We start from the raw sequence: 57,671 nt of genomic DNA on the forward strand, positions 1-57,671 counted from the left end.
GGCCTGGACGGCCGCGCGTCAGGGACGACAGCGAGAGACTCTTGAAAGATGAACCAATTCAGGGATAAACAATGGCTGAATTCGGTCGTTTGAGGCGGTCATTCCGGCAGTGGGCATTACTCGGCAATTCCCCATTCCCTGGAGTCGAACTGTTCGAACTTTTCGGCCGGGAGTCTACCTTTCGCCGGGCGGCGCGTGGCGGAGTAATCCGGGACGTCCGGAGGTGCGCCCGCCGGCCGACCGCGAAGGCCGTGGAAAGGGTTCCCGTGAGGGCCCTAAACGGGCTCGGACCGTGCCGTTTCTCACAACGGGAGCCCCGAGCCCGTGCGTCGGACGACATTACGAGAAATTTTCCTCGTCAAAAGACATCGTTTGGACGGTACGTTCCCCACACTTCCCGCAATGTGTCACACACTTCCCCGATCGTGGCACCTGCGGCGAGCGCCTCCTTCATGGGATAGAGGACGTTGTCCTCGCCCTCGGCGGCCTTCCGCATCGTCAGCAACGCATTGTTGACGCGTCCCTGGCATCTCCAGGCCCGGAGTTTCGCGAGGCGTTCGGCCTGGCGGGTTTCGATGGCGGGGTCGACGCGGAGGGGTTCGTAGGGTTCCTCCTCGTCGAGCCGGTAGCGGTTGACGCCGACGACGACGCGTTCCCCGGCGTCGGTCTCCTGGGCGATGCGGTAGGCGCTGCGTTCGATCTCGCTCTTCTGGAAGCCGTGTTCGATGGCCTCCACCGCGCCGCCCAGGTCCTCGACCTTGCCCATCAGCTCGCGTGCGGCCGCCTCGAGGTCGTCGGTCATCCGCTCCACCACGTAGGAACCGGCGAAGGGGTCGACCGTCGCGGTCACGTCCGTCTCGTGGGCCAGGACCTGCTGGGTGCGCAGCGCCAGACGGGCGCTCTTGTCGGTGGGCAGGGCGATCGCCTCGTCGAAGCTGTTGGTGTGCAGCGACTGCGTACCGCCCAGCACCGCGCCCAGGCCCTGCACCGCCACCCGCACCAGGTTCACCTCCGGCTGCTGCGCGGTCAGCTGCACCCCGGCCGTCTGGGTGTGGAAACGCAGCATCCACGACTTGGGATTCCTCGCCCCGAACTCCTCACGCATCACCTGCGCCCAGATCCTGCGGGCGGCCCGGAACTTGGCCACCTCCTCCAGGATCGTCGTCCGCGCCACGAAGAAGAACGACAGCCTCGGCGCGAAATCGTCCACGTCCATCCCCGCCGCCACCGCCGTGCGCACGTACTGGATGCCGTCGGCCAGCGTGAACGCGATCTCCTGCGCCGGCGAGGCCCCCGCCTCCGCCATGTGGTAGCCCGAGATCGAGATCGTGTTCCAGCGCGGGATCTCCGCCCGGCAGTACTGGAAGATGTCCGCGATCAGCCGCAGCGACGGCTTGGGCGGGAAGATGTAGGTGCCCCGCGCGATGTACTCCTTCAGCACATCGTTCTGGATCGTCCCCGTCAGCTTGTCCGCCGCCACCCCCTGCTCCTCCGCCACCAGCTGGTACAGCAGGAGCAGCAGCGCCGCGGGCGCGTTGATCGTCATCGAGGTGGACACCTTGTCCAGCGGGATCCCGCCGAACAGCACCCGCATGTCCTCCAGCGAGTCGATCGCCACCCCCACCTTGCCGACCTCACCGTGCGCCAGCGGCGCGTCGGAGTCGTGCCCCATCTGCGTGGGCAGATCGAACGCCACCGACAGACCCATCGTGCCGTTCGCGATCAACTGCTTGTAACGGGCGTTGGACTCCGCCGCCGTCCCGAACCCGGCATACTGCCGCATCGTCCACGGCCGCCCCGTGTACATCGACGGATACACACCCCGCGTGTACGGATACGCCCCCGGCTCCCCCAGCTGCTCCGCCGGATCCCAGCCCGCCAGATCCCCCGGCCCGTAGACCGGCTCGATCGGCAGACCGCTCTCCGTGGACCGGGTGCCTCCTGTGCGCTCCATGGGTCACGTCCTCTCCCGGGACGCGTCGCGGTCCCGGCTCGACCGGTTCCCGGGCGGGCGCCGGACGGCGCCCGGCCGCCGAGTCTGCCCGGAGTGCGCACGGCACGGAATCCTCGACCGGCGCCCTCGGTACGGGTCCCGGAACCGGGACACCCGCCGTGCCCGTTCGGCCACCCCGCCCGGCGCGCGCGAGACGAGCGGCCCGGGCCACCCGGCCCCGGCATGCGCCCCGGAGCCCCGCGCCCCGGCCGGGCACCCGCTCCCCAAGACCGCGAACCGCCACGCCCTGATCGACCGCTCCCTCGCCGTGCTCACCGAGGGACACGCCTGGCTGCCCACGCGCACGCGGGACAGCGCGGAGCCGGTGCTGAGCACCCGGTTCCTCGGCCACCCCGCCCTGGCCGTGCGCGGCCCGGACGCCGTGCGGTTCTTCCACGACGAGGCCGATGTCCGCCGGTGCACGGAGCCCTCCGGGGCGACCCCTACGCCTTCCGCCCGGGGCAATTCCAGGGCGGCACAACGCTGCCCGGCGGCTTCAGGAGAGGTACAGCCGCAGGCGTACGGGCCCGTCCTCGGGGCCGAACTCCAGCAGGGAGCCCCTCACCGGCGGCAGCAGTCCCCGCAGTACCGCCTGCCCCGCGTGCCGTCCGGGCAGCGAGGTGATCCGCACCCGCACGCCGCCCCGGCGCAGCACGCAGCCCTCCCACGTACGCAGCCCCGCCGCCTGCCGGAACCCGTGCAGCACGCTGAGGCGGCGGGCCGCGTGCGGGGTGGTCACGATCCGCGTCGAGCGGTCCAGGCCCCGCCGGGCCGGGGCGCACGCGGGAGCACGGGCGGCGCGCGCACGAGGTGCGGCCGGACGGACCGCGGGCGGGCGGATGAACCGCGGGGCGGGCGCGCACGTATCCCTCACCGGACCTGACGCACGGCCCAGGGAAGGCGCACGGAAGGAGAACGGCGTGCCGACACCGACCGATCCCCCCGACCGGCCCGGACAGCCCGCGCGACGCCCGGTGCTGGAGCCCACGTACGTCATGCGGCGGCGGCGCACGGAGGCGCTCGCGGAGCTGGTGCGGGAGCACCGGGAGAGCCGCGAGGACCGTGGGGCCGGGGCGGGGATGGAGGCGGAGCCGGACTACGAGGCGGTCCTGCCCGGCGGACCCGGGCCCGGCGCGGTCCCCGTCACCGACCTCGCCACCGAGGAGATGACCCCGGTCACCGAGCCCCTGGCCTCCTCGGGCACCGCACCTCCGGCACCGCCGTACGCCGGTGCCGGGCCGGGGACGGGTCGGCACCCGCGGCGGCGCGGCCACCCGGCGCGGGGCGTGCGGGGGCGGGCGGCGGGAGCCGGGGTCACGCGGCGGCGGGCCGCCCTCGCCGTCGGAGTGGCCGCCGCCGCCCTCCTCGGCTTCGCCGCCGCGCTCACGGTCACCGGCCTCGACGGCCCCGAGGCGCGGCGGGCCGCCGCACCGCCGGGACCTGCCGCGGCCGGCGCCGCCTCCCGGCCCGCCGGGGCCCCGGACACCGACCCCGACGGGGCCGGCACCCTCCGCGAGGGGGACAGCGGGCCCGCCGTGAGTGAACTGCAGCAGCGGCTGCTGCGCGTCCCCGACGTGTACCGGGACGGCGCGACCGACGGCCACTACGACGCCGTGCTGCGCGCGGCCGTCGCCCGCTTCCAGCTCTGGTACGGCATCAGGGGCGACGAGAGCGGCGTCTACGGCGACGACACCCGCCGCGACCTGGAGTCCCGCACCGTGCGATGACCTCCCGACGGCGGGCACGGGCCGGGGTGCGCAGGCCGCTCACCTCCACGCCGCACACCGCCCGGGCCCGCCCGCCGCAACGGGCGTGCCGCGCATCTCCCGCACGTGGCACGCCCGTTGCCTACTCGGCCCGCGAGGGCGCGGGAAGCGGCCGGTCCCGCCGGTCCGGCAACCCTGCCAGCTCGGGCATGGCGGGCAGGACGGGTTCCGGGACGATCAGGTCCGCCCGGTCGCGGGTCGTGGCGATGAGCGCGGCATTGCGCCGGTCGGGGCCGAGGGCCCAGGCGACCGCCGCCCCGTGGTCCTTGCCGAACTCCTCGTGGCGGGCGATCAGCCGTGCGACGCGCGCCTCCTCGTCGCGGGGCTCGCAGTACCAGACCTCGTCCAGCAGAGGGCGTACGCGTGCCCACTCACCGGTGCCGAGGAGGAGGTAATTGCCCTCGGTCACCACCAGTCGGGTGCCGGGCGGTACCGGAATGGTCCCGGCGATCGGCTGTTCGAGGTCCCGTTCGAAACCGGGCGCGTAGACGGTGCCGTCCTCTTCCGGGTCCCTCAACCGGCGCAGCAGGGCCGCGTAGCCGGCGGCGTCGAAGGTGTCGGGCGCGCCCTTGCGGTCGCGGCGGCCCAGCCGGTCGAGCTCGGCGTCGGCGAGGTGGAAGCCGTCCATGGGGACATGGGCGGCGAGCGGCGGGTCCGAGGCGGCGTTGAGGGCGCGCACGAGGTGCGCGGCGAGGGTCGTCTTGCCGGACGCGGGAGCACCGGCGAGACCGAGGATGGCCCGGGATCCCGGACGCATCAGGCCGGCGGCCCGCCGCAGGAGGTCGTCGAAGGTCACGCCCCCATTCTTCTCGCCCCGCGCGGCCTCACTCCTCCCGGCCCCCACCGGGCCTCAGAGCGCGCGGCCCTCCCCGGCGCCCGGGCCACCCGCACCCGGGCTGATGATCTCCTCCAGCACCCTGCCCACCGTCTCGTAGACGAGGGCCCGTACCGCCCCTTCCTCCCCCCTCTCCCGCCACTCCCGTTCCTGTTCCTCCGCCCACCCCCGTGCCCGCTGGATCCTCCGCAGCAGTTCGTCCGAGTCCACGACATCGTTCATGGGGTACGGGTACCCCCGCCGCGTCCGGGAATGTGGCGCTCGACACACACCCCGGGCCCGCCCCCTGTTCCGCCCGTCGGGGGGAAGCTGTCCCCTATGACTGAGCTCGGTCTCCCGGACGCAATCCAGGCCTGCCTCTTCGATCTCGACGGAGTCGTCACCCGAACCGCCGTCGTCCACGCCGCCGCGTGGAAACAGACCTTCGACGAGTATCTGCGGCGACGCGACGGCACGGACTTCCGGCCGTTCGACAAGGGCGCCGACTACGACCGGTACGTCGACGGCCGCCCCCGCGCCGACGGCGTGCGCACCTTCCTCGCCTCGCGCGGCATCCACCTCCCCGAGGGCGAGCCCGGCGACCCGCCGGACCGGGAGACCGTGCACGGCCTCGGCAACCGCAAGAACGACCTTCTGCTGGAGCTGATCCGCACCCAGGGCGTGGAGGCCTACGAGGGCACCCTCCGCTACATCGAGCGGGCCCGCGCCGCCGGCCTGCGCACCGCCGTCGTCTCCTCCAGCGCCAACTGCCGTGACGTCCTGCGCTCCATCGAGGCCCTACACCTCTTCGACGTCCGCGTCGACGGTGTCGTCGCCGCCGAGCGCGGCCTGCCCGGCAAGCCCCGCCCGGACACCTTCCTCGCCGCCGCCGCCGACCTGGGCGTCGCGCCCAAGGCGGCCGCCGTCTTCGAGGACGCACTGGCCGGCATGGACGCCGGCCGCTCGGGCCACTTCGGCTACCTCGTCGCCCTCGACCGCGTCGGCCAGGGCGACGCCCTGCGCGAACACGGCGCCGACATCGTCGTGAAGGACCTCGTGGACCTGGGGAGGTGGGTGTGATCACGCACACCTCCTACGGCGTGGAACCCTGGTGCCTGCGCGAACGCGGCCTGCACTCGGAGGTCCTCCCGCAGAGCGAGTCGGTCTTCGCCCTGTCCAACGGCCACGTCGGCTGGCGCGGCAACCTCGACGAGGGCGAGCCGCACGGACTGCCCGGTTCCTACCTCAACGGCGTCTACGAGTCCCACCCGCTGCCGTACGCCGAGGCCGGCTACGGCTACCCGGAGTCCGGACAGACCGTCATCAACATCACCAACGGCAAAATACTGCGCCTGCTGGTCGACGACGAGCCCTTCGACGTGCGCTACGGACGGCTGCGCTCCCACGAACGCGTCCTCGACCTGCGCACCGGACTGCTCACCCGCACCTGCGAGTGGACCTCCCCGGCCGGCACCACGGTCCGCATCCGCTCCCGCCGCCTGGTGTCCTTCACCCAGCGGGCCATCGCCGCGGTCTCCTACGAGGTGTCCGCCGTCGACAGCCGGGTCCGGATCGTCGTGCAGTCCGAACTGGTGACCAACGAGCAGCTCCCCGGCCACAACGGGGACCCGCGCGCGGCCGTCGCCCTGGAGTCCCCGCTGGAGGCGGAGACGCACTTCGCCAAGGGCACCCGGCTCCGGCTGGTGCACCGCACCCGGCGCAGCCGGCTCCGGGTCGCCGCGGCGGCCGACCACCGGGTCACCGGCCCCGAGGAGACCGCCACCGAGTGCGAGTCCACCGAGGACCTCGCCCGGCTCACCGTCGCCTCCGTGCTCGCGCCGGGCGAGAGCCTGCGCGTGGACAAGCTGGTCTCCTACGGCTGGTCCAGCACCCGTTCGCTGCCCGCCGTCAGCGACCAGGTCGACGCCGCGCTCGCCGCCGCCGCGACCCGCGGCTGGACGGGCCTGGTGGAGGAGCAGCGGGAGTACCTCGACGACTTCTGGGCCCGCTCGGACGTCGAGGTGGACGGCGACGAACAGATCCAGCAGGCCGTGCGGTTCGCCCTGTTCCACGTGCTGCAGGCCGGGGCGCGGGCCGAGCAGCGGGCCATACCCGCCAAGGGACTGACCGGCTCCGGCTACGACGGCCACGCCTTCTGGGACACCGAGACCTTCGTCCTGCCGCTGCTCACCTACACCTCGCCCGAGGCGGTCGCCGAGGCGCTGCGCTGGCGGCAGAACACCCTGCCCGCCGCCCGCGAGCGCGCCGCGCAACTCGGCCTGCGCGGCGCCGCGTTCCCCTGGCGCACCATCGCGGGCCAGGAGGGCTCGGCGTACTGGCCGGCCGGCACCGCCGCCTTCCACGTCAACGCGGACATCGCCGACGCGGTGGTCCGCTACACGGCCGCCACCGGCGACACACGCTTCGAACGCGACACCGGTGTCGAACTCCTCGTCGAGACCGCCCGGTTGTGGCGCTCGCTGGGTCACCACGACCACCGGGGCGCCTTCCACATCGACGGGGTCACCGGCCCCGACGAGTACAGCGCCGTCGCCGACGACAACACGTACACCAACCTCATGGCCCGGATGAACCTGACCGCCGCCGCCGACGCGGTCGAGAGGCATCCGCGGCAGGCGGCCGCGCTCGGCGTCGACGACGAGGAGAGCGCGGCCTGGCGGGACGCCGCCGAGGCCATGCACATCCCCTACAACCACGAACTGGGCGTGCACGAGCAGCACGCCGGGTTCACCCGCTACCAGCGCTGGGACTTCGCGGCCACCCGCCCCGACCAGTTCCCGCTGATGCTGCACTTCCCCTACTTCGACCTGTACCGCAAACAGGTCGTCAAGCAGGCCGACCTGGTGCTCGCGATGTACACGTGCAGCGCGTTCTTCGACGCCGAGCACAAGGCGCGCAACTTCGCCTACTACGAGCCGCTCACCGTGCGCGACTCCTCCCTGTCGGCGTGCACCCAGGCGGTCATCGCGGCCGAGGCGGGCCACCTGTCGCTCGCCTACGACTACCTCCACGAGGCCGCGCTGATGGACCTCCACGACCTGGAGCACAACACCCGCGACGGGCTGCACATCGCCTCCCTCGCGGGCACGTGGATGGTCCTCGTGGCGGGCTTCGGCGGCATGCGGCACCACGGCGGGACCCTGCAGTTCGCGCCCCGGCTGCCGGAGACGTTCAGCCGCCTGGCGTTCACCCTGGAACTGCTGGGGCGCCGGGTGCGGGTGGAGATCGGGCGGGGCTCGGCGGCGTACACGCTGCTCAGCGGTGATCCGCTGGTGATCCACCATCACGGGGAGTCGCTCACGGTGGAGGTGGACAAGATCAGCCGCCGCGACATCCCGCCGCTCAAGCCGCTCGCCTCCCCCTCCCAGCCGGAACACCGCCGCCCCAACAGGGCGACGGCGCGCGAGGGTTAGGGGCCGACGCCGCCCCGATCACGCCGCAGACGCGGGCCCGCCACCCGTGTCTGCGGCGTTCGCATGCCGTCCGGCGGAAATCCGTGCCCGCTCTTTTCTTGAAGAGTCTGCAAGAAACTGTACGATGGAGTCATCCACTTCACGCGGTCGCAGTCGGGGAGGGGGCAAGGGAACGCCCATGTGCCGCAGCCAGGAACGGTTACAGGCTTTCGAGAAGCTCGGCACCGAGCTCGCAGGGAACACGGAGATCTGAGATGACACGCACCCCGCCGGTCAAGCTGGCCCACATCGTCCTGAGGACGACGCGCTTCGTCGAGATGAAGGAGTGGTACAAGCTCGTGCTGATGGCCGCTCCGGTCTTCGAGGACGACCACCTGTCCTTCCTCACCTACGACGAGGAACACCACCGCATAGCCGTCCTCGGCATGAACTCGCTCGACGAGCCGCGTCCCGGAACCGCGGGCGTGGACCACGTCGCCTTCACCTTCGCCGACCTCCAGGCGCTCGCGGCCAACTACGAGTTCCTGAAGGGCAGGGGGATCAGCCCGTACTGGTGCATCAACCACGGGCCGACCACCGCGATGTACTACCGGGACCCGGACGGAAACCAGCTCGAACTCCAGATCGACAACTTCGACACCGACGAGGAACTCGAACGGTTCTTCGCGACCGGTGCCTTCGACGCCAACCCGGCCGGCCTCGAATTCGACCCCGAGGTGCTGGTGTCCGAACTGGCCGGGGGAGTGCCCGTCGACGAACTCAGGCGGCGGGACCACTGGCTGCAGACGCGGTAACGCACTCCCCGGCGCAGGCCACGCGTTCCCGGCGTGGTCTGCGCCCGCGTGCGCGGGCCGGCCCGCCGCACCCGCCCGGCAATACCGCCGGGAACGGTCCGGCCAAGGGCTGCCCCGCCAGGGACCGCGGGACAGCCCTTAGGATCCGGTGACCATGCCAGTCAACCGAAAAGCGGTCCCCCGGGCCGAACGCGAGGCACTCATCCTGGACCGCGCCGCCGAGATGTTCCGCGACGCCGGCTTCCACGAGACCGCGGTCTCGGAACTCGCCCGGGCCTGCGGCCTCACCGCCAACGCCGTCACCTACTACTTCCCCAGCAAGGACATGATCCTGGCCGCCGTACTCGAGCGGTGGACCTCCGCCGTGCTCGAAGAGGTCGGCCTGGCCGAGGCCGCCGGGGCCACGCGGGCAGACGGAAGCCCCACCACCGTCGCCGAGCGCTTCGACATGCTCGAGGCGGCCGTCGGCTCCCTCGACCCCGCCACAGGCCGGCCCGGCAGCCTCGCCGTACTGATCGAACGGCTCCGCCCCTACCGGCGCGTCTACGCGGTGGTGCACGAGCGGATGCACGCGGCCTCCTGCGTCGCCCGGTGGCACCGCCTCTCGCACCTGCTGTTCGGCACGCTCATCACGGCCGACGTGGAGCGGCGCTTCGGCGCCGCGCCGGCCGCCGGCCCGCTGGCCGTGGCCGTCGCCCTGGTCGAGAACGGACTGCTGCACGAGCAGGAGGGCACCATGAGCGCGGCCGAGCTGATCGAGAACGTCCTCGACCAGGTCCACCTGCTCCACGACTGCCGGGCGGCCGGGTGAACCGGAACGAGCCGGAGCACAGCCCCCCGCCCGCCCGCACCCCCTCGGCTACCCACCGCCCCCCGTCACGGGCGGGGCGTCGGCGCGGGAGCGGGGGAGGGCCGCGCCCGCCAGGATGCGCGGCTCGACCCGGTCGTACAGCCGCCGCTGACGGTCCTTCCGGGACCGCCCCGACAGCATGGTCCCCACCCAGCCGCACAGGAACCCCGCCGGGATCGACGCCACCCCCGTCGTGGTGAAGGGGAACCAGTGGAAGTCCAGCCCCGGGAACGCCGCCGTGGGTGACCCGGAGACCAGGCTCGTCCCCGGCATCAGCACCAGCACCGCCAGCGTGCCCCCGATCAGCGTGCACAGCAGCCCCGCCCGGGTGCACCGCCGCCAGAACAGGGCGTACACCAGCGCCGGCGCGAGCGCGGAGGCGCCCACGCAGAAGGACGCCGTCGCCAGCGGCTGCAGACTGCGGTCCTGCACCAGGGTGGCGAGCAGGATCGCCGGCACACCCACGACCAGCGCGCACACTCGCGCGAGCATCGTCTCCCGCTGCGGGCCCGGCGGCTTCGACCGGGTGGCGAACACGTCGTGGGCGAGGGAATTGGCGCAGGCGAGGATCATTCCGGCCACCGAGGCGAGCAGCGTCAGGAAGAGCGCCGTGGTGACGCTCGTGAACAGCAGCGTCTCCGGACGCGAGAGATGCGCCCCGAACGCGGCCCGGGAACCCAGCAGATACGCCGTGTTGCCGCGCGGATCGGCCGCGGCGAGCCCCTCCCTGCCGACCAGCGCGGTGGCCCCGACGGCCACCACGGTGATCACCACGGCGAACACCGCGACCGCGGTCACGGCCCAGGACATCGAGCGCCGCACCTGCCGGGCACTGCCCGCGGTGTACATCCGCATCGTCACGTGCGGCAGGCAGGCCGCGCCCAGCACGATGGTGAGCTGGGTGCTGATCATGTCCAGCCGGGGGTGCTCGCCCGCGGCGAACTGCAGCCCGGGCCGCAGATACGCCTGCCCCGCGCCGCTGTGCTCGGCGGCGGCGGTGAACAGGGCGCCCGGGTCCCAGTCGAAGGCGCGCAGCACGAGGACGGCGACGACGGCACCCGAGCCGAGCAGCATCACCATCTTCAACAGCTGGATGAGGGCCGTGCCCTTCATACCGCCGATGGCCGCGTAGGCGATCATCAGCGCGCCCACCCCGACCACGCACCCGGTCTTCATGGTGCTCCCGGTGAACCCCAGGATGTACGCGAGCAGTTGGCCGGTGCTGGCGAGCTGCACGAGCATCATCGGCAGCAGCGCGATCAGGGTCACCGCGCAGGTGGTGATCCGCACCGACCGGCCCGGCATCCGCCGGGACAGCGCGTCGCCCAGGGTGAACCGGCCGGTGTTGCGCAGCGGTTCGGCCAGCAGGAACATCAGCAGCATCAGCGACAGCGTCATGCTCAGGGCGAGGACGACACCGTCGTAGCCGCACAGCGCGATCACCCCGCCGATGGTGAGCACGGTGGCGGCGGAGATGTAGTCCCCGGCGATCGCGAGCCCGTTGCGCAGCGGCGACATCGTGCGGTAGCCGGTGTAGAACTCGGCGAGATCGTCCCGGTCGGGGCCGGTCATCACGCACAGCAGCAGGGTGACGGTGACGACGGCGCAGAAGGCGACCAGGGACCAGGACTGGGCGGAACCGTCGAACTCGGTCATCGTCCCGGCCCCACGAGCCCCTCGCCCTCGGCGGCCCGGGCCAGGGGATCGGGTGGGGTGTGGCGGCGTACGCGGGCGGCGAGCGGGTCGACGTAGCGGCGGGCGGTGTACTCGTACAGCAGGACGGCCAGCCAGGTGACCGGCAGCTGGACCAGCCCGAGCAGCAGCCCCGTGGACAGGCCGCCGGTGACGGGACGGGTCATCACCGACGGCTCGTACGCGGAGAGGAGCAGGAAGGCCACGAAGTAGCCGAGGGCGGCGAGAGTGGCGACCCGGCGCTGCCTGCGGTAGGCGCGGCGCAGCATCCGGAGGTCCCCGTGGTGCCCGCGCGCCCGGTGCGGTAACGCCCGGCGCAAGGGGCGGGTCGGTAAGTCCCCCTCGTACTCGGCCGGATCACCGTCCCGTGCGTGCGCCACCGGTTCCTCCACGGGTTCCTCGTCCGGCGGCCACGGGTGCGGCAGGGCGGAGACCGACCAGCTCGGTATGTGCGGCGGTGGCACCGGGGAGGAGGGGTGCGGTGAGTGCGGGTCGTGGGACATCCCGGTTCTCCTTGCGGCTCGGAGGTCCGGCGGGAGCGGACCGTGGGGGAGGGAAGCGGGGGAACGGGTTTTCGCACGCTATCCGCCGCGATCCGGGGAGTGGGCCGTTTTCCGGCAACTCGGGGCGGCCCGTCATCACCCCGCTGACCTCGCATGTTGTCCCTGTGAGTGCAGTGACGGCAGAGCCGTGGGGGACGCCGGGACGTCCTCTTCGGCACGTGGGCGCACACCTCCCACGGCCCGGCGGCGGACACCGCCGGAGGGGGCTGCGCGCAGACCGTGGTCGGCGAGCGGTCCCACCGTCAGGCCCGCCCGCCGGCAGTCGGTGACCAGAGCCGGCAGCGCTTCCAGGGTCGCCTTCCAGCAGTCCGGGGCGGCGGCCCGGTCCGTGTCGTGCAGCAGCACCGTGCCGCCGCCGCGCAGATCGGCCTCCACCGTCGCGCGCACCGAGTCCGCGGTGGCGTCCGCCGTCCAGTCCCTGCCCCAGGCCGACCACAGCACCGGGCGCAGCCCCGCCCGCCGGGCCGCCGCCCAGCGGCCGGAGGTGAGGATCCCGTACGGCGGCCGGTACCAGCGCGGCCGGCGGCCGGTCACCTCGGCCACCGCCTCGGCCGCCCGCGCCACCTCGCGCGCGTCCCGCGCGGGTGCGGGCAGCCAGGGCCGGTCGTGCGTCCAGCCGTGGACGGCCAGTTCGTGTCCCCGGCGGGCCGTCTCGCGGGCCACCTCGGGGTGGCGCAGGACGCTCTCGCCCAGGACGAAGAACGTGGCGCGCACCATCAGCTCGTCGAGCGCTTCCAGGAAGAGCGGGGTGGAGAGCGGGTCGGGGCCGTCGTCGAAGGTGAGGGCGACATGGCCGGGCCGGCCGATGCCCGCGAGCCGGGGGAAGCAGCGGCGCCGCAGCCCCGGCAGCCAGGTGGCGGCCGGGACGATGTGCGCGCCGGCCGCGGCGGTGACCGCGAGGGGCACGGCGGCCAGGGCCGCCGCACGCCGGACGGACGGCGGCGGGACCGGCGCGCGCGGGCCGGACACGGGAACGGGCTCGTGGCTCGTGCGGCTCATGCCTCTCGGTACCTCTCTGTCGTGTGGCTGTTCTGTCGTGCGGCTGTCGTCCTCGGTGTGTCTCCGCCGTGGTGCGCTGCTGAGGTCGTGCCCTGCCGTGGGGCCTCGTCATGCCCTGCCGACTGGTGCCGTGCCGGTGGTGCCCCGCCGTGATGTTTCCCCGTCGTCCGGGAGTTCGTGCACGGCCCGGCGGGCGTGGCCGGTTTCGGTCAGGGCTCGCGGCGCGAACGCGTGCGGGCGGCGGACCGCGAGGCGGTGGCACCCCCGGTGCCGGTCCCACCGGAGCCCTTGTCCCACGTCTCGTGCTGCGAGGCCGCGTGGGCCAGCCCCACGGTGCCCGCGCCGATCAGCGCGATGCCGAGGATCTCGGGCACGAGCCGCAGCCCCAGGCCGATGTGCTCGTCGAACAGCACCCACCCCAGGGCCACGCTGGTCAGCGCGTCGCCGAGGGTCAGGGCGGGCTGCGAGGCGGTCAGGCTGCCGGCGCGGAAGGCACCCTGGAGGAGGACGAACGCGGTCAGTCCGGCCACCGCCAGCGCGTACAGCGGCCAGCTCGCGAAGATCCCCGCCCCCACGTCGCCGATCCGCCCGGTGACCTCCTTCATCAGCGCGGCCGTCGTCGCGAACGAGATCGCCGAGGCCAGCGCGAGCAGCGCCGCCCGGCAGGAACCCCTGGTCGGCCGGGAGGCCAGGACGAGCAGGACGACCGCGAGGAGCGTGGCCGCCCCCACCAGCAGCCAGCGCCCCGGCGTCGCGGCGGAGCGTCCCTCGGTCGGCGCCGCCGCGCCGAGGAACAGGCCCAGGCCGAGCGCGAGGGCGACGAAGGCCAGCCAGGTGCGCCGGTCCGGCGCGTGGTGGAAGACGAGGCTGCCGACGGCCAGGGTGAACAGCAGCTCGGCGGCGAGCAGGGGCTGGACGAGCGAGAGGCTGCCGACGGTGAGGGCGGCGGCCTGCAGCACGGTCGACACCGCCAGCAGCGCCGAACCGGCCAGCCAGAACGGGCGGCGCAGCACATGGGCCATCCAGTGCGCGGCGTGCCGCATCCCGGCGCCGGAATCCGCCTCGTCGGCCGCCGCACGCCGCTGCAGCACCGAGGCCGCGGCGTTGGCGAGGGCCGCGAGCAGGGCCAGAACGACGGTGGGCGCGTTCACGCCGTGACTCCTCGGCGGCTTCGGTTACTTCGACGGCTTCGGTGATATCGGGGGCGGGGGTTCGGGTGACTTCGGCGGCTCTGAGGGCTCGGACGGCTCTGCGGGCTCGGACGGCTTCGGGGGCTCGGACGGCTTCGGCGGTTCACCCGAAGCGGGCGGCGAGCCGTCGGTAGACGGCGGGGGCCGTGCCCCGGATCCGGACCGGCAGCCGCAGCCAGCCGGGGACGTAGACCTCGTCCCGCCCCCGCGCCACGGCGGTGCTGACCGCCTCGGCCACCTTCTCGGCCGGCACCGGCCGCGGGTGCGACCGTACGTAGGGCATGCCCCGACGTTCGAAGAACGGCGTGTCCACCACGGCGGGTACGACATGGCTGACGCCGACGCCGGTGCCGTACAGCTCGTAGCGCAGCGCGTCCGCGAACGCGGCGAGCGCCGCCTTGGCGGCCGAGTAGACGGCCTCCTGGCGCACGGCCAGCATCCCGGCCACCGACCCGACCAGGACCACCCGGCCCGCGCCGGCCTCCACCATGCCCGGCAGCAGCCGCCGTACCAGGTGCATCGCCGGCAGGACGTCCACCTCGAAGAGCGTGTCGATGGAGCCCGGGGGCATCGTCGCGAAGTCCCCCGCCCAGCCGATGCCCGCCCCGGCGACCAGGAGGTCCACCCTGCCCCCCGCGGCGTCCAGCGCGAAGTCCGCGAGCAGGCCCTCGGCGCCGGGGCGGGAGAGGTCGGCGGGGAAGACCGCGGCCGAGGTCGCGTCGGCCACCTGCGCGAGCCGCTGGGGATCGCGTCCGTTGAGCACGAGGTGCCAGCCCTCGGCCGCCAGACGCCGCGCCACCGCGGCGCCGATGCCGGAGGAGGCCCCCGTCACCAGGGCCGTTCCCGGACAGGCCCGTTCCCCCTCGGCCGGCCGGCGCACCATGCGGGGCTCCGCGCCCGGCACACCCGTCGGCACCTCGGCGAGGGAGGCGGCGTCTCGGGCGTACGAGGGGGCGCGGGAGAAGGCGTGAGCCATGGTGCGACCTCTGCGGGACGGCGAGCACCGGGGAGCCGGCCGGCGGCCGGAACGGTGCGCGGACGGGCGGACGGGCGGACGGAGCGGGCGGTGATGGAGTATCCGCCCGGCCGTGTTCTGAAACGTGTGCATGTCCGCACGTATGGGGCTTTCGGGGGCGGTCACGGGTATGGGCGCCGGAGCGTGCCCGCGTGCACGGGGAGGGTGCGCGCGGAGCGTGGACGCGGGGCGCCGCCCGTCGGCCCGCCCTCGCCCCGGGGGGTCAGGAGGTGTGCCGGGCCGTCCGCCGTGCGGAGCGCGTGCGACCCGTGGAACCGTCCTGTTCCCCGGGTTCCCCGGGTTCCCCGGGTTTCCCGGGTTTCCCGGAGTCGCGCGAGCGTTCCGCGAGCATGAGGCCGAGGAGACCGAGCAGGGCCAGCACGCAGCCGGACGCCACCTGGTTCCAGCGGATGACCTCCGCGCCCCAGTCGCCGAAGAAGCCGGAGAGGATCAGGCCCACCCCGACCACCGTCACCAGCAGATCGGTCTCCCTGCCGCGCGGCCGGGAGAGCCGGACCAGACCGGTGAGGAAGACGATGATCCCGGCGCCCATCTCCACGAGGTGGGGATCGTTGCCGAGGTCCTCCGGGTACTGCAGGGCCGCCATGCAGATGAACAACCACATGCCGGCCAGCATCAGCAGCACGCTCAGCGGCACGTGGTGCAGTTCCTTCGCGCGCGGTCCCGCCACACGGCCGATCGGACCCGGACGAATCTCTGCGTCAGCAGATTTTCTGGTCGAAATCGCACTCATTCGTACGGACTATCCCACCTGGAGCCCTTGAACCCTCCCTCCGGCGTTTCTCTCGCCGGCCCTCACCTCCCCGAGACCCTCGCTCACCTTGCGGTCGCTCGGCCCGGCCCGCCCCGGCGGCCGCCTCCGCGATAGAAAGAACCCATGGCGGAGCGCGACACTGACACCGACCCCGAGAAGTTTGGGACCCCCGAGGAGTCCGGGACCCACGTAGATTCCGGGGCCCCCGTAGATTCCGGGACCCACGAGGACACGGACGACGTCGAGCGGGTGACCCGGGCGGTCCTCGCCGCCTCCCGGCTGCTGATGGCGGTCTCCGCCCGTTCGCTCGCCGCCGTCGAGGACGGGGTCACCCTGCCCCAGTTCCGCATGCTGATCGTGCTCTCCACCCGGGGCGCCACCAAGCTGGTCGCGCTGGCCGAGCTGCTCCAGGTGGCGCCGTCCACGGCGATGCGGATGGTCGACCGGCTGATCACCGCGGGGCTCGCCGTGCGCGAGGTCAACCCGGAGAGCCGGCGCGAGACCCTGCTGACCCTCACGGAGGAGGGACGGCGCACCGTCGCGGGCGTCGTCGCCCGGCGCCGGACGGCCATCGCGTCGATCGTCGAGCGGCTGGACCCCGCGCACCGGGCCGCGCTGGTCGAGGCGCTCGCGGCGTTCAACGAGGCGGGCGGTGAACCCGCCGTCCCCGTGCCGGAGGAGGGGCAGGCCGAGACCCTCGGATGGGGCGAACCTGGCTTCGCCCGCGACCTCTGACCCGCCCCCACGGGGTCCGCCCCGCCCCCCACCGCTCACCCTGGCGGACGCACTTCCCCCGCACCGCGTTTCGCACCCGGCGCGCCGGGAACTACGGGGCCCTACGCGGGAGGGAGCCGGCGATGCCCACACGAGACGACGCAGCGTTCTCCGGTGGACGGCGAACACGCCTCCGCCCGGCCGGAGGGCCGCGATGAACCGGCTCGTGAACCTGCTGCGGGAGGACCACGACGCCCTCTGGCGTCTCCTCGACGACGTCACCGATGACACCGACACCACCGATGCCACCGGCGGTCCCGCCCGGGACCCCGTGCCGCGGCGGCCGGCCCGGCGGCTCGTCGCGCTGCTGTCCGCGCACGAACTGGCTGAGGAGCGGGTGGTCTGGCCGGCGGTGCGCCGGCTGTGCGAGGACGGCGACGCGCTCGCCCGCACGGCACTGGCCCAGGAGGACGAGGCGAAGCGGGCGCTGCGGGCACTGGCGCGGCTGCCGTCCGGTGGCCCCGGGTTCACCGCGTGCCTCCGCACGCTCGCCGGGCTGACCCGCGCCCATCTGACCTACGAACAGGAGCAGGTATGGCCCCGGCTCGAGAGCCGGCTCACCGAGCGGGACGACGCCACCCTGGCCCGCCGGTGGCGCGCCGCACGCCGTCGCGCTCCCACCCGCCCGCACCCGTGGCTGCCCGCGCGCCCCGCGGTCCTCGGCACGGTGGGCCCGGCCGTGGCGGCCCTCGACCGCGCCCGCGACGCGCTCCGGGCACGCACGGCGGCCGGACGGACCTGATCCGCCCCACCGCGGCGGGGAGCCGTCACCGCCACGCCGGAAAACCGACCTCACCACGCCGGGCGGCCGTACGAGGACGGGCTCCAGACCTCTACGTCGGCTCCGGCCCCGTACGTCGGCTCCGGCCCTCTACGTCGTGCGGTCTCCCGCCCCGGGCCGCCGCGCCGGTGTCACCTGGGCCAGGGGCGGCACGGGCGGTTCGCCGCCCGCCTCGGTGAACGCCGTGAGCGCCTCGACGAGGGAGGCCCGCTGCTCCGGCGCGAGCCGCCGGACGATCCCGGTGACCTCCTCGCGGCGGCGGGCCATCACCCGGCCCACCACCCGCCGGCCCTCCTCGGTGAGCGTCAACCGGGTCTCGCGGCGGTTGTCCGGGTTGATCCGCCGGTCCGCGAGGCCCGCCGCGATGAGCCGGTCCACCATGCGCATCGCGGTGGAGGGGGCGACCTGGAGCAGTTCCGCGAGGACCACGAGCTTGGTGGCGCCCCGGGTGGAGAGCACCACCAGCATCCGGAACTGCGGCAGCGTGAGGCGCTCCTCGACCTCGGCGAGGGAGCGGGCCGACACCGCGAGCAGCAGCCGCGAGGCCGTCAGGACGGCACGCGCCACCTCGTCCACCTCGCCCGCAGGGCCCGTACCGTGTGCCGGCACGACCCCACCGGCCGGTCTCCCGCTCTCGGGCATGGGCCCTTCCCCTCGTTCCCCTCACGCCGCGCCGCCCGCCACCCGGGCCGCACGGACCACCCGCGGTGTCCCCAGGTCAGGGGCACCGGTGCGCCATTCTCCCGTACCGCGGGCGCCGCCCGTCCACCCCTCACCCCAATGCCCCCGACAACGGGCGTAACCGAGCCCCCGGTGGCAGCGTGAGGGCGGGCGTGGGTACCGGACGCACGGTCGTCTCGCGGTACGAGGAGGCGAGGGCGACAGGGGGGATGCCCCGGTGACCGCGGCCCACGACCGACTCCGCGACCGTCTCCGAGGGAGCCGCGCACATGACCACCGCAACCGTCGCCACCGAGGTGAGCCGGGCACCCGGAAGACCCGCGACACCCGACCGCCTTTCGTCCACGTGCCAGGTGAGGCTCGGCTTCTCGGCCCCCGTCCTCGACTGCGCCGTGCCCGCGCGCGGGGCGGACGGCACCGGCGGCTGCCCCCAGGCCGGCGGCGTCTGCATCGGCTGCGCCGTGCCCGGCTTCCCGGACGCGTTCCTGCCACTGCGGGAGGAGCCCGCCGCCGGTGGTCCGCCGGCCTCCGTGACCGGGCCCTACGGGGCGGTCCTCCGGCGGCTGCGCGGCATCGCCGCCGGACGCACCCCCGCACGGCACCCTTCGCCGGCCCGCGGAGCGGACCATGGCTGAGCACACCACGGCCGCGTACGGCCCCGGCGCCGGCCGGCTCGACGACCCGGCCGTCGAGGAGCGCCTCACCCGCATCGACGAACTCCTCGGCCATGTCGAGGAGGCGTCCGAACCCACGGCGCGGGCCGCCGTCGAGGCCGTCGGCGCGCTCACCGAGGTCTACGGCGAGGGGCTCGCCCGGATCCTCGAACTCGCCGACGAGGCGCTCGCCGCCCGGCTCGCCGAGGACCGGCTCCTCGGCCACCTCCTGGTGCTGCACGACCTGCACCCCGATCCCGTCGAACGCCGGGCCGAACGTGCCGTCGACGGACTGCGCACCGTCGTCCGCGAGAGCGGCGGCGAGATCGAACTGACCGGCATCGACGACGGCGTCGCCCGTGTCCGCCTCGACGTCAGGGGCTGCGGGTCCACCACCGCCGGCCTGGAGAGCGCCGTGCGCGAGGCCCTGCTCGCCGCCGCGCCGGAACTGTCCGGCGTGGAACGGGTGGGCGACTCCGAGCGCGAGGCCGCCTTCGTCCCGCTCGACACCCTCGCCCTCGGGCCGGCCGAACCCCAGGGGTCGCCGTGACGGCCGGCGCGCTGGCCCGAGTGATCCGAGACGCCGCCGACCGGCGCGCCGCGGACGCCGAACGCTGCGACCTGTGCGGTGTCCCGCTACCGGCCGAACACCAGCACCTGTACGACACCGAGCGGCAGCGACTGCACTGCGGCTGCCGTCCGTGCGCGCTGCTCTTCGCCGAGGGCGGCACCGCGGAGGGCCGCTACCGCCTGGTGCCGGAGCGACGGTTGCGGCTGCCGCCCGTGGACACCGGCGCCCTCGGCGTCCCGGTCGGCCTCGCGTTCTTCGTCCGGCGCCCGGACGACACGGTGACGGCCCACTACCCGAGCCCCGCCGGCGCCACCCGCTGGGAGCCCGAGGCCGAGGCCTGGCGGGCCGTGGTGGACCGTCACCCCGAACTGGCCGGTCTGCGGCCCGATGTCGAGGCCCTGCTGGTCAACACGGCGTGGGGCATGAGCCACCACTGGATCACCCCGATCGACGACTGCTTCCGCGTGGTGGCCCTCGTACGGCGGGAGTGGCGCGGGCTGTCCGGCGGCAGCCGGGTCCGGCCCGCCATCGAGGAGTTCTTCGCCTCGCTCACCGAACGACCGTGAGCCGACGGCGAGAACGGCACCGGTGACGGTGGCTGCGACGGTGGTTCCCCCCGCCGCCCGGAGCGGCGGAGCGGGGCCACCCCGGCGGAGCCCCTCGCCGCCGCGCCTCACACGGTGATACGGCGTCCGGTGATCTCCACGGGGTCCACCCGCACCCACAGCTCCCGCTTTCCGCCCGCCCACGGGCCGCTCACCGCCCGCTCGCCGAGACGGCGCACCGACCCCGGGTCGGTCACCGCCCGCGCGTTTCCCCGCACCAGCACGCTCCACCCCTCGCTGAGCGCCTCGTCCACCCGGTCGACCTCGAACGCGACCCGGTTGCCCACCGCCAGGGCAGGCGTCGTCCCCGGCGCCGTGCGGAACACGAGGGCACCGTCGACGACGGTGTAGTTGACCGGTACCACCACCGGCCCCGAGGCCGTGCTCACCGCCAGCCGACCCACCCCGTGCGAGGCGAGCAGCGCCCGGCACTCCCGGACGCTCAGTTCCGTGAACGCGGGGTGCGCGGCCGCCCGGCCGGTTCCCGGCGGCCGCTCGGCGGCGGCGCCGGTGAACTCCGTGACCGTGGTCCGCAGCACGTCCGCCAGCCGCAGCAGCACGTTGGTGCCGGGGGAGGCCCCGGGGCTCTCCTCCAGGTAGCGGAGGTAGTCGGGCGCCATGCCCGCCCGGGCCGCCGCGTCCTCCCGGGTGAGCCCCAGTTCCCGGCGCCGGTGCGCCAGCCTGCGCCCGAGATCACCGGCGTGCGCGTGCTCCGGGGCGGCGGACCCCTCCGGCGGCTCCCCGGCGGCGGAGGGGGCCTGGTCGCGGCCGGACGGCGGCCGCTGCTGTTCGGACATGGTGCCTCGCTTCCTTCCACCGGTCCGCCGCCACGGGGCCGGCCCGGCACATCCTGCGTCTCCTGCGTCGTCCTGTCCCTCCAGCTTGTCCCAGAAGGCGGCGGCCCGCCCGGGCCGGAGGTCCCCGATACGCCGTACGCACCCGCCGGACCGCGAAAATCCCGCGAACGGCCCCCGGCACCCGGCGGCCCGCAGTCATGCGGACGCCCGGCGCGGGTACCCGCGACAGTGGACGGCACCCGGGGAGGACGAACGGTGAACGAATCGCTGCGAGCAGTGGGCTGGGCGCGCTCCCTGCCGATGAGTACCGGGGCGAAGACCGCCCGCGACTGGACCCGGGGGCACCTGGACACCCTCGGCTGGACCTCGAAGGCGCCGGCCACCGCCGACGCGGTGCTGCTGGCCGTCTCGGAGCTGGTCACCAACGCCCATGTGCACGCCCGCAGCGACGCACAGCTCGTGCTCACCTGGGACACCCGGTGCCTGCACGTCGCGGTGCACGACTCCTCGCCGGAACTCCCGGTGGCCCAGGCGCCGAGCGCCGAACGCCTGGGCGGACGAGGCATGTTCCTGGTCGACGCGCTGGCCGACACCCTGCGGACCCGCCCCTGTCCGGACGGCAAGACGGTGATCGCCTGCTTCCGCATCCCCGACGAGAAAAAGAACTGAAATCGGCGCGCATATATGCGAGCTGAGGGGGCACCAGCAGTTACGAAAGGCTCGGAAACATGCCTACCCCCCCTGGCGGACCGAGCCTCCCGGCCCCGCCGCACCCCCCCTTCGCGGCGGGGCCGGCCCTTGCCCGCGGCAGGCCGGAGGGCGCGGACTCCTCAGACGGTCCTGCGGCCGACCCCCGCGAACACCCAGTACTCCGAGGGGTCGTCCGGGACCTCGTCCTTCGGGCCGGGGCGCCACAGCGGTACGTGGACCAGACCCGGGTCCACGAGGTCGAAACCGTCGAACAGGCCGAGGATCTCCGCCCGTGAGCGGGCGGTGACGGGCGAGGTGGCGCGGGAGCGGTACAACGTGCCCACGGCGGCGGCCGTGTCGGGGCGGTCCTCGTTGGTCGCGTGCGTCAGCGCCAGCCAGCCGTCCGCGGGCAGGGCCTCGCGGAACGCGGCCACTATGCCCGCCGGATCCTCCTCCTCGGTGACGAAGTGCAGGATCGTGATCATCAGCACCGCCACGGGCCGGTCGAGGTCGATCAGTTCGCGCAGCCGGGCGGAGGCGAGGACGTCGGCGGGACGGCGGATGTCGGCGTTCACGATGGCCGCGTCCGGGTTGTCGGAGAGCAGCGAGGTGCTGTGCGCGACCGCCACCGGGTCGTTGTCCACGTAGACGACCCGGGCGCCCGGAGCGGCCGCCTGCGCCACCTCGTGGACATTGCCCTGAGTGGGGATGCCGGAGCCCAGATCGATGAACTGCCGCACGCCCTGCTCGACGAGGAAACGCACGGCCCGGCCCAGGAAGGAACGGTTCGCCCGGGCCAGTGTGCGCACCTGGGGGTCGATGGCCGTGAAGGCCGCGAGGGCCTCGCGGTCGATGGCGAAGTTGTGCCGGCCGCCGAGCATCGCGTCGTACATGCGAGCGACGCTCGCCCTTTCGGGGTCTACTCCCTGCGGGAGACCTTCGCCGATGGGCACATCAACTCCTCCGACAGCGAGCATCCTTGACGCAACATCATATAGTTGCCGACGTCACGCGGGGAGGTCCGTTCCCTGCCGCGCGACCGGCCCCCGGCCCCACCCGGAAAGGCACGATCCTGCGCAACGAAGCACGCGCCCAGCCCGAGCCGGCCCCTGCCGTGCCGCCGGTCCCGCAGCACCGGCCGGCCGGTCCTCCCGCCCCCGGCGCACCCACCGGCGGCCCCTCCATGGCCGGTCTGATCGGCTCGGCACTCGATCTGCGGCTCACCGGCGGCCACGTCGTGCACTCCCTGATGCCGGAGTTCTGCGACGCCTCCTCGGTGTACCTGCTGGAACGGTGGCTGCAGCAGGAGAACGCCTATCTCACCGCCGACCCGCCGCAGATCGAGGCACGCCGGCTGGCGCTCGGCTCGGGTTTCCGGTCCGCCCCGGAATGGGAGCGCCGGCTGCCCCTCGGCGAGGTGGTGGTCTTCCCCCGCGAGACCCCGTACGCCCGCGCGCTGGCCACCGGGCGGCCGCAACTGCTCGACGCGATGGACGAGCACACCTCCGAGCGGCTCACCGCCTCACAGGGCGGCGACCCGGTCCTGCGGGAGGTGCTGCGGTCGGTCTCCCTCCTGGTCGTCCCGCTCCGGCTGCGGGACGCGGCCGTCGGGGTCATCGTCTGCGTACGGGGCCCGGGCCGGCCGCCCTTCGTCACCGAGGACGCCGCGCACGTCGAGGCGCTGGCCGGACGGGCGTGCGTCGCCCTGGACAACGCCCGCCGCTACGAGCACGAGCGGCGCACCGCCCTCGCCATCCGCACCAGCCTGCTGCCCGCGACCGCCCCGGAGTTCGAGGGCTGCCGCATCGCCCACGGCTACCTCCCGGCGGGACAGGACACCGTCATCGGCGGCGACTGGTTCGACGTGCTGCCGCGGCCCGGCCACCGGGTCAGCCTCATCGTCGGGGACGCGATGGGGCACGGGCCCGAGTCGGCGGTCGCGATGATCCAGCTCCGCACCGCCGTCCGGACGCTGGCCGGGTTCGACATCACGCCCGCCGAGCTGATGCAGCGGCTCGACGCGCTCGCCTGCGACACCCCGGGAGCGTCCTTCGCGACCTGCGTGTACGCGGAGTGGGACGCGCGGCGCCACACCTGCACGGTCGTCGCGGCCGGGCACCCCCCGCCGCTGATGCGGGGCCCCGACCGGGCCGCCGGGCCGCTCGCGCTCACCAGCCCCGGGCTGCCGCTCGGCCTGGGCACGGGGACCTACGAGCCCACGGTCGTCGAGGTGGACGAGCCGACGCTCCTCGTGCTGTACAGCGACGGCCTGGTGGAGTCCCGCCACACCGACATCGACCAGGGCATCGCCCGGCTGGTCGGGGCCCTGGAGGCGGACACCCCCGCGAAGGGCGACCACCCCGCGGGCCCGGCGGACGTCACGGGGCCCGAGGAACTGCGCGAACTGTGCGAGGTGCTGCTGAGGGAGGCGGCGGAGGTCGGCAGCGCGGACGACCGCACGCTGCTGCTCGCGGAACTGACGCCCGCGACGGACTGAGGGCGCGCACCCGGTTCGCGTGCCGGGGCATGCCCGGCGTGGGCGCGCGCCCGGCTCCGCGCGAGGACCGCGGCCGGCGGCGCCCGGCGGGGTCACCCCGTCTCCGCCCGCTCCGTGAGGGCCAGGAGCCGGCTCAGGGGGTCTGCCTCCCGGAACACCGTCAGGCCGTACGCGATCCGGCGGCGCCGCGCCTCGCCCTCGGTGGTGAGCCGGTCCAGCGCCTCACACAGCTCCCGCTCGTCGCCCGCCACCTCGGTCAGGCCCAGGTCGGCCATCCGCCGTACGCCCTCCTCGCCGTGGCCGGGGAGGGGCCGGTGGCCGATCACCGGAAGCCCTGCGGCCAGCGACTGCACGGCGGTCTGCCCGGCCGCGTTGTCCACCAGGGCGCGCGCCGCGTGCAGCAGACCGGGCATGTCGCGCACCCAGCCGGGTGCGAGGACCCCGGGGACCTCGGACAGGGCCCGGCGCAGCCGGTCGTTGCGGCCGCAGACCACCACCGGCAGGTATCCGTGCCCGGTGAGCGTCCGGGCCGTCGTGGCCAGCCCGGTCGCGGCACCCCAGGCGCCGCAGGACAGCACGACGGGCGTCCGGCCGGGACCGTGGCGTTCGAGGAGGAGCCGCCAGGCGTCCGCACCGGGGGAGTCGCCGTGCGGACCGGAGGGGCTGCCGGCGCCGAAGTCGGGGGACACGCAGGGGCCGACGGTCAGGGCGGGTCTGCGGATGTCCTCACGGACCTCCGCGGTGGCCCGGTCGGTCAGGCACAGGTAGAGGTCGTTGCCCGGGTGCAGCCACTGCCGGTGCACGGCGAAGTCGAGGACGTACACCGCGCTCGGCACCCGCAGCGCGCCCCGCGCGCGCAGATGACCGGTCAGCTGTGCGGCGAGGTGGAAGACCGGCACCACCACGTCGGGCCGGAAGCGCTCGACCCGCTCGGCCAGCCGGTGCCCGGCGAGCCGCGCCAGTGGTACCCCGCTGGGCCTGCTGCCCGTCCCGCGGCGCAGGAAGAGCCGGTACAGCCCGGCGTACGCCCACGGGTAGTGCCGCACCGAGGACTGGTAGAAGAGGCGCAGTCCGGTGCCGAGGCGGTAGGGCAGGAGTTCGAGGACGTCGAGAATCTCGGCCTGATGGCCCTGCTCACGGGCCCGGCGGGCGAGTTCGGCGGCCACCGTGTCGTGTCCGGCGCCCATGCTCGCGCTCAGGATCAGCAGGCGCCGTCCGTCCTCCGCCGGGGGCGGAACGGCGGCGGCCCGCGCGGAGGACCCGGGCGCGGAGGACCCGGGCGCGGAAGAGGAATGCACTCGCACCGGAGCCGAATGCCCCGCCCGTTCCCGCCCAAACAGGGCGTTCGGTGGATCTTCCCCTCGAACGGGCCCGTGTCGCCCGGATCCGCCCCGCTCGCCTGCGGGCCGGCGGTGTGTCCCGCCGGCCCGCAGACGGAGGTGCCGCCTTCGGCCGTTCCGGTGACGCCGGCCGGCCGGCGACGTGGCTCAGCGGCCGGCGGTGCGGCTCACTTGTGGAAGCCGATGTACCCGTTGCCGTCGCGGTCGTCGCGGGACTTGGTGTACGCGTGCACGTCGGAGCGGCTGCCGGACGGCTTGTACAGGTAGATCGTGTCCTTGTCGTTGTTCCAGAGGAAGTTGCAGTTGTTGCGGTAGACGACGTTGCCCGCGTCGGAGTCGGTGCCGCGCCCCCCGCGCAGCTTCACGTAGTCACCGGGCTGGAGGTAGTGGTTCGCGGTGAACTTGAACCGGTTCCCGGTCGCGTCCTTCACGACGTAGTTCTTGAGGTTGATCGTCGCGGTCTTCGAGTAGTTCTTGACCGTCAGGTACTCCTGCTTGGTGTTGCCCGAAGTGCAGCTGTTGGAGTCCCGGCCCGGTGCGTCGTACTGGACGCCGCGGATCTTCAGCGCCGAAGAGTACTCGGCGGCCTGGGCCGGGCCGGCTATGACGGCGGCGAGACTGCCGGCGGTGGCGGCCACGACCAGGGCATGACGCGTGCGCATGAGGATTCCCCCCTCGATGGTGCGGATGAAGCGGATGGAGCCTACACGCCGGATGGGGGGAAAGTGGCGAGTGGGTGCAGAAAGTGTGAAGTCGCAGGGGGGAGGGTGATCTCGTGGCGGCCCCGGGTCGTTCCCGCTCCCGTCGGCCCAGGCCTGCCGGCGCATCGACGCGGGACGAAGAGTGTCTCCGGTTCAACCACCCGGAAGGTCTCGTTCGCGCAGTCGTCACCGAAGCCGTCGACGATCGCTTCGTCGAGTGGGACGAGGTAGTGGGGAGGCGCGGTGATGAACGGTCAACAGCCGGACCGGAAGGGAAGGCGGAGACCGGCCGAGGCGCTGAAGCGGCGTGTCGCGCAGGCCCGGGCCGAGGCGGAGGCGGTCGAGGCCGCGGTGCGCCGGGCCGAGGAGCGCCTGCGCGGCTCGTCGACCGTCGCACGGTCCGAGGACGGTGCCGTCGAGGCCACCGTCGGCGCGCAGGGCGAACTCACCGGCCTGCGTTTCCTCGACGCCAAGTACCGCGACATGACCGGCCCCGAACTCGGCGCCGCCGTCGTCGAGGCCGTGCGGCAGGGCCGCGACCGCGCCGCCCGGGAGGCCGTACGGGTGTTCCGGCCGCTCGGCGGCTCCGGCGAGCGGATCCCCGAACTGTCCGGCCTCGACGTCGACTGGGAGCGCTTCCTCGCCCACCACGACGCCGGCGGCGGATCCGCCACGCCTCCCCGGCCCGCGGACGGCTTACGGCTGCGGGACGAGATCCACGAGGACGGCGAGGACGACACGGAAGGACCGCAGCGATGACCGGGCCCGCCTTCACCGCGGACTCCGCGCTCCTCATGGCCGGGAGCAGGGCCATCCACGAGCTCGGCAGGGCCACGCGCGCCCTGGCCACCTCCGCGCACTTCGCGCTCTCCGACACGAGCTGGACCGGCGAGGACGACTACGGGCACGAACTGCGCGCCACGTACGTGAAGACCCGTGACTCCGTCCTCGGCACCCTGGACGCGGTCGCCGAGGGCGTGCTCGCCATCGGCGACGGCACCATCGACAACCTGGGCACCATCCTCGCGACCCAGCGCGGCGTCATGGAGAGCATCGGCCAACACGCCCGCGGGGGCCGTCCGTAACGTGGCCATCATCGTCTCGCCCAAGCTCAACTGGCTCTTCTTCGTCCTCATCGGGGAGACCTTCCTCCAGGCCGACGAGGACACGGCCTACGGGACGAGCAGGTCCTACCGGGCGATCAAGCGGGACGTCGGTCAGCTCAGGGAACAGGCACAGGCGGCGATGGCCGCGGTGAGCCAGGGCTTCCCGCCCGGCGTCGCCCGGCAGTTCGTCGCCGCCATCGGCGAGGTGCTGCCCTACCTCGACGCCTTCGAGGAGGACCTGGACCGGGTCGAGTCGGGGCAGGTGAAGGTCTCCATGCAGATCAGGGAGGCGAAGTGGAACATCATCGCCGAACTGGTCCGGCTGGCCGTCGAACTGGCCGTCCTCGCCCTGCTGTCCTTCTTCACGGGCGGGGCGAGCGCCACCCAGGCGGCCCTCGCCCGGGCGCGCAGCCGTGTGTTCATCCTGGAGACGCTGTACGAACTCTCCCACCGCACCCACCTGTTGCCCAGTCTGACGGAGGCCGTGGAGGAGGCGTTCACGACGCTGGCCGTCCGGCTGGCGATGATGACGCTGGCCCCCGACGGACAGCGGCCGCGCTCGATCGACTGGAAGGACGTCGGGGTGAGCGGCGCCTTCGGCGGCGTCGCGGGCGGCCTCGCGCCGGTGTTCGCCAAGTTCATGAAGAACGTCACCGACAACCTGGTGAACCCCTTCAAGAAGAACATCGACGACATCGTCGGCAAGTTCGGCGACACCCCCTTCAAGAACACCGGGAATCCCGGGCATCCCGGGAACCTCCGCAATCCCGGAAACGGCAGGACCACGGGAGCCACCGGGCACGGCGGCGCCGGCCTGCCGACGCCGGGCCCGCGCCCCACCCCCGGGGGCGACGGCCTCGGTACGCACTCCGTCCACCAGGGTGGTCAGTTCCTCGCCGACGGCGCCTCCGAGTCGCTGGCCGAGTCGGTCGTCATGGGCGCGTTCTACGGCAACTGGACGCCGAGCTGGCAGACGTTCGTCGGGGCAGGCCTGAGCGAACGGTTCCAGGCGGGCGCGGAGGCCGGGATCGTCAACACGGCGAACTGGCTGAAGAATCCGGTGAGCCTGCCGGGCGGGGGAAGGCCCGCCGGCGGGGCCGGCACGGGGACCGGTGGCGGCGGCACGGGAGGGGGCGGCGACAGCGATGCGGACAGTGGCTACGGCAGTGACGGGGACGCCGGCAGCGTGCGGGGGTACGACCCGGTCCCCACGAAACGGGACGGCGACGGTGACACCGACAGTGGCTACGGCAGCGACGAGGAGGACCACCGGGACGCGCCCCTCCCCGCCCCGGCGAACGGCGGGGACGACGGGCGGGCGGACCCGCTCGACACCGGCGCCGGACGGAAGTTCACCGACGCGTCCCCCGACGCCGAACGGATACGGTCCGGGGCGGACGGCGCCGCGGGGAGCCGCCGGGATCCCGCCGCCCCCGACGAGGTGACCGAACCGGTGGGGCGGTCCGCGCAGCGGCCGGCCGGGGGCGAGGGCCGGGTGCAGGAACCCGGCGGGGGCCCCGCCGTTCCGGCGCCCTCCCCGCACGCCACCCTCGGCGCCGTTCCGGAGTCCGCCCCCGGCCCCGCCCCCGTCGTACAGCGGGACGGGGCCCAGCGGCAGTGGATCGCCTCCCAGGTGGGCGCCGAGGACCTCCCGGCGGACGGACTGCCGGACGGGCCGGCCCCCGACACGACGGTGAGCGTGCGGGACCTGACCGCCGCGGGGGTGACCCTGGGTCCCGCGGCGCGGGCGCAGGCCGAGCTGGGCGACGGCCGGGTGGCCCTGTCCGACAGTGGGCTGTCCACCGTCGACCAGGTCAAGGCACTCATGACGCGGCCGGGTCCATGGCCGGCCGGCCTGGACACCGCCGCCGCCAACGCCTCGCTGCGGCTGTGGCGGGGCTCCTTCGAGGACTTCGCGGGATCGGCGCCGCCCGGTGTCGATCCCGGGACCGTCCGGCAGGCGTGGGACACCGCCTCCGCACTGGTACTGCCCCCGGAACCGCATTCCGTGTTCGCCGACTCCCGGTACGCGCCGGACGCGTACCGGGACGCCGTGAGCCAGGTCGCCGACACACTGGTGAACGGCGGCGGCCGGCCGGCCGCCGCCGGACTGGCCGACCGCCTCCGCGACGACCTCGGTCTGCCCGTCCGGGGCCGGGGCGACGGCCCCGGGGCGACGGCGACGACGGCCGACCCGCGCCCCGTCCCCACCTCGTCGAGCCCCTCGGACCGGAGGGACCGGACGGAGACGGGTCACCCCACGGACCCGGCGCCGACCCGGGATGACCTCGCCGCCCCGGGCACGCACGCCCCGGGCACACACACCCTCGACCCGCACGCCTCCGACCCGCCCGTTCCGGACACCGACGCTCCCGGCACGCACGCGGCCCTCGACCCCGCCCCGGCCCCCCGGGGCGGCCCTCCCGCCCCGTCCGTCCCCACGCCGGTCACGGACCCGAGCGCCTCGTCCGCGCCCACGCCGGTCACGGACCCGAGCGCCCCGTCCGTCGCCACGTCGAGCCGTGCGGACCTCCTCGCCCCGACCTCGTCCCTCACGTCCTCCCCCTCGCCCGTCCCGGCGCCGGACACGGACGCCTTCACCACGCCCCCGCCGCAGCGGCACACCTTCGTCCCCGGCATCGACGCCGACTTCACCCCCCTGTCCGGCCGCCCCCCGGCCGGCCCGCCCTCACCCACCGGTTCGCTCGGCTCGACGGCCATGGACCTCGACACGCCCGGTCCCGAACCCCAGGCCGGTCCCCACGGGTCCCTGTCCCCGGACCCGTACCGCGCCCCCCTCGTCCACGCCTTCGGTGAGCGCATCACCGGGGACCGCCTGTACCCGCGGCTCCACGACGCCGTCGGACGACTGGACACCCTGCGGGCACTCGACACCCACCGTTCACTCCGCGAGGGGCCGTTCGACCTGGAGGCCGTGGCCCGCCGCGTACTGCTCCTGGACCCGACGGAGCCGGTCGGCCCCGGCCAGTACGGGGAGCTGTTCCGTCTCGCCCTCGAGCCGGCCATGGAGCAGGCACCCGGGCTGGCCACCCTCGCCGCGTTCGGGCTCTCCCTGCGCGGGGCGCTGGCCCATCCGCGTGCGATGACCGCCCCGGACGGCACCCCGTACGGACGCGACTGGGGTGGCGATCCACAGGAGAGCCACGGCCTCGACCTGGACCTGGACCACCTCTGGGAGCCCACCGGACAGCCGGAGGGGCAGCCCCAGACCGCCAACCCTGTTCCGGCGCCGTGGCGCCCGGGACCGGGGCGGCCCCGGCCCTTCGTCGTCGTGGCCGGCGGCACCCCCTACCGGGTCGCGGTCCTCACACGCGACGGCGCGCAGAGCGACGTGCCGATCGACGTGTTCGTCGAACTGCTGGCCATGGATCCCGTGCTGTCCGGCCTGCCCGGCGACGTGCCGGTCCTGCTCGCCGTTCCCTACGCCGGGGGACGGCAGCTCGACCTGCCGCGGTCCCTGGCCGACCGGCTCGGCCGGCAGGTGTGGTCCAGCAGCGGTGAGCCCGCCCTGGAGATCCGGGACGACGGGACGTCGGCGAGGATCTACCTGGAACAACGGCCGGACGTGCCGCGCGGCGACTGGATCCGCAGCCTCCCCGGAGAGGTGCCGACGCACGCGGCGCCCGGAACCGCACCGACCGTCGCGGCCACGCCCGGCGCACCCGCCGTGTCCCGTCCCCCCACCGCGGGGACCGCGGACGTGCCCGAGTGGCACCGCAACCTGGTCAGCTACACCATGGTCGCGGACGGGGACGGCACCGAGCAGACCGGGCGGGCCGCGTTCCACCCGGCGGAGTTCGCCGGCGTCCGGGAGAAGCAGTCGCGGAACGCACACCGGATGACCACCCTCGCGCACCGGCACTCCGGTGCCGCGGTGGCCACCGCCGAGAGACCGCTGACCGTGGGCGCCAAGCCCGGGGAGCGGGTGCACCACATCTCCGCGCACGGCGGGCCGCGACACGTCGACATGCCGCAGGAGGACGGCACCACCTACCGCGCCTCCGGCGAGGAGCTCACCGGCTGGCTCAACCGCCGGCCCAGCGTCCGCCGTCTGCGCGACAAGGACTGGATCTACCTCGACGCCTGCTGGACCGGCGGCGTGTACGGCGGTGACGCGGAGGCGTACTCCAACCTGGCGGCCTCCCTCCCTCCGGCCCCCGACCCGCTCGCCGACACCTCCCTCGCCCAGGTCGTGGCCAACGGCACCCGCAAGCGGGTACGGGCCGGCGACCGTCCCGTCGGTTACGCCGGCACCGAGGCCCCCCACCCGCGGTTCTGGCTGGAGGCGTACACCGACGCGCGCGGACGCGGCGGCCGGATCCTGGAGTTCTGGCCCGAGCCCCGCGACGCGGAACTGGCCGGCCTGGCCCGCACCGCCGGCCTGCACACCGGCCCCGGTCACGTCCCCGGCGACACCCTGGACGTCACCCTGCGGCTGGTGCGGGCCCTGCGGCAGACCTTCGGCCCCGGCATCGGCGAGGACCCCTCCCACGACGGCCTCCTGCGCGGCATCGGCGCCCTGGAGACGATGCGGCGCCAGGACCCGCACCTGAACGGCATGGGCCCGTTCACCCTGGACCTGTTCCACAGAGCGGCACTGGCCAACCGGCGGGACCACGTCGACGGCCTGCGCGTCCTGGACGAGGGTGCCTACCGAGCCCTGCTCACGCGGGCGGCCGGCGCGCCCGCGGGCACCCGGCTCACCGACTTGGTCCGGGTGCCGCAACTCGTCGGCGTCGCCCGGCAGACGCGGAATCTCGGGGACCTGCCGACCGCCGCCACGCGGTTGCTGCGGCTCGATCCCTCGGCCACGGTCGGGCCGGCGGAGGTCTCCCGGCTGTACTGGGCACAGGTGAAGGCGTACGAGTGGCTCTCCTCCCTGCCCGACGTGGGCGCCGCCGCGGCGGCGGCACTGCACCTGCCGTCGCCCGACCCGTCGAAGCGGAACGAACTGGGTCTGCTGGCCACCCGGGCGATCGCCGCCGGGCGCAACCCGTACGACTCCGTCGAACTCGCCGCCCACCACCTGGAGGAACAGGGGGCCCTCCACCCCCAGTCGCTGATGCGCGACGCCGCGGGCCGGCCGAGCGGCCGCAACTGGGGCGGGCCGATGCCACCGAACACGCACGTGGACGCCTCCGTCCTCGGCACGCTGACCCGGCAGCCGGACGGCTCCTACCGGCGTACCGGCGGCGAGGCGACGCCCTGGGCGGGACAGGGAGAGCACCCGGCGTACGTCGTGACGGCGGAGGACACCGGCACGGGCAGGGTCTGGATCACGCTGCCCGGCGGACGACGGGTCGCCGTGCCGCACGCCGAGTTCGCCCAACTCCTCGCGCGCGACCCCGAACTCCTCGCCCGGGACCTGTGGAAGACGGACATCGTCCTGGCGGTCTCCCGTTCCGGCGACGACACACCCCGGCCGAACGTCCCGCAACCGAACCCCGCGCAACCGAACCCCGCGCAGCCCACCGCCCCCCTGCCCGCCTCCGGCCGGCCCACCGCGCCGCAGCCCAACGCCCCGGGACCCGTCGCGCCCCCGTCCCTGCGGAACGCCGTCGTCGGCGCCACCGGCCGGACCGTCTGGGCGCCCAGGGGCGTGATCGGCCTCGGCCGGTCCGGCAGCACCGGTCCGGTCTCGCTGGCCGGCGTTCCGGCCACGCCCGGCGTCACGGCCGCCGCCGACTGGACCCGCACGCACCCGTCCGCCCTGCTCCCGACGGCGCAGACACCCCCGGCGCAGGCCCCGGTTCCGCCCCGGCCCCATGCGTCCCCGCCCGGACCCACGTCGTCCGCCGCGTCCACCTCCCGCTCGAACCCGTCCGACACCACCACCGTCGCCCCCAGGCGCCCCAGAACCGTCGGCGGGAAGGTCCCCTCGCCCCGGTCCCGCACCGCGCCGCCACGCGTGCCCCCCGCTGCCGCCGCGCTCGCCCCCATCCCCGAGGACGCCCCCGCCCCGGCTCCCGCCCCCACCCCCGCCCCCCTGCGGCTGCCGGCCGTGCCCCGGCCCGCCTGGGTCGGTGACGACCTCGACGCACGGCGCCCTCCGCGCCTGGACCGCGACCTGCCACCGGCCCCCGTCGGCGGCGGCGGGCCCGTGAAGTTCACCGACCGTTCACGGCTGCCCGCGTACATGGGAGGCGTCGGCGCCCTGCTTCCCGGACTGCCGCCCCAGGTCCTGAGCCGTTCCTACCGGCTCGGCCAGGGCGACCGGGTGCTGCGCGGCGGCGAGCAGGTGGCGCGGGAGATCGGGGACCGCCTCGGCACCCACTGGCACCTGGCCCCCGCCCCGGCGGCCAAGCGCCGCGGCACGCCCAAGCGCACCCTCGTCGACGACGTACGGCTGCACCTGGAACGCAACCCGCACGCCTTCTTCGGCGACGGCCGGCAGTTCACCTACCGCACCAGGAGCGGCCGTACGCGGGTGGCGACCGTGACCGCGCGCCCGTACGGCCAGTGGGAGCGCTTCACCTTCGGCTACGCCAACCCGGTCAAGGTGGACACCATGCAGCGGACCACCGCGACGACCGGCCGGACCGCCGTGAACAGCACCTCCACCTCCCTGCTGCCGTCGGTGCCGCTCGGCCCCGCGAAGCACCCGTACAGCGTCTGGGGCCGGGTCTTCTTCCGCACGTCCTGGGGCAAGCGGGTCCAGTACGGGCAGCAGAACCAGACCGTGAACCAGGTCGAGACCCGCACCACCGACGGCTCGCACGCCCACCTGGACGACGTCTGGTACGAGGTCGCGGTCACCGACCGCCGGGGCCGCCCGGTCGACGGCCTGGGCAAGCCGGTGACCAGGCGCGGCACGCGGGGGATCGGCTTCGGATTCGCCGTCCGGGACGGACTGATGGTGCGGCTGGCCGACAGCCTCACCCACGACGCTCCGCCCGCGGAACGGCTGCCCGCGCGGATCGACCTGGGCGGCCGGCCCGCCTACCGCTCGGTCGCCACCGAGACCTACGGCCCGATGGCGCACGTGCGCACCTGGGTGCTGCACCAGGCAGGCGTCAAGTCGGACACCGCGGCGGGCACGGAGTTGAGCGAGTTCTTCTCCTCCGACACCTTCCAGCGCGCCGGCGGTGTCCTCAACGCGGGCCGCACCACCACGCCCCCGCTCTTCCGCGACGACGCGGGCCGTTCGCCGCTCGGCGTGTTCTCGGTCCGGGTCGAGTCGGGCGAGGCCGTCCTCATCAGCGAGACCAAGGCGGCGGAACTGCGTGACATCACGCAGTCCACGGTCCGCAACGAACGCACCGTGGGCCACTCGAGGAACACCGAGATCGGCGGCGCGGTCGGCCCCTCGTTCCAGTGGTTCGGGCTGCGCGACGGGAAGTTCAACCTGCGGCTGCTGCTCGGCGGCAACTTCCGCTACGGCAGCTCCCGCAGCCGGGGCGCCACCACCGGCGGCACCGGCGCCGTCAAGTCGGCCGCGCAGGCGAAGGGCGATCCGACCGGGCTCTACCTCGTGCAGAAGACGATCACCGTCACGGCGCCGCCCGACACCAAGGCACCGCTGCCGGACCGGCGCCGCGGCGAAGGCCGCCGCGGCAAACTGCGCAAGAACCCGCCGCGGAGCTGGAGTTCACCGCCGCGCAGCCAGACCTTCCAGACCTGGGCGGTGGAGCGGATGACGCGCACCGAGGCCCGGCGGCTCGCGGGCGAGGACCGCCACCTGCCCACCGGGCCCGAGCCGGCCGCCCCGCCCTACCTGGCCGAGAACGACCCCACCACCCTGGGCATGGCGCGCGTGGAGGGCTTCTCCTTCGCGGACGGCTCCGCCACCCGCACCGACCGGGGCCGGGAGCGCACGTTCCCCGAGTACGTCGCCGAGCGGGTGCTGAGCGAGGTCGCGCGGGTCCACCGCGACCTGGTGGCGCCGATCGACGAACTGAACCCGGACAACCCGCGCTGGCGCGACGCCGCGCACTACGAGATCGTCCTCAACAACACCCTCGAAGTGCTCAACACGCTGACTCACCACGGCATGGCGGGCAGCCTCGAGACGATGGCGACCGACGGCCTGCGCCTGTCGCTGGTCGACTCCGGCCGCGCCACCCGCGGTCTGCGCCACGTGTGGATCGACGCCAGGCTGACGGGGCGGCGATACGAGGGGAAGCAGAAGGACCTGCGGCTGCGGTTCAGCGCGCCCGGCAGCGAGAACCTGGGCGGGCAGCAGAGCGCGGGGCGCGGACTGCACGGGGGAGTGGAGGGCCTGCTCTCCGTGCGCGACCCGGCCACCGACGACATCGGCCGCCCGAACCGGGCCGGCGCCGCCTCCCTCGGCGGGCGGTACGGCCGCCGCAGTGACGTGGAGAGCGGCTACGGGCCGAGCGCCACGCACGAGGCGATGTCCATCAGCACCAAGGGCGCCCACCTCTACAGCTACGACCTCACCCTCACCGCCCGGCGGGGCGGGTTCTGGCGGTTCCGCAGCATGCTGCGCGGCATCCTGTTCCTGAACCTGCTCGGCACCCAGCCGTTCGTCTTCCGGGACCCGCGGACCGACCTGATCGCACCGTCCACGACACCGGGCAGCGCCACGGACACGGGCACAGACACGGACGCGGGCGGGCCGGTCGTCGGACGCGTGCTGCTGAGCATCCCCACGGAGCACGTCCCCACCCGCCTCACCCACCGGCCCCTCTCCGCGCTCCACGGGCGCCCGCTGGCCATGACCGCCCGTGGCGCCCGCGACCTCGCCCTGTCCACCCGCCGGTTCTTCGACCGGGCCGCACGGCAGCGACCCGAGGACCACCAGCGCCACCCCTTCCTCACCCTCGCCGTCACCGCCCACCCCGGGATCACCGACGCGGCGCAGCAGGTGCTGGAGGAGGCGTCCGGCGGCTCCTGGCTGCTGGCCGAGGAGGGCGCCCCCGCACACGACGCCGCGATGCGAGCCTTCCAGAGCCAGTACCTGACCTCCAACTTCGACCAGACCTCGACGCCCTCGGGGTGGCGGGTCTCCGGACTGTGGGCGAAGGCGCCGTACCTCAACCGCTCGGCAGTCGTCGCCCACCGCACCCGGCTGATCCCGGGCAGTCTGACCGCGCTGACCGGAGCCGTCTCCGTCGACACCGAGACCACGCTCGGCGGTGTCACCCCGGCCGTCGGCCGCAACATCCGCACCAGCACCACGTTCTTCGGCGGCCAGGTCACCCTGCTGCAGTCCCACCGCACCGGGCCCGGCCTGACCGGCGCCTACGGTCTCGTCGTCAGCCCCTACCGGCTGGACCGCGCGCAGGCGCGCACCGTCTCCCGGGTCGCACTCGCGGAGATCAACCGCAAGGACTTCAACCGGCAGGTCCTGGTGACCGGTGACGTCCAGCACGAGGTCGCGGCCGCCTCCTCCACCGTCGGCCGGGCGGCCACCGGCTCGCGGTACGTGCCGCGTTGGCTGGCCGGGGCCGCCGGACGCCGGGTCCTCGTCAACGACGGCTGGACCGGGCACATCCCGGAGAAGAGCGCCTACCGGCTGGGCCTGCTCACCGACCGGTGGGGCGACGTGCCGATGTACACCGGGCGCTCCTGGTCGCCGCAGCCCTGGCTGCTCGACAACCCGTTCGGCGGCTTTCCCGTCAACTCCCTCAACGCCGCGCCCGTCCTGCGGGACTTCGACCGCAAGCTGCGTCCGCTCGGCCTGCCCAAGGCGGATCGGGACGCCATCCACCGGCTGGTGTCGGCGCGCGTGGTGCGTTCCCTCGGCAAGGAGATGATCGGTCCCGGTTCCTCGGTGCCGGCGAGTATCGGCCGCTGGGGCTCGCAGACCGCGCAGTTGTGGATCGGCGAACGTCAGGTCAGGGTCCGGTCGGAACTGATCCCGGTCAAGGTGCCCCGCACCCCGGCCGGCACCGGAACCGACGGGGAGCCGGGCTTCAACGGCCTCGGACACAGCGTGGAGTTCGAGGAGCACCGCCAGGCCGTGGAGACGGAGCTGGAGGGCAGCAGCCGGACCGTCGGCGCGAGTGTCGGCACCACCGTCAGCGAGGGGGTGCACACCGGAGACGACGTCGTCAGGGCGGCCGGACCCCAGTACTCCGAGGTCGGTGCCACCCAGCAGAACGCGAGCCAGACCCACTCCGAGGGCGGGGTGCGCATCGCCACCGCGACGACCACCCAGGCCCACGCCGAGTACGTCACCCGCTACCGGCTCCGCCTCACCCTGGAGGTCACCGACACCGGCGAACCGGCCGCCCCCGACGGAACCGCGCCGGCTCCCGCGACCGGACTCGCCGCGTTCCGGCGGGGGTTCGGGCGCTGGTGGCACAAGTGGACGGGGCACCGTCGGCACACCATCGTCGAGGAGGGCGACGTCGGCGAGTTGGTCGAGCACCTGCCGCTCAGCCTCATGCGCCCCGACCCGCCCCGCACGGACCGCACCGAGGGGACCGGCGGCGCCGACGGCACCGGCCCCGATCCGCTCGCCCCACCGCGACTCGGCCCGGCCGGCAGCCCCCACAAGGTGGACATCCCCCGCGTCATGGGCGCGGGCGGCTGGCACGACGTCGTGCACCCCGGTGACGGCACCACGAAACCGTTCACCCTGCCCACGGACGGCTTCAAGATCCGCCGGGTCGTCGGCTTGGACCACCTGCACACCGCCAACACCCTCGCCCTGGCGGCCGCGTACGACGCCTCGCTCGACGTGCCGCGCACCGGCACCCCCGGCGAGGCGCTCGTCGCCAAGGCGCTGGACACCCCGCTGACCCGGGCCGGCAGCGGCTCCGCGCAGAACCTCGAGGACGGCACCGGCAACGGCGCCCTCACCTCGTTCTACGACCACACCCTGACCGCCGACGGCTACCAGATCCCCGGGCTGACCGACAGCGGCTTCTTCGGCGGCGCCGACGGAGACCTGCGGATGTACTCCCGGCCGGACTTCCGAGGTGCCCAACTCCTCACCGTCGCCGACGGGATGAAGCACGAGGCACCCCGGCGCGACACCCACGGCGCCGGCATGTCCGCGGCCCGCGTCGGCTCCACCGAGTCCTCCCTGGGCGGCGGCCCCCTCACCTCCTCCCAGGACACCGGCACCAACCAGATGGGCGCCTCGGGGCCCGGCGACTCCTCCACCGAGTCCGACGCCCTCGCCCAGTCCGGCGACCGGCTCGGCTCGGTCAACGTCAAGCCGAACACCACGCGTTCCTTCCTCTTCGCCATCCCCACCACGTGGCTCAGCGTCGCCGCCGTCCACCACCACGCCAAGGACAGCCGGGCGGTACGGGTGCTGCGCGGCCCCTTCGGGGAGACGAAGCGGGCACCGCAGGCGGTGGAGACCGACACCACCGTGCTGGCCTGGGTGCGCGAGGACGTGGCCCGTTCGCTCGGACTGATCGACGACACCGGATTCCCGCCGAAGGTGGGCAAGGCGTGGGACGCGGTCACCAAGGCGGACAAGGAGTGGACGGCCGCCGACAAGAAGTACTGGGACCTGCGCCGCGACGAGGGACCCGCGCGGGACGCGGCCCTCGAAACGGCCCAGCGGGACCTGGACACCCGGATCGCCGTGCTGGACACCCTGCCGGAGGTCGTCGCCGCACGCGACGCGCTGCGCGCCCTCGACGACGAGGCGCACACCACCGAACCCGCGCACGAGGGCTGGGCCGAACTGCGGGAGGAGCAGCGCCAGGACGCCGTGGACCGGCTGGCACGGGTGAAGCGGGAGGCCCTGGCGGAGGTGACCCGGGTACGGGACGCGGCACGTGTCCGGGTGGACGAGTTCGACGCCGTGCTGCGGGCGGCACGGGAGAAGGCCGAGGCGCTGGCACTGGAGTACGCCCGGGTCCGCGAGGGCGCCGACCGGCTCACGCGCTGGCACCAACTGCACGCCACACAAGAGGGCCGTGAACGGCTCGGCAGCACACCCGAACCGGGGGAGGTCACGTTCACTCCGCCGGGAACGCCGGAGAGCAAGCCGGAGGAACCGAAGAAGCCGAAGATGAAGGACGACGGCGGGAAGGACAACGGCGGGAAGGACAACGGCAAGGCGAAGGGGACGAAGCCCGGCGACGGCAAGGCGAAGGAGGCGAAGTCCGGCGACGGCACGGCGAAGGAGACGAAGTCCGGCGAGAGCGGCGCCAAGGAGGGCACGTCCGGCGACGGCAGGACGGGGGAGGGGTCCGGCGGAGGCGCCGAGGGCCCCGACCGGGGCGCCCGTCCGGCGTACGCGCGTCCGCCCTGGCAGCCGGACCCCGGGGGAACCGGCGTCCGCTTCGACGCGGCGACGGACCACCGCACCCTGACCGCCACCGGACCCGACGGCCGCACCCGCGTCTACGACCTGTACCGGCCCGAGGCCGACGGCAACGGGTTCTTCGCCGCCGTCGCCCATGTGGTCGGCGGCCGGTACCGCGACCCCGCGCTGCTGGCGGCCGCGGTGGTCCGGAGCGAGGAGATGCCGAAGGACGCGCCCCTCGACCCGGACGCGGTCTTCCGCACGGAGGAGTTGGACCGGCGGATCGGCGGCACGGACTACGGCCGCAACCCGGCCCGGGAGCGCCTCGACCTTGCGGCGGTCGAGGCGGACGGGGGCCGCCTGCCCGAGGCCGTGCGGGCGGTCCTGAACCCGGTGCAACGGGCCGCCCTCGTGCGGCTGCACGTGCAGCGGGCCCGTCGGTGGGACGCGGACACGGCCGCGCTGGCGGCCTCGGCGACCGCCCGCCATCTCGGCGTCGACCTCGTCGTGGTCGACGAGGACGGCACCGAACACCGTCACCCCGGCAGGACCTCTCGCAACACCGGCCCGGTCCCCGAGGTGACGATCTACCGGCAGGGCGATTCCTTCCTCCCCGCCGTCCCCCGCACCACGGCCACCTCCTCCGTCACGGACACCGCACGCGCTACCGCCCCGCACACGGGCGGGCCGTCGCTCCGCCCCGCCCCGTCCGGTCGGGAGCCCGGCTCCCTGCTCCCTTCGGACGGCACGGGGACCGGCCCGTCGCTTGCGCCGCCCGCACCGCCCGCGCCGACCGCCCCGCCGGCCCCGCCGCTCGGGGCGGCGGCCGAGCGGTCCCTCGCGGCGGCTCCTGCCGCGCCGAGCGGCGGGAAGCCCGTGCCCCCCGTCGTGCCCGGCGCCGCGAGGGGCACGTCCGCCCCCGCGGCCGAAGACGCCCGAGGGGCGCCCGTCGCCGCACCCCTCGTACCGCCGACCGGACCGGAGACCGCACCGCCGCCTCCGGTCCGGACGGCCTCCGTTTCCCCGGCCGTCGGGCCGCGCGTCACCGTGGGCGGTCACGCATTCGTACGGCGCGCGGTGGCGGCCGACGGGGACTGCCTGCTGCACGCCGTACGACACGGGCTGCGAACGCAGGCGCCCGGGCTGCCCGCCGGGCGCATGGACGTGGCGGGACTGCGCCGGTACCTCGCGCACTGGTACACCCACGCGGACGCCGCCGCCGAACTGCGCGCCGCGCACGCCGCACAGGACCCGCTGGACCTCCTGATCCGGGACCAGTTCCCCGACCGGGCCTCCCTCCTCGCCCTGCTCGGCCGCACCCGGCCCCCGGAACTCACCCCCGCCCAGCGCGAGCGGGTGGACGAAAGAGTCTCGGACGCCCGGATGCGCGCCGCCCTGATCGCCCTGGCCGCCGAGCCCGGCGACCGGGAACTGCTGCGCGATCTGCCCACGGGTGTCGCCCGGGTCCTGCTCCCGGCCGACCCGTCCGCCCTCCCCCCGGCCGACCGGGACTTCGAACAGCGCCAGATCGCCCTGGCACATGCCGAGACCCTGCGGGCCGAGACACTGCACGTGCTGCGGGCCGGCCCCGGGGACCCGGCCGCCGACGCCCTGTGGCAGCGGGTACGCGCAGAGCTGCCGTACCGCGTGCGCGAAGGCGGACTTCCCCACGACCGCACCGAGTTCCTGGCGCTGCGCCTGGATGACGTCGTCGTCCGCGCTCTGTCCTCCGCCGACCTGTGGCAGTCCCCCTTCTACGACGAGGTCCCCCTTCTGGTGGCCCGTGCGCTCGGCGTCGACCTCGTCGTCGTGCGGCCCGGGGCCCGGGGCCACGAGGCCCGGTCGCTGGACGCCGCCGCCACGGGGCCCACCGTCCACGTCCACTACGACGGGATCGACCACTACGAGTCGCTGGAGCCGGACGGAACGGCCGTACCCGAGCCGCCCGGTCCCGTGCGGCTCGGTCCGCTGCCCTCGCCCGCCCCCCGGTCCGATGGGCCCGACCGCGCCTGGGTCGCGGACCTGGCCCGCGGACACGGAGCCGGCGAGGAGTACCTGGCGGAGCTGACGGGCGGCCTGTCGGCGGGCACCGTCGCCGCGCTGCGGGCGCACGCCCGGCGGCGCGACGACGCCCTCGCCGCACCCGTGCTGCCCAAGCGGGTCAAGGACGAGGAGCTGGACGCCGACCGGGAGGTCCGCATCAACCCGCTGTGGATCCCCCTCGACGACATCGACCCGGACCTGCTGCTCGCCGGCGGCCGGGACGCCGTGTGGATCTACACGGTCACCCCGGAGGGCCGCATCCTGCTGGGCAGCGAGAAGCCGTCGGACGTCCTGCCCGCCGACCAGTTCGACGCGCTGCTCGCCGGCGTCCGGACCAGGCACCCGGAAACGACGGCAGAGGAACTGCGCCGGACCGTCGACGGCCTCGGCCACACGGGCATCGCCGCCCGGTTCCGCTCCGACGGCAGGCTGGACCCCGGCGCGAGCCGGGTGTCCGGCGAGTTCCTGTGGAGCGAGGAGCTGGGCTCCTGGACGGTGAACGACAAGTCGGGGCGCTACATGAGCAAGGTCGTCCGCCCGGACCTGCCGCCCGAACGGGCCGCGCACTGGCTGGAGAACGTGGCCGCGCTGTTCACCGAACGGCTGGGCTTCACCGTACGGCCCGTCCAGGTCAAGTTCGCCGCGGCACCGCGACAGGCCGGTACGCGGACGGACGGGGAGGTGGCCGACGAGCTGACGCTCGCCTTGGTGCCGGGCACGAAGGACTGGTTGCCCGAGGCGCTCGCGGGCGCGTTGAGGGAACAGGCCCCCGCGCTGCTGAACCGGCCGGGCCTCGGCGCCCTCCTCTCAGGCCCGGACGCGGCGGACGCGCTGCACCGCTGGGTGGAGTTCCGGCTCGCCGCACCGGACGGGGCCCGGCGTGCGCCGCAACTCATCGATCACAACTGGGCAGGCGGGCGCACCGCTGTGACCACGAATGAACTAAAGTCCGCTGGTGTGAAGTTGCTCGACGACCAGAACGCCTTCGCCGTCCTGTCGGGCGGTGGCGTGCCGCTGACGGACGTCACGCTTTCTCCTGCCCAGCGCTACCGGCTGCTGCGGCTGTGGGGCGACCGCGAGGAGACCCTGACGGAGGTCGCCGCCGCCGTGGCGGCGGCCGACCTCGGTCTCCGCGTCACGCTCACCGAACCGGGCGGTCGCGCGCGGCACTTCGACCCGCCGCCCGCCCTCCCGGAGCCGGACCCCGCTCGTCCGGAACCGGCCGCACCAGCGCGGAGCGCCCCCGCCCCGGCCGAACCCGCCCCGACCGGTGACCCGTTGGAGTTTCGACAGTGACCACCTCGCCCCCCTCCCCGCAGTCGGACACCCCGCCGGGAGAGCCCGCCCAGGCCGGTACGGCGACCGTCGCCGCCGCGACCCTCCCGCCGGACTCCCCGCCGCTTCCCGAGGAGTTCCTCGAGGCCGCCCGGCTCGCCCCGGACCACTGGATCAGCGCGATCGACCCCGGCTGGACCGGCGACGGACTGCCGCCCGCGTTCGCCGTGGCCGGCCGCTGGCGCACCGGGCCCACCGGGGAGGTCGAGGAGTGGGAGGGGAACGAGGACTACCGGCCCTCGCCCCGCGCCCTCGACTGGCCCGAGCCCACGGACGCCCTCGACGCCGCACTCCAGGGCGCCGTCACGGGCTACGGACCGCCCGAGGAGGTGGCCCGGGCCCTCGCGGAGGCGGAACTGCTGGTACTCACCTCCTCCGACGGGTCCCCGGTGACCGCCACGGCCGCCGACGGCACCCCGGTGGTCCCCGTCTTCAGCGCCTCCACCCACCTCGACCTCGTGGGCGGCTTCGCCTTCGCCCGCCGCACCGCGGCCGACCTGCTGCCCGACCTCCCGCCCGAGCACCGGCTCTACGTCAACCCGGCGGGACCCGCGGGCGCGGTCCTGGCCCCCGACGTCCTCGCGGAGGCGACGGGCACGGCGGACGCCGAGGACGCGGTAAACGTCACGGACACCACGGGCGCGACGGCAACGACGCCGGACGCGGCACCCCGGCCCGCGGGCGACGAGAACCCGCGCCCCCCGCTTCCGGCCGCCGAGCAGGGCGCACCGCCGTCCGAGGACGGCCCCGGCTCCCCGGCGACCGCGCCCGGCCAGGACTTCCCGCCTGCCGAGACCGCCCCGGACCGCCCCTCCGCTTCGTGACCCCGCAGCGCCCACTGCCCCGGAAGGCCTGACCATGCCCCGTTCGCACGACCCCGCCGCCGATTCGTCCGAGGCCCCCTCCGAGCCCGCGTCCACGACGTCCTCCGCGTCCACCCCCTCCTCCGGGTCCGCGGCGTCCTCCACGCCCGGCGCGTCCGGCATGTCCGGCACCGCCGCCGCCGCGAGCGCCGCCGCACCCGCGCCCGTGCCCGCACCGGACGCGACCCCGGACGCCCCCGCCGCGGCCGAGAAGAAGGACCACCCCACCGCGTCCGGGAAGCCGGCCCCCGAGCCCGCCGCTCCGGAGCCGGAGGCCGCCGCCGAGGCGGCCCGCGCCCCGGAGCCCGAGGCCGCGCCGGCCGCCGTCGCCATGGCGGTCGTCGACGGCCCCGGCGCCGCGGGCGCGGCGGCGGCCGGGGCGCCGCCCGGACGCCCGCGCGGCTCGCTGCTCGCCGCCGCCGGTATCGCGGGCACGCTCCTGATCTCCGTCCCCCTCCTCGTCATGGCGATGAACGACGACAACTCGCCCTCGGACCGCGTCCGCACCGAGACCGTCGGCGGGGCCACCCTCGATCCGGGCCTGGCCGGCGAGCCGGGCGCCGCCTATCGCGCCGAGTCCGCCTCACCGTCCGCCTCCGCCACGGACTCCACGAAGCACAAGCCCGGCGACAAGGCGGACGGCAAGGGCGGCGACAAGGTCGCCGGTGACGGGTCGGCGGCCGGAGGCTCCGGGGCCGGGGACGCGCAGGGATCCGGGAACTCCGGCAACTCCGGGAAGGAGGGGGAGCAGGGCACGGCCCAGAAACACACGACGAAGAAGAGCACGAAGAAGAAGAAGTCCTCCCGTCCCAGCGCCCGCTCCCTGGCCAACGCCGCCTCCTCCCAGTCACGCGTCCTGCTGAAGAACGTGAGCACCGGTCAGTGCGCCGACGTGCCCAACTTCGGCAACGGACGGGTGGACGGCCCGGTCAACCAGTACCCGTGCAACGGCACCTCCGGCGACAACCAGCTCTGGAACCTCGTGCCGCACTCGGAGGTCGGCAAGGGCCCCGGCGGTTCGGTGCTCTTCGTGATCCGCAACAACAAGGACGGGTTCTGCCTGGACCTGCCCAACTTCGGCGCGGTGTCGGGCGGTACGCGGATCACCGAGTACCACTGCCGGCCGCACCGGAACGACAACCAGCTCTACTGGCTGGACCGCCGCTCCGACGGCACCTACTGGATCCGCAACCTCGCCAGCCGCAACCTGTGCCTGAACGTCGCCGGCGCGGCCACCGGCCGCAACGACGCGGCCCTGCAGGTGGGCACCTGCAACGACAGCTCCAACGACGACACCCACTGGTACTTCACGCGCGGCTGACGCACCGGTGGGTGTCGCTCCGCGATGCCCTCGTCCCCGGCCCCGGCCTCCGTGCGGCGGCCGGGGTACGCGTGTGGCCGGTGCGACCGCCGGGGCGCCCGCGGTGCGCGCGGGGACCGGCGCGGGCCGAGGGTCCGTCTAGGGATAACCCTCGGATGCCGCCCCGAGAGATGGCATGGACCGGTCAACGGTGCCATTCTCGGCGAGCCACGGTCCCGCTCGCACACGGCACCCCCACGCACGGCACCCCCCCACAAACACAGCCCCCCCACCCCCCACCCCCCACATAGACCCCCCACGCACACCCCCCACCCCCCCCACACCCCCCACACCGCACCTCCCGCACAGCACGTCCGCACAGCTCAGCTGGACCCGGACAGCACACCCCGGCTGCCCGGTCCCTCCCCCGGCCGCGCATCGCGGCCGCCGCAGACAGAGGAGTGCGCGTGAGACGCAACCCCCGCAGACCGGCCGCCACGGGAGCCCTCGTGGCCACCGCGGCGCTGCTCGCCCTCGGCATACAGACCGTGCCGGCGACCGCCGGCACCTCTCCCCACCCCAGCCCCCTGCGCACCGGCTCACTGCAGGCGGAACTCGGCCCCGCCCAGCAGACCGCGCTCGTGAAGAGCGCCCGCGCGGCGACCGACACGACCGCGCGCACCCTCGGCCTCGGCGCCAAGGAGAAACTCCTCGTCAAGGACGTCGTCGAGGACAACGACGGCACCCTGCACACCCGTTACGAGCGCACCTACGCGGGCCTGCCCGTGCTCGGCGGCGACCTCGTGGTGCACACCCCGCCCGCCACGCGGGCCAAGGGCACGGTGAGCGCCACCTTCAACAACACGCACACCCTCACGGTGCCCACGACCACCCCGAAGGTCACCAGGGCGGACGCCGGAACCAAGGCGCTGCGGGCAGCCGAGTCGCTGGACACCGGCGCGCCCGCCACCGACAGTGCCCGCAAGGTGATCTGGGCCGGGCAGGGCACCCCGAAGCTCGCCTGGGAGACGGTGGTCGAGGGCGTCCAGGACGACGGCACGCCCAGCAAGCTGCACGTCGTCACGGACGCCACCACCGGTAAGGAACTGCACCGCTACCAGGCCGTGCAGACCGGCACCGGCAACACCCAGTACAGCGGCACGGTGACGCTCTCCACCACCAAGTCCGGCTCCACGTACCAGCTCTACGACACCACGCGCGGCGGCCACAAGACGTACAGCCTCAACCGCGGCACCTCGGGCACCGGCTCCCTGATGACGGACGCCGACGACGTGTGGGGCGACGGCACCGGCTCGAACACCCAGACCGCCGGCGCCGACGCGGCCTACGGGGCGCAGGAGACCTGGGACTTCTACAAGGACACCTTCGGCCGCAGCGGCATCCGCGACGACGGTGTCGCCGCCTACTCCCGGGTCCACTACAGCAGCGGATACGTCAACGCCTTCTGGGACGACAGCTGCTTCTGCATGACCTACGGCGACGGCTCGGGCAACACCCACGCCCTGACCGCGCTGGACGTGGCGGGCCACGAGATGAGCCACGGCGTCACCTCCAACACCGCGGGCCTCAACTACAGCGGTGAGTCCGGCGGCCTGAACGAGGCCACCTCGGACATCTTCGGCACCGGTGTGGAGTTCTACGCCGACAACGCCACCGACAAGGGCGACTACCTCATCGGCGAGAAGATCGACATCAACGGCGACGGCTCGCCGCTGCGGTACATGGACAAGCCGAGCAAGGACGGGGCCTCCAAGGACAGTTGGTACTCCGGCCTGGGCAACCTCGACGTGCACTACTCCTCGGGACCGGCCAACCACATGTTCTACCTGCTGTCCGAGGGCAGCGGCACCAAGACCATCAACGGGGTCACCTACAACAGCCCGACCTCCGACGGTGTCGCCGTGCAGGGCATCGGCCGGGCCGCCGCGCTGCGGATCTGGTACAAGGCGCTCACCTCGTACATGACCTCGTCGACCAACTACGCCGGAGCCCGCACCGCCGCCCTCGACGCGGCCGCCTCGCTCTACGGCACCGGTTCCACCCAGTACGCCGGGGTCGGCAACGCCTTCGCGGGCATCAACGTCGGCAGCCACATCGACCCGCCCGCGAGCGGCGTCACGGTCACCAACCCGGGCAACCAGTCCTCCGTCGTCGGCACCGCCGTCAGCCTGCGGATCTCCGCGAGCAGCAGCAACGGCGGAACGCTCTCGTACTCCGCGAGCGGTCTGCCGGCCGGACTGTCGATCAACGCCTCCACGGGCGTCGTCTCCGGCACGCCGACCGCGGCCGGCACCTCGGACACCACCGTCACGGTGACCGACTCCACCGGCGCCACCGGCACCGCGCGCTTCACCTGGACGATCAGTCCCGCCGGTGGCGGCGGCTGCACCTCGGCCCAGCTCCTCGGCAACCCGGGCTTCGAATCGGGCAACACCACCTGGTCCGCGTCCAGCGGCGTCATCACCGATTCCAGCGGTGAGGCGGCCCACGGCGGCTCGTACAAGGCCTGGCTGAACGGCTACGGCTCGCGGCACACCGACACCCTGTCCCAGTCGGTGACCGTCCCGAGCGGCTGCCGCGCCACCCTCACCTACTACCTGCACGTCGACACCTCGGAGAGCTCCGGCAGCGCCAAGTACGACACGCTGACGGTCACCGCCGGGTCGACGACACTGGCGACGTACTCGAACCTCGACGCCGCCTCCGGCTACAGCAAGAAGACCTTCGACCTGTCCTCCTTCGCCGGCTCGACCGTCACGCTGAAGTTCACCGGCGTCGAGGACACCTACCTGCAGACCAGCTTCGTCGTCGACGACACGGCCCTGACGACGAGCTGATCCGCGCACCGCACGGACGCCGTGGCACACAGGTGCCCCGCGCACACGGACCTCCGTGTGTGCGGGGCACCTCCCGATCCGCGGGTCAGGACGAGCTCGGGGTCTTCCGGACGGACCGGGACGCCTGCCCGTCCGCCGTGCCGGGGCCCTCGTCCGGGCTGTCGCCTGCCCGGGGGCCCGTGCCGGGGGCGGAGCGGGCGCCGCCCCGGGTGAGGGGGCCGAAGACCGCCAGGACGACCGCGCCCACCAGCCAGGTGCCGGCGATGAAGAAGAAGACGCTGCGGTAGCCGCTGGTGTTGTACAGCGCCGCGACGATCAGCGGGCCCGCCGCGTTGGACAACCGGCCCAGGCCGTAGGAGACGCCCGTGCCCAGCGAGCGGCTGCGGGTGTCGAACAGCTCGGGCGAGTAGGCGTAGCCGAGGGCCGTGTAGCCACGCTCGAACATGTTGACGAGGAAGCCGAAGACGACGATGAGCACCGGGTTGAACGTCAGCCCGTACAGCAGACCGCACAGCGCGATCACCGTGCCGAAGCCGGCCAGGCACCACTTGCGTTCGAACCGGTCGGTGACCAGGGAGGCCAGATACGAGCCGAGCGGGGCGCCGACGGTGGTCAGGGCGACGTAGAACACCGACTTCTCGACGCTGAAGCCCTCCTTGGCCAGCAGGGTCGGGGCCCAGCTCGAGTAGCCGAAGAAGCCGATGGTCTGGGTCACCCAGAGCACGGTCAGCAGCAGCGTGGGCATCAGGTACTTGCGCTGCAGCAGCAACTTCAGCGGGGCCTTCGTCGAGGCGGTCTCCACCACCGGCGGCGCCGGCTGGGGCAGCGGGCCCGTCTCCGCCGAGACCCGCGTCTCGATCTCGCGCAGCACCGCGTCCGCCCGGTCGTACTCGCCCCGGCTCTCGTGCCAGCGCGGCGACTCCTTCAGCCGGCGGGTGAACAGCACGAGCAGCAGGCCGAGCGAGCCCCACAGGTAGACCAGCCGCCAGGACCAGTCGCTGAGCGGCACGACGGCGCTGGCGATGAGGTTGGTGGCCGGGGTGCCGCAGATGCCGACGACGATGGCGTACGCCTGGAACTTGCCGCGGACCTTGGAGGGGTACATCTCGTTGACGTAGATGACCGCGACGACGGTCATCGCGGACAGGCCCGCCGAGGTCAGGATCCGGAAGACCCCGAGCGAGACGAGGTCCCAGGAGAACACCGAGGCGAAGGAGAACAGACCGAAGAACACGGTCGTCCACACCAGGGTCCGTTTGCGCCCCCACCGGTCGGCGAGGCCGCCGGCGACGACCGAGCCGATGAACATGCCGACGAAGGACAGCGAGGTCACGTAGGCGATCTGGTCCACCGTGATGCCCCACACGTGGATCAGCTTGGGCGCGGTGGTGGCGAAGGTGTTGATGTCCGCGAACTCGAAGAAGTAGGCGAAGGACACGGCCAGCAGGGTGGCCTTGTGGAACCGGGAGATCGGCAGTCTGTCCAGCCGGTTCAGCGCGTTGGAGTGGTCCATGTGCGGCTCTCTTTCCGGGTCGTTCCGGGGGCGCTTCGTCACGGGGCGGACGAGACTGCTTCTTCGGCTTCTTCGGCTTCTTCGCGTTCTTCGGACCGTGCGGGGCGCGCGGGCTCCGTGGCCTCCTCGGGCCAGTACAGGCGCATCGGGTTGTCGACCAGCAGGCGGCGCCGCTGCTCGGCGGTGGGCGCGACGTGGGGGATGTGGTCGACGAGGAGCCCGTCGTCCGGCATGTGGCTCTTCAGGTTGGGGTGCGGCCAGTCGGTGCCCCACAGGACCCGGTCCGGGAACTCCTCGACCACGCGCCGGCCGAAGGGCACCACGTCGGTGTAGGCGTGGCGCTCGCCGTCGAGCGCGGCGGGGCCGGTGACGGTGAGCCGCTCGGGGCAGGTCACCTTGACCCAGACGTCGTTGCCGGCCACGAACCGCAGGAATCCGGTGAACTCGGGTCCGTCGACCGGCCGGGTCACGTCCGGGCGTCCCATGTGGTCGATGACCAGCGGGGTGGGGAGCGCCCCGAAGAAGTCCGCGAGCTCGGGCAGGTCGGCGCTCTCGAAGTACAGCACGACGTGCCAGCCCAGTGGGGCGATCCTGGCGGCGATCGTGGCCAGGTCCTCCTTGGGCGAGGTGTCCACCAGCCGCCGCAGGAAGTTGAACCGCACGCCGCGCACCCCCGCCTCGTGCAGCTCGCGCAGCTCCCGGTCGGTGATGTCGGGGCGGACGGTGGCGACACCGCGCGCCCGCCCGCCGGCCGCCCGTACGGCGTCGACCATGGCGGAGTTGTCCGCGCCGTGGCAGGTGGCCTGCACCAGGACGTTGCGCGAGACTCCGAGGTGGTCGCGGAGGGCGAACAGGTCCTCCTTGCCGCCGTCGCAGGGGGTGTACTTCCGCTCGGGGGCGAAGGGGAACTCGGCCTGCGGGCCGAAGACGTGGCAGTGGGTGTCGACCGTGCCGGACGGCAGCGTGAACCGGGGCCGGGAGGGGGCGCGGTACCAGTCGAGCCAGCCGGGGGTCTTGGGGGAGAGGGTGCTCATGGGATCTCCGAGTGGGGGAGCGTCCTCGGCGGGGAGCGGTGGGGGGCGAACGGGCCCGTCGGGGAGGTGGTGCGGGGCAGGGCGGGAATGATGGAACGGGCCCTAGCGGCCCTGGCGCCGCAGGAGGGCGTCGAGCCGGGGGTAGACGGTGCGGGCGTTGTGCTCCCGCACGGCCGCGAGATCCTCGGCGGACAGCTTCGCGGCCTCGGTGTAGCGCCGGGTGTCGTCGAAAGGGAAGCCGGTGCGGGGGTCCACCGAGCGGACGGCGCCGATCATCTCCGAGGCGAACAGGATGTTCTTGGCGGGCACGACGTCGAGGAGGAGGTCGATGCCGGGCTGGTGGTAGACGCAGGTGTCGAAGAACACGTTGTTCAGCACGTGCTCCTCCAGCGCCGGCTTGCCCAGCGCCATGGCCAGGCCACGGAAGCGGCCCCAGTGGTACGGGACGGCTCCGCCGCCGTGCGGGATGATCAGCTTCAGGGTCGGGAAGTCCTTGAACAGGTCACCCTGCACGAGCTGCATGAACGCGGTGGTGTCGGCGTTGAGGTAGTGCGCGCCGGTGGTGTGGAACGCCGGGTTGACGCTGGTACTCACATGGATCATCGCCGGGATGTCGTACTCGGTCATCTTCTCGTAGACGGGATACCACGAGCGGTCCGTCAGCGGCGGGGCCGTCCAGTGGCCGCCGGAGGGGTCCGGGTTGAGGTTCACCGCCACCGCACCGTACTCCTCCACGCAGCGGACCAGCTCCGGGACGCAGGTGGCGGGGTCGACGCCGGGGGACTGCGGCAGCATCGCGGCCGGGGCGAAGCGCTCGGGGTACAGGGTGCTGACGCGGTGGACGAGTTCGTTGCAGAGCGCGGCCCACGCGGAGGAGGTGGCGAAGTCACCCACGTGGTGCGCCATGAAGGAGGCGCGGGGGGAGAAGACCGTCAGGTCGATGCCGCGCTCGTCCATCAGGCGGAGCTGGTGGGACTCGACGGTCTCACGCAGCTCCTCGTCACTGATGCGCAGGTCACCGGGGGTGGGCGGGGTGACCGCGGGATCGGTGAGGGACGCCACCTGCCGGCCGCGCCAGGCCTCGAGAGCGGGCGGGGCGGTGGTGTAGTGACCGTGACAGTCGATGATCATGCGGGGCTTACCTCGGAAGGGGGAGAGGGGGGGCGATGTGGTCGCCAACTTAACCGCTGACGAAATTGTTGACAATCCCCTCCCCGGTAAAAGGTTCCCTCCGCCCGACGGCGATTGAGGAAGGAGGCCTCCGGGTACCCCCGGGCCGCCGCGGCGCCGGCCGGCCCCGGCGCGCGGCAGGGACGGCGACGAGGCGGAGGGAGCGTGGTGCGGGCATGCTGCTCGGGCGACGGAGGGCGCGAGCCGGAGCGAGGGCCCGGCAGGGCGCCTTCCGGACCTATGTGGTCCTGGACCGCCGTACCCCCGCCTCCGAACTGGCCGGACGCCTGCTGCGCAAGGCATTCCCCGACCACTGGTCGTTCCTGCTCGGCGAGATCGCCCTCTACAGCTTCGTCCTGCTGGTCCTCACCGGCACCTACCTGACCCTCTTCTTCGACCCCAGCCTCGCCGAGGTCCCCTACCGCGGCTCCTACGAACCACTGCGGGGCGTACTGGTCTCCGAGGCCTACGCCTCGACCCTGCACCTCAGCCTCGACGTGCGCGGCGGGCTGCTGATCCGGCAGATGCACCACTGGGCGGCGCTCGTGTTCGTCGCCTCCATCGGCGTGCACATGCTGCGGGTCTTCTTCACCGGCGCCTTCCGCCGGCCCCGCGAGACCAACTGGTTCGTGGGCGTCACGCTGTTCCTGCTCGCCCTGGTGGAGGGCTTCTGCGGCTACTCACTGCCCGACGACCTGCTCTCCGGCACCGGTCTGCGCACCGCCGACTCCATCGTGCAGTCGATCCCGGTGGTCGGGACGTACCTGGCCTTCTTCCTGTGGGGCGGGCAGTATCCGGGGGAGGTGATCGACCGGCGGCTCTACATCACGCACGTCCTGTTCGTGCCCGGCGTGATGGCGGCGCTGATCGTGCTGCACCTGATCATGGTGGTGTACCTCAAGCACACCCAGTGGGCCGGCAGGGGCAGTACCAACCGCAACGTGGTGGGCAAGCCGCTCTTCCCGGTCTACACCGCCAAGTCCCTCGGCCTGCTCCTGATCGTGTTCGGTCTGGTCGCCGCGATGAGCGCGGTCGCGCAGATCAACCCGATCTGGTCCTACGGGCCCTTCCGCGCCGACCAGGTCTCCACCGACGCCCAGCCCGACTGGTACGTGGGCTTCCTGGAGGGTGCGCTGCGGCTGATGCCCGGTGTCGAGTGGAACGTGGCCGGACACACCGTCATGTGGAACGTCTTCCTCCCGGCCGTGGTCCTTCCGGCCCTGCTGTTCCTCGTGCTGTACCTGTATCCGGTGTTCGAGCGGTGGGTGACCGGCGACACGGCGGAGCACCACCTGTGCGACCGGCCGCGCGACCGGCCCGTGCGCACCGGCCTCGGCGTCGCGGCCCTCGTCGGCTACGCGGTCCTGCTGATGGCCGGTGGCAACGACGTGATCGCCACCGAGTTCCACGCCGACCTGAACCTGCTCACGTGGCTCTTCCGGGCCGCCTTCTTCCTCGCCCCGGTCGCCGCCTTCCTGCTCACCCGGCGGGTCTGCCTCGCGCTCCAGCGCCATGAACGCCGGCTCCTGGCGGAGGGCGAGGAGAGCGGGCAGGTCCAGCAGGACGTGGCGGGCGGGATGGGCGAGACCCACCGGCCGCTGGGGGCGGAGCGGCGCTACCGCCTGCTGGTCCGGGAGATCCCGCGGCCCCTCGAGGATCCGGGGCCTGGCGCCCCGCTGCGGCAGCGGCTGCGGGCCGGACTCAGTGCCTGGTACTACGCAGACCGGGTCGAACTGTCGCTCACCGACGAGGAACGCCGCGAGATCTCCGGCCGCACGGCCGGCCCGGTCGCGGGTGGCGCGCCGGAGGAGGAGTAGGCGGCTCCCGGAGGAGGTCGGTGCAGGCGGTCGGTGCAGGCGGCTTCCGCGGTGGTGCGGGCGCACGGAAGGAGGCCGGCGCGACCGGGCGGACAGGACGTCCGCGGGTCGTACCGGCCCCTGAAGCGCGGTGAAAGGGTCAGTGGGACTGACGCTTGCGCTTGTTCATGCCGACCGTCAATCCCATGGCGGCCAGTCCCATCAGGCAGGTGACCGCCCCCGCCACCACGTTGCTCCAGATGGCGCCGGTCCGTGCGGTGTGACCGACGGTGACCACCCACGGGGAGATCAGCAGCCAGATGCCGAGCGGCGGGAGCACCCACGCCATCCGGAGCATGCGCTCCGGAGCCATGGTGAGGCAGAGGGCGACCAGGGCGACTGCCAGCCCGATGATCAGGTTGTTCGTGCGGAGGTTGGGCGCGGCGGACGAGTAGTGGATCACCCAGGGCGAGATGGCCGCGTACAGGCCCGCCATGAGGGCCAGCCCCTCGAGGGCGATGGCCCGGCCGCTGGACCCGGTCCGCTCCAGGCGTGCGCGCATCTCGGCGATCTCGGGATGCGTGGACATGTCCGAGTGCGAGCCCATTTCGGGATGCGTCTGCCGCGGCCCGTTGGAGTGCTGCGGATACGACATGACTGTCGTCTCCTCTCCTCAATGGAGGTCTTTGCTCTGTGAGCGTGGGGTGCCCCCGTTCAGGTGATTTATGCCCTACTTATCCCGTTTTAACCCGCAGTGTGCGGCGTGATGCGGGGGGTGGGGGCGCCTACCGGGTCAAGGGGAGGGCTGGTACGGGGCCGGTGTGGACGGCGGGCCGCTCGGCGGCTCGGGCGGCGAGACCGTGGGCGGCGTCGGCAGCGCGGTGGACGGCGGAGCCACCGTCGCCCTCGCGGCGGGACCGCCCTCGCGGACGCTCAGCACCTCGCCCGTGACCGCGTCCACCTGATACGTGCGCAGATCGTCCTGGCGGATCGCGGCGACGGTGATCCGCCACACCACCGCCTTCCTCCTGCCCTCGCTCAGCTCGATCTGCGTGACCTTGCCGAAGTACGGCTCCTTGACCCTGCCGACCGCCTCCGAGGGCAGCAGCCGCGCCCGCTCGGTGAGGGCGGCGGTCCGCGCCTTCGCCGAGGCGCTCTGCCCGGCCGGGACGGACGTGCCCAGCACCCGGCCCCGCACGGCGTCCATCCGCACCTCGTGCACCGTCCCGTCCGGCGTGACGACCCTGCCGTACCAGACGGGTGCCGGCGCGTCGCTGTCCCGCAGGCCCAAGGAGAACGGCCGGCTGTCCGGTACCTCGTGCCGCGCCTTGGCGAAGGCCTCGTCGTAGGGGAACTCCAGTTGCGGGAGCACCTCGGTGGGCGGCTCGAGCCGGTAGTCCGTGCACCCTGTCAGGGCCACTCCGGCGGCGAGCAGCAGGGCCGGCAGTCCATGCCGGCCGCGGCGGCGTACGGTCCGGGGGTGCGGGCTGCTCCGCATGGGGGACGTCCTTTCTCGGAGCCGGGGCCTGTCCGGGTGGCTCGCCGCCGGGCGGGTCAGGCGCCCCGCCGCTCGACGTACTGGAACACGAGTCCGAAGACGCCGCCGCCCAGGACGCCGAGGCCGATCAGGGCGAGCCACGCGCCGTACACGACCCCGACGGCGAGGACCGTGACGCCCAGGGCGGTGACGACCGGGTAGGGGCTGTGCGGCGGGAAGAAGCCGACCGCGCCGGCCCGTTCGCGGATCTCGGAGTCCGGGCGGTCCTCCGGGCGCAGCCCCTTGCGCCGGTAGTTGACCATCGAGAAGAACGCGATGACCCCCGCCATCAGGCAGGACACCAGCAGTGCGACGGTGCCGGCCGGTTCCCGGGAGAACCACCCGTAGGCGGCGGCGGTGACGAGGAAGAACAGGGAGACACCGGCGAAGAGGTAACTCTCGTGCTTCATGCGCTCAGCGCCCCTCGAAGGTGTCCGGGGTCGGCTCGGACTCCCCGCGCGCCTCCGGGTTCAGGTGGCGCTGGAACTCGGGGTGGTGCAGGTCGAAGGCGGGGGAGTCGGACCGTACGCGGGGCAGGGTGTCGAAATTGTGCCGGGGCGGCGGGCAGGAGGTCGCCCACTCCAGCGAACGCCCGTACCCCCAGGGGTCGTCGACCTCGACCTCGGGCGCGTACTGGGCGGTCTTCCAGACGTTGTAGAGGAACGGCAGCGTCGACATGCCCAGCAGGAAGGCGCCGATGGAGGAGACGGTGTTCAGGGCGGTGAAGCCGTCGCTCGCCAGGTAGTCGGCGTAGCGGCGCGGCATGCCCGCCTCGCCGAGCCAGTGCTGGACCAGGAACGTCGTCTGGAAGCCGAGGAACAGCGTCCAGAAGTGGATCTTCCCCAGGCGTTCGTCGAGCATCTTCCCGGTCATCTTCGGCCACCAGAAGTACAGCCCGGCGAAGAGCGAGAAGACGATCGTGCCGAACAGCACGTAGTGCAGATGGGCCACGACGAAGTAACTGTCGGTCAGATGGAGGTCCAGCGCCGGGGAGGCCACCATGACGCCGCTGAGCCCGCCCAGCAGGAACGTCACCATGAAGCCGAGCGCCCACAGCATCGGCGTCTCGAACGAGATGCTGCCGTGCCACATCGTGCCGATCCAGTTGAAGAACTTCACCCCGGTCGGAATGGCGATGAGGAAGGACATCATCGAGAAGAACGGCAGCAGCACCGCGCCGGTGGCGAACATGTGGTGCGCCCACACGGTCGCCGAGAGCATGGTGATCGCGATGGTCGCGCCCACCATGCCGACGTACCCGAACACCGGTTTCCTGCTGAACACCGGGATGACCTCCGTGACGACGCCGAAGAACGGCAGCGCCACGATGTAGACCTCCGGATGGCCGAAGAACCAGAACAGGTGCTGCCACAGCAGGGCGCCCCCGGTGGCGGAGTCGTAGATGTGCGCCCCGAACTCGCGGTCGGCGACCAGGGCGAGCAGGGCGGCGGTGAGCACCGGGAAGGCCAGCAGGGCCAGGATCGAGGTGAACAGGATGTTCCAGGTGAAGATCGGCATCCGGAACATCGTCATGCCGGGGGCGCGCAGGCACATGATCGTGGCGATGAAGTTGACCGAGCCCAGCGTCGTGCTCAGGCCCGCCACCACCAGCCCCGTCGCCCACAGCGACCCGCCCGCCCCGGGAGACTCGACGGCGCTGTTCAGCGGCGCGTAGGCGAACCAGCCGAAGGGCGCCGCACCCCCCGAGGTGAGGAACCCGGAGAGCACGGTCAGGCCGCCGAACAGGAACAGCCAGTACGTGAGCGCGTTGAGCCGGGGGAAGGCGACGTCCGGGGCACCGATCTGCAGGGGCATGATCGCGTTGGCCAGCCCGGCGAAGGTGGGCGTCGCGAACAGCAGCATCATGATCGTGCCGTGGATCGTGAAGAGCTCGTCGTACTGCTGGGCGCTGAGGATCTGCAGCCCGGGCCGGGCCAGTTCGGCGCGCATCAGCATCGCCATCACTCCGGCCACCAGGAAGAACGCGAACGAGGTGACCAGGTAGAGGTTGCCGATCTTCTTGTGGTCGGTGGTGGTGAGGTAGTCCCGGACCCGCTCGCCCACGGAGATCCGGGGCTTCTGCTCGGCCTCCACCGGCCTGGCCGGCCCGGGATGAGTCTGCGACATGGACGCCCTCCGACGCGCTGTTCCGAAGGAGCCGGTCTCCGGCGGGACCGGAGCGGGGTAGCCCCGGCGGCGACTCGCCAAACGTCGCGCACCCGCGGGGCGGGGCACCGGGATGGACGAGCAGCGGACGCCGGATGGCGCGGCGGGCCGCATGGTGGGGAAACAGGGGACGACCACCACCCGGGAAGCAGTGATCCGGCCGTGCGGCGCAGCGGAAGGGCAGAACCTTTGCATAGGGCAAACGATGCGGGGCACCCGCTGTCCCAGTCCCGACTCCTGCTGACAGTACGAGGCCCAGATGACGACTCTGACCAGCTCCGCGCCGTCGGAGCACGGAACCGGCGGCGTGAGCGCCCCGCCCTCACCGGCCGATGACCCGGAGCCGGCGCCGGATCCGTCGCCCGAACTGACGTCCGAGGGGATCGACGCCCTCGTCGGCCGGGTGCACGCCCTGCCCGACGGGCCCGCGCGCCGGGCGGCACGCGAGGAGGCCATCCGCCGGCTCGTGCCCTTCGCGCGCCGGATCGCCGCCAAGTACCGCAACGTCACCGTCGAGGACCCGGACGACCTGGCCCAGATCGCCTGCCTGGGACTGGTCAAGGCCGTCGACGGCTACGACCCAGGCCGCGGCCACGCCTTCCTCGCCTACGCGATGCCGACCGTCTCCGGTGAGATCAAGCGCCATCTGCGCGACCGGAGCGGGCTGCTGCGGCTGCCGCGACCGGTGCAGGAGGCCCGCCTCCGGGTGGGGCACGCCCGCCGGGAACTGGAGCAGCGGTTCGGCGGCCGGGCCCCCACGGCCGCCGAGATCGCGC

At 73.7% G+C, this 57,671-nt stretch carries 41 protein-coding genes and 1 pseudogene (1 of these 42 cut by a window edge); 20 read left to right on the plus strand and 22 right to left on the minus strand.

The window, feature by feature from the left end:
- Window positions 1-358: 358 nt before the first annotated feature.
- Together OHB09_RS30590 and OHB09_RS30595 are read right to left on the minus strand one after the other, a co-directional pair.
- A complete protein-coding gene (locus OHB09_RS30590) occupies window positions 359-1,954 on the minus strand; it encodes an acyl-CoA mutase large subunit family protein (RefSeq protein WP_328922862.1) in 1,596 nt (531 codons plus the stop codon).
- 535 nt (window positions 1,955-2,489) lie between these two features.
- A complete protein-coding gene (locus OHB09_RS30595) occupies window positions 2,490-2,732 on the minus strand; it encodes a hypothetical protein (protein ID WP_328922863.1) in 243 nt (80 codons plus the stop codon).
- 181 nt (window positions 2,733-2,913) lie between these two features.
- Here OHB09_RS30595 and OHB09_RS30600 point away from each other — a divergent pair, with 181 nt between their 5' ends.
- A complete protein-coding gene (locus OHB09_RS30600) occupies window positions 2,914-3,720 on the plus strand; it encodes a peptidoglycan-binding domain-containing protein (protein ID WP_328922864.1) in 807 nt (268 codons plus the stop codon).
- Between the two features lie 121 nt (window positions 3,721-3,841).
- Here the strand turns inward: OHB09_RS30600 and OHB09_RS30605 are convergent, their stop codons facing one another.
- A complete protein-coding gene (locus OHB09_RS30605) occupies window positions 3,842-4,555 on the minus strand; it encodes a nucleoside/nucleotide kinase family protein (protein ID WP_328922865.1) in 714 nt (237 codons plus the stop codon).
- A gap of 54 nt (window positions 4,556-4,609) precedes the next feature.
- Window positions 4,610-4,816: a hypothetical protein gene (locus OHB09_RS30610; RefSeq protein WP_006138309.1), complete on the minus strand. Its 207-nt coding sequence runs from the start codon at window positions 4,814-4,816 to the stop codon at window positions 4,610-4,612.
- 96 nt (window positions 4,817-4,912) lie between these two features.
- On the opposite strand from OHB09_RS30610, the gene OHB09_RS30615 reads away from it, so the two are divergent.
- The 4 genes from OHB09_RS30615 (at window position 4,913) to OHB09_RS30630 (ending at window position 9,612) form a co-directional block, all read left to right on the plus strand.
- Window positions 4,913-5,653, plus strand: coding sequence for a beta-phosphoglucomutase family hydrolase (locus OHB09_RS30615; protein WP_328922866.1), 741 nt, complete (start codon window positions 4,913-4,915; stop codon window positions 5,651-5,653).
- On the plus strand, window positions 5,650-8,007 hold the full coding sequence (locus OHB09_RS30620; RefSeq protein ID WP_328918193.1) for a glycoside hydrolase family 65 protein: 2,358 nt from the start codon (window positions 5,650-5,652) through the stop codon (window positions 8,005-8,007). The genes OHB09_RS30615 and OHB09_RS30620 overlap by 4 nt, the downstream gene beginning before the upstream one ends.
- Before the next feature lie 254 nt (window positions 8,008-8,261).
- Window positions 8,262-8,801, plus strand: a complete 540-nt coding sequence (locus tag OHB09_RS30625; protein ID WP_191853588.1) for a VOC family protein — start codon at window positions 8,262-8,264, stop codon at window positions 8,799-8,801.
- A 154-nt stretch (window positions 8,802-8,955) separates the two neighbouring features.
- Entirely contained in the window at window positions 8,956-9,612 is a 657-nt protein-coding gene (locus OHB09_RS30630; protein WP_191891885.1) for a helix-turn-helix domain-containing protein, read from the plus strand.
- 48 nt (window positions 9,613-9,660) lie between these two features.
- On the opposite strand, the gene OHB09_RS30635 is transcribed toward OHB09_RS30630, so the two are convergent.
- The 6 genes from OHB09_RS30635 to OHB09_RS30660 all read right to left on the minus strand — a co-directional run bounded on the left by OHB09_RS30635 (window position 9,661) and on the right by OHB09_RS30660 (window position 15,801).
- Window positions 9,661-11,307, minus strand: coding sequence for a sodium/solute symporter (locus OHB09_RS30635; protein ID WP_234527695.1), 1,647 nt, complete (start codon window positions 11,305-11,307; stop codon window positions 9,661-9,663).
- The gene (locus OHB09_RS30640; protein WP_050811082.1) at window positions 11,304-11,846 is read right to left on the minus strand and encodes a DUF485 domain-containing protein; all 543 of its coding nucleotides are present in this window, start codon (window positions 11,844-11,846) and stop codon (window positions 11,304-11,306) included. Before OHB09_RS30640 ends, OHB09_RS30635 begins: the two co-directional genes overlap by 4 nt.
- Before the next feature lie 135 nt (window positions 11,847-11,981).
- On the minus strand, window positions 11,982-12,905 hold the full coding sequence (locus OHB09_RS30645; RefSeq protein ID WP_234527696.1) for a polysaccharide deacetylase family protein: 924 nt from the start codon (window positions 12,903-12,905) through the stop codon (window positions 11,982-11,984).
- A gap of 209 nt (window positions 12,906-13,114) precedes the next feature.
- Entirely contained in the window at window positions 13,115-14,056 is a 942-nt protein-coding gene (locus OHB09_RS30650; protein WP_328922867.1) for a DMT family transporter, read from the minus strand.
- A gap of 142 nt (window positions 14,057-14,198) precedes the next feature.
- Window positions 14,199-14,978, minus strand: a complete 780-nt coding sequence (locus OHB09_RS30655; protein ID WP_252306931.1) for an SDR family NAD(P)-dependent oxidoreductase — start codon at window positions 14,976-14,978, stop codon at window positions 14,199-14,201.
- Between the two features lie 355 nt (window positions 14,979-15,333).
- Window positions 15,334-15,801, minus strand: a complete 468-nt coding sequence (locus OHB09_RS30660) for an SPW repeat domain-containing protein (RefSeq protein ID WP_328922868.1) — start codon at window positions 15,799-15,801, stop codon at window positions 15,334-15,336.
- Window positions 15,802-16,008: 207 nt separating this feature from the next.
- Here OHB09_RS30660 and OHB09_RS30665 point away from each other — a divergent pair, with 207 nt between their 5' ends.
- Together OHB09_RS30665 and OHB09_RS30670 are read left to right on the plus strand one after the other, a co-directional pair.
- On the plus strand, window positions 16,009-16,620 hold the full coding sequence (locus OHB09_RS30665; protein ID WP_407077355.1) for a MarR family winged helix-turn-helix transcriptional regulator: 612 nt from the start codon (window positions 16,009-16,011) through the stop codon (window positions 16,618-16,620).
- A 193-nt stretch (window positions 16,621-16,813) separates the two neighbouring features.
- Window positions 16,814-17,401 (plus strand): hemerythrin domain-containing protein, encoded by a 588-nt coding sequence (locus OHB09_RS30670; RefSeq protein WP_093600582.1) that lies wholly within the window; start codon window positions 16,814-16,816, stop codon window positions 17,399-17,401.
- Window positions 17,402-17,530: 129 nt separating this feature from the next.
- On the opposite strand, the gene OHB09_RS30675 is transcribed toward OHB09_RS30670, so the two are convergent.
- Entirely contained in the window at window positions 17,531-18,082 is a 552-nt protein-coding gene (locus tag OHB09_RS30675) for a MarR family winged helix-turn-helix transcriptional regulator (protein ID WP_078630880.1), read from the minus strand.
- 308 nt (window positions 18,083-18,390) lie between these two features.
- Between OHB09_RS30675 and OHB09_RS30680 the strand changes: the two genes are divergently transcribed.
- The 3 genes from OHB09_RS30680 to OHB09_RS30690 are packed head-to-tail and all read left to right on the plus strand — an operon-like array spanning window position 18,391 to window position 19,911.
- A complete protein-coding gene (locus OHB09_RS30680) occupies window positions 18,391-18,756 on the plus strand; it encodes a hypothetical protein (protein WP_328922869.1) in 366 nt (121 codons plus the stop codon).
- Window positions 18,749-19,324, plus strand: a complete 576-nt coding sequence (locus OHB09_RS30685; protein WP_093600579.1) for a NifU family protein — start codon at window positions 18,749-18,751, stop codon at window positions 19,322-19,324. Before OHB09_RS30680 ends, OHB09_RS30685 begins: the two co-directional genes overlap by 8 nt.
- Window positions 19,321-19,911: a DUF5947 family protein gene (locus OHB09_RS30690; RefSeq protein ID WP_006140076.1), complete on the plus strand. Its 591-nt coding sequence runs from the start codon at window positions 19,321-19,323 to the stop codon at window positions 19,909-19,911. Before OHB09_RS30685 ends, OHB09_RS30690 begins: the two co-directional genes overlap by 4 nt.
- A 107-nt stretch (window positions 19,912-20,018) precedes the next feature.
- Here OHB09_RS30690 and OHB09_RS30695 read toward each other — a convergent pair whose 3' ends face one another.
- On the minus strand, window positions 20,019-20,747 hold the full coding sequence (locus OHB09_RS30695) for a helix-turn-helix domain-containing protein (RefSeq protein WP_006140074.1): 729 nt from the start codon (window positions 20,745-20,747) through the stop codon (window positions 20,019-20,021).
- 300 nt (window positions 20,748-21,047) lie between these two features.
- Between OHB09_RS30695 and OHB09_RS30700 the strand changes: the two genes are divergently transcribed.
- Entirely contained in the window at window positions 21,048-21,416 is a 369-nt protein-coding gene (locus OHB09_RS30700; protein ID WP_213088440.1) for an ATP-binding protein, read from the plus strand.
- Window positions 21,417-21,577: 161 nt separating this feature from the next.
- On the opposite strand, the gene OHB09_RS30705 is transcribed toward OHB09_RS30700, so the two are convergent.
- On the minus strand, window positions 21,578-22,414 hold the full coding sequence (locus OHB09_RS30705) for an SAM-dependent methyltransferase (protein ID WP_213088399.1): 837 nt from the start codon (window positions 22,412-22,414) through the stop codon (window positions 21,578-21,580).
- A gap of 206 nt (window positions 22,415-22,620) precedes the next feature.
- Here OHB09_RS30705 and OHB09_RS30710 point away from each other — a divergent pair, with 206 nt between their 5' ends.
- Window positions 22,621-23,934: a PP2C family protein-serine/threonine phosphatase gene (locus tag OHB09_RS30710; protein WP_319119426.1), complete on the plus strand. Its 1,314-nt coding sequence runs from the start codon at window positions 22,621-22,623 to the stop codon at window positions 23,932-23,934.
- A gap of 92 nt (window positions 23,935-24,026) precedes the next feature.
- Here the strand turns inward: OHB09_RS30710 and OHB09_RS30715 are convergent, their stop codons facing one another.
- The gene (locus OHB09_RS30715; protein WP_328922870.1) at window positions 24,027-25,238 is read right to left on the minus strand and encodes an MGDG synthase family glycosyltransferase; all 1,212 of its coding nucleotides are present in this window, start codon (window positions 25,236-25,238) and stop codon (window positions 24,027-24,029) included.
- A gap of 203 nt (window positions 25,239-25,441) precedes the next feature.
- Window positions 25,442-25,936 carry a lamin tail domain-containing protein gene (locus OHB09_RS30720; protein WP_006140069.1) on the minus strand — a complete coding sequence of 165 codons (495 nt, stop codon included), beginning with the start codon at window positions 25,934-25,936 and terminating at the stop codon, window positions 25,442-25,444.
- A 285-nt stretch (window positions 25,937-26,221) separates the two neighbouring features.
- On the opposite strand from OHB09_RS30720, the gene OHB09_RS30725 reads away from it, so the two are divergent.
- The 6 genes from OHB09_RS30725 (at window position 26,222) to OHB09_RS30750 (ending at window position 47,679) form a co-directional block, all read left to right on the plus strand.
- Entirely contained in the window at window positions 26,222-26,734 is a 513-nt protein-coding gene (locus tag OHB09_RS30725) for a YbaB/EbfC family nucleoid-associated protein (protein WP_191853598.1), read from the plus strand.
- Entirely contained in the window at window positions 26,731-27,060 is a 330-nt protein-coding gene (locus OHB09_RS30730; protein WP_006140067.1) for a hypothetical protein, read from the plus strand. Before OHB09_RS30725 ends, OHB09_RS30730 begins: the two co-directional genes overlap by 4 nt.
- 1 nt (window position 27,061) lies before the next feature.
- Window positions 27,062-42,619, plus strand: coding sequence for a lonely Cys domain-containing protein (locus OHB09_RS30735; RefSeq protein WP_328922871.1), 15,558 nt, complete (start codon window positions 27,062-27,064; stop codon window positions 42,617-42,619).
- The gene (locus OHB09_RS30740) at window positions 42,616-43,482 is read left to right on the plus strand and encodes a type VII secretion system-associated protein (protein WP_191892404.1); all 867 of its coding nucleotides are present in this window, start codon (window positions 42,616-42,618) and stop codon (window positions 43,480-43,482) included. Before OHB09_RS30735 ends, OHB09_RS30740 begins: the two co-directional genes overlap by 4 nt.
- A 34-nt stretch (window positions 43,483-43,516) precedes the next feature.
- Complete coding sequence (locus OHB09_RS30745; RefSeq protein ID WP_328922872.1) at window positions 43,517-44,842, plus strand: RICIN domain-containing protein; 1,326 nt, start codon at window positions 43,517-43,519, stop codon at window positions 44,840-44,842.
- Window positions 44,843-45,288: 446 nt separating this feature from the next.
- Window positions 45,289-47,679 carry a M4 family metallopeptidase gene (locus OHB09_RS30750; protein WP_328922873.1) on the plus strand — a complete coding sequence of 797 codons (2,391 nt, stop codon included), beginning with the start codon at window positions 45,289-45,291 and terminating at the stop codon, window positions 47,677-47,679.
- An 85-nt stretch (window positions 47,680-47,764) separates the two neighbouring features.
- On the opposite strand, the gene OHB09_RS30755 is transcribed toward OHB09_RS30750, so the two are convergent.
- The 3 genes from OHB09_RS30755 to OHB09_RS30765 form a co-directional block, all read right to left on the minus strand.
- Window positions 47,765-49,192: an MFS transporter gene (locus tag OHB09_RS30755; RefSeq protein WP_328922874.1), complete on the minus strand. Its 1,428-nt coding sequence runs from the start codon at window positions 49,190-49,192 to the stop codon at window positions 47,765-47,767.
- A 38-nt stretch (window positions 49,193-49,230) separates the two neighbouring features.
- On the minus strand, window positions 49,231-50,226 hold the full coding sequence (locus OHB09_RS30760; protein ID WP_093600666.1) for an amidohydrolase family protein: 996 nt from the start codon (window positions 50,224-50,226) through the stop codon (window positions 49,231-49,233).
- Window positions 50,227-50,328: 102 nt separating this feature from the next.
- Complete coding sequence (locus OHB09_RS30765; protein WP_328922875.1) at window positions 50,329-51,357, minus strand: amidohydrolase family protein; 1,029 nt, start codon at window positions 51,355-51,357, stop codon at window positions 50,329-50,331.
- Window positions 51,358-51,572: 215 nt separating this feature from the next.
- Here OHB09_RS30765 and qcrB point away from each other — a divergent pair, with 215 nt between their 5' ends.
- Window positions 51,573-53,213 (plus strand): cytochrome bc1 complex cytochrome b subunit, encoded by a 1,641-nt coding sequence (qcrB, locus tag OHB09_RS30770; protein WP_328922876.1) that lies wholly within the window; start codon window positions 51,573-51,575, stop codon window positions 53,211-53,213.
- Window positions 53,214-53,352: 139 nt separating this feature from the next.
- Here qcrB and OHB09_RS30775 read toward each other — a convergent pair whose 3' ends face one another.
- The 4 genes from OHB09_RS30775 to ctaD form a co-directional block, all read right to left on the minus strand.
- The gene (locus tag OHB09_RS30775) at window positions 53,353-53,847 is read right to left on the minus strand and encodes an SPW repeat protein (protein ID WP_050811168.1); all 495 of its coding nucleotides are present in this window, start codon (window positions 53,845-53,847) and stop codon (window positions 53,353-53,355) included.
- Between the two features lie 138 nt (window positions 53,848-53,985).
- Window positions 53,986-54,690, minus strand: coding sequence for a PepSY domain-containing protein (locus OHB09_RS30780; protein WP_328922877.1), 705 nt, complete (start codon window positions 54,688-54,690; stop codon window positions 53,986-53,988).
- A 56-nt stretch (window positions 54,691-54,746) separates the two neighbouring features.
- Complete coding sequence (gene ctaF / locus OHB09_RS30785; RefSeq protein WP_093600654.1) at window positions 54,747-55,139, minus strand: aa3-type cytochrome oxidase subunit IV; 393 nt, start codon at window positions 55,137-55,139, stop codon at window positions 54,747-54,749.
- Window positions 55,140-55,143: 4 nt separating this feature from the next.
- Window positions 55,144-56,856 carry an aa3-type cytochrome oxidase subunit I gene (ctaD, locus tag OHB09_RS30790; protein WP_191853607.1) on the minus strand — a complete coding sequence of 571 codons (1,713 nt, stop codon included), beginning with the start codon at window positions 56,854-56,856 and terminating at the stop codon, window positions 55,144-55,146.
- A 298-nt stretch (window positions 56,857-57,154) separates the two neighbouring features.
- On the opposite strand from ctaD, the pseudogene OHB09_RS33360 reads away from it, so the two are divergent.
- Window positions 57,155-57,671: pseudogene (locus tag OHB09_RS33360) on the plus strand (sigma-70 family RNA polymerase sigma factor); its annotated part runs 278 nt beyond the window's last position; the annotation flags it as partial.

The organism is Streptomyces griseoaurantiacus (genome assembly GCF_036189845.1).
In the GTDB taxonomy this organism is placed as follows: Bacteria; Actinomycetota; Actinomycetes; order Streptomycetales; family Streptomycetaceae; genus Streptomyces; species Streptomyces griseoaurantiacus.

Bases quoted from the DNA above. Each gene is read 5' to 3' on its own strand.
- OHB09_RS30695 (WP_006140074.1), bottom strand. From the start codon at position 20,747: ATGTCCGAACAGCAGCGGCCGCCGTCCGGCCGCGACCAGGCCCCCTCC.
- OHB09_RS30705 (WP_213088399.1), bottom strand. From the start codon at position 22,414: ATGCTCGCTGTCGGAGGAGTTGATGTGCCCATCGGCGAAGGTCTCCCG.
- OHB09_RS30755 (WP_328922874.1), bottom strand. From the start codon at position 49,192: ATGGACCACTCCAACGCGCTGAACCGGCTGGACAGACTGCCGATCTCC.
- OHB09_RS30670 (WP_093600582.1), top strand. From the start codon at position 16,814: ATGAACCGGCTCGTGAACCTGCTGCGGGAGGACCACGACGCCCTCTGG.
- ctaF (WP_093600654.1), bottom strand. From the start codon at position 55,139: ATGAAGCACGAGAGTTACCTCTTCGCCGGTGTCTCCCTGTTCTTCCTC.
- OHB09_RS30710 (WP_319119426.1), top strand. From the start codon at position 22,621: ATGGCCGGTCTGATCGGCTCGGCACTCGATCTGCGGCTCACCGGCGGC.
- OHB09_RS30730 (WP_006140067.1), top strand. From the start codon at position 26,731: ATGACCGGGCCCGCCTTCACCGCGGACTCCGCGCTCCTCATGGCCGGG.
- OHB09_RS30665 (WP_407077355.1), top strand. From the start codon at position 16,009: ATGGCGGAGCGCGACACTGACACCGACCCCGAGAAGTTTGGGACCCCC.
- OHB09_RS30630 (WP_191891885.1), top strand. From the start codon at position 8,956: ATGCCAGTCAACCGAAAAGCGGTCCCCCGGGCCGAACGCGAGGCACTC.
- qcrB (WP_328922876.1), top strand. From the start codon at position 51,573: ATGCTGCTCGGGCGACGGAGGGCGCGAGCCGGAGCGAGGGCCCGGCAG.
- OHB09_RS30780 (WP_328922877.1), bottom strand. From the start codon at position 54,690: ATGCGGAGCAGCCCGCACCCCCGGACCGTACGCCGCCGCGGCCGGCAT.
- OHB09_RS30775 (WP_050811168.1), bottom strand. From the start codon at position 53,847: ATGTCGTATCCGCAGCACTCCAACGGGCCGCGGCAGACGCATCCCGAA.
- ctaD (WP_191853607.1), bottom strand. From the start codon at position 56,856: ATGTCGCAGACTCATCCCGGGCCGGCCAGGCCGGTGGAGGCCGAGCAG.
- OHB09_RS30625 (WP_191853588.1), top strand. From the start codon at position 8,262: ATGACACGCACCCCGCCGGTCAAGCTGGCCCACATCGTCCTGAGGACG.
- OHB09_RS30675 (WP_078630880.1), bottom strand. From the start codon at position 18,082: ATGCCCGAGAGCGGGAGACCGGCCGGTGGGGTCGTGCCGGCACACGGT.
- OHB09_RS30700 (WP_213088440.1), top strand. From the start codon at position 21,048: ATGAGTACCGGGGCGAAGACCGCCCGCGACTGGACCCGGGGGCACCTG.
- OHB09_RS30655 (WP_252306931.1), bottom strand. From the start codon at position 14,978: ATGGTGCGCCGGCCGGCCGAGGGGGAACGGGCCTGTCCGGGAACGGCC.
- OHB09_RS30765 (WP_328922875.1), bottom strand. From the start codon at position 51,357: ATGATCATCGACTGTCACGGTCACTACACCACCGCCCCGCCCGCTCTC.
- OHB09_RS30635 (WP_234527695.1), bottom strand. From the start codon at position 11,307: ATGACCGAGTTCGACGGTTCCGCCCAGTCCTGGTCCCTGGTCGCCTTC.
- OHB09_RS30640 (WP_050811082.1), bottom strand. From the start codon at position 11,846: ATGTCCCACGACCCGCACTCACCGCACCCCTCCTCCCCGGTGCCACCG.
- OHB09_RS30760 (WP_093600666.1), bottom strand. From the start codon at position 50,226: ATGAGCACCCTCTCCCCCAAGACCCCCGGCTGGCTCGACTGGTACCGC.
- OHB09_RS30680 (WP_328922869.1), top strand. From the start codon at position 18,391: ATGACCACCGCAACCGTCGCCACCGAGGTGAGCCGGGCACCCGGAAGA.
- OHB09_RS30590 (WP_328922862.1), bottom strand. From the start codon at position 1,954: ATGGAGCGCACAGGAGGCACCCGGTCCACGGAGAGCGGTCTGCCGATC.
- OHB09_RS30645 (WP_234527696.1), bottom strand. From the start codon at position 12,905: ATGAGCCGCACGAGCCACGAGCCCGTTCCCGTGTCCGGCCCGCGCGCG.
- OHB09_RS30610 (WP_006138309.1), bottom strand. From the start codon at position 4,816: ATGAACGATGTCGTGGACTCGGACGAACTGCTGCGGAGGATCCAGCGG.
- OHB09_RS30720 (WP_006140069.1), bottom strand. From the start codon at position 25,936: ATGCGCACGCGTCATGCCCTGGTCGTGGCCGCCACCGCCGGCAGTCTC.
- OHB09_RS30725 (WP_191853598.1), top strand. From the start codon at position 26,222: ATGAACGGTCAACAGCCGGACCGGAAGGGAAGGCGGAGACCGGCCGAG.
- OHB09_RS30685 (WP_093600579.1), top strand. From the start codon at position 18,749: ATGGCTGAGCACACCACGGCCGCGTACGGCCCCGGCGCCGGCCGGCTC.
- OHB09_RS30615 (WP_328922866.1), top strand. From the start codon at position 4,913: ATGACTGAGCTCGGTCTCCCGGACGCAATCCAGGCCTGCCTCTTCGAT.
- OHB09_RS30745 (WP_328922872.1), top strand. From the start codon at position 43,517: ATGCCCCGTTCGCACGACCCCGCCGCCGATTCGTCCGAGGCCCCCTCC.